Raw genomic sequence first — 57671 nt, forward strand, 5'->3', positions numbered from 1 at the left:
TTTTCTTCAGCAAAATTAATAAATGCTTCTGCCTGTATTAACTTACATTTACGACCACAATTCTGGCGGTTCTTTTGATAAACTGCCTGTCCAGTCTCTGGGAAGTAAGCTTCATATGTTTCCAAGTTGCTTTTTAACTGGAGAGCTGTTCCCCGCTTTATTTCTCTGCTAATAGTGCTTGGCTCTCTACCAAGTTGTCTTGCGATATATCTAATACTTTTCCCCTCATTTAGCAAAGCACATATTATTCCACGTTCATATGAATTTAGATGTTCAAATTTGCGTGTACCTGTGTTACAATTAGAATTAGCCATAGCGAGCACCTCACTGTATTAGTTTTTTTTGGTTAAAAATATTATACATGATTTTCTCGCTATGGTTCTATATTTTTTTGGTGTTGCATTTAATTATACAACGAACCGTTTTTTATGTGGTATAATCTAATTTAGAGGAGGTTAAAAGAAAAATGAATAATATAAATAATATTTCTATAGGCGTTATAGGAGCAGGAAACATGTCAACTGCTATAATAAAAGGTATATTATCTGAAGACTTAATTCCGTCTAAAAACATTTGGGTATATGATATAGATCAATCAAAGTTGGACACAATCGTAGAAAATACATATATACAAGGGGCAAATAACAATAATCAATTAGTCGAAAAAAGTAATATTATAATTCTTGCAGTAAAACCTAATATATATCCTTCTATTTTAGAAGAAATTACCCCTTATTTAACTTCGAGCAAGATATTGATCTCAATAGCAGCAGGTATTAGCATAAAATTTATAAACGATAAAATAAAAAAAAGATGTAAAGTGGTACGCATTATGCCCAATACGCCAGCATTGGTGGGTTATGGAGTAATTGCATTATGTAAAAATCATGAACTAGATGAAAAAGAATTGGAATATGTAATCAGTATATTTAAGTGTCTCGGTAAAATAGAAGAGGTAGATGAAACGCTAATAAATGCAGTAACAGGTGTAAGTGGTAGTGGTCCCGCTTATGTTTATATGTTTATAGAAGCTTTGGCAGACGGGGGCGTTATGATGGGGCTTCCTAGGGATCAAGCTTATAGAATGGCAGCTCAAACAGTATTAGGAGCAGCTAAAATGGTGCTTGATACAAAAGAACATCCTGGAGTTTTAAAAGACGCAGTATGTTCACCTGGAGGAACCACCGTGGAAGCAGTATATACATTAGAACAGTCTGGGTTTAGGGGGATTATTATGGATGCAGTAAAAAAATGTACAGAAAAAGGAGAATTGCTTACCAAATGAAACATGTAGATATATATACAGATGGTGCCTGTAGTGGCAATCCTGGTCCAGGTGGATGGGCAGCAGTTTTAATTTATAATAATATAAAAAAAGAAATATCAGGATATGAAAAAGATACAACTAATAACCGAATGGAACTTTTAGCACCTATAAAGGCATTATCCATATTAAATCAACCGTGTGATGTAAATATATATACTGACAGTGCGTATGTATTTAATGCCTTTGATAAAGCTTGGTTGCAAAAGTGGCAGAAAAATGGCTGGAAAACAAGTTCAAAACAACCTGTACAAAACAAGGAGCTTTGGGAACAACTTATAACCTTTGCAAATATACATAATATAAAATGGATAAAGGTCAAAGGACATAGCGATAACGAAATAAATAATAGATGCGATGAACTAGCAAGAAATGCAATATCTGAAAATAAAAAAGATGGCTAAAAATAAAACCATCTTTTTTATTTTTTAACAATACTCGTTCCATAATTACACTTATGGAACGAATTTTATTGCTTTGTAATATGGATAGTGAGATAATATAAATATTGAAAATACGTGGAAGGGGAGAGGGAAGAAATAAATGAATGAAGAGATCATTAAGGAATACGAGCGATATTTATATTATAAAGGTAAAAGTATAAATACAGTTGATACATATATTAGAAGCATAAAGGGGTTTATGTGTTTTATAGATAAAGATCTTCTATCTGTAAAACAACTAGATATAGACGAGTATAAATCATATTTAAGAAGGAAAAAATGTATTAATGGAGGGAAGCTTTCTCCCAAAACCATAAATATAAAACTTTTAAGTTTATCATCCTTCTACGAATTCGTAGAACAAAAGAAAAAGATTTTTCTTCCTATAAGTATAGAACTTATAAAGATTCAAAAAGTTTATTATTTGGAAACTGCTATTATAAATGTTGAGGATTTTTATAATCTTGTGGATAGTGCACAAAAAAACGAAGATTTAAGGGCTATATCTATATTTTATACGCTATTTTTAACCGGTATGCGAGTATCTGAGATATTACAGCTTACAGTAGATGATATTAACAGAAAAGAAATTAGTATTGTAGGCAAAGGTGGTAAAGTAAGAAATGTATATATGGCTGATGAATTAAGTAAAATACTCACAGAATATGTAGACAAACAAAGAATAAATAAAAGCGACATGCTATTTACTGGAGAACGGGGGCCAATAACAAGGCAGACTGTAAACAGAATAATAAAAAAATATGCTAGAATAGCTGGTGTAGCTTTAGATAAAAGTCATGCACATGCATTTAGGCATTTATATGCAAAAGAAGCTGTAAACAGCGGTAGATATATATCAGATATAGCGGATGAATTGGGACATAGCAGCTTAGATACTACAAGAATCTATACGAGAAAAACAAAAGAAGAAAAATATCGTGAACTCAATAAATACTTAAATTCAAAAGTTAAATAATTATTAAAAACACACAGTTAAAAACAGCTTCAGTATTTGCCCGCTAATGCATTTTCGATAGGGCACTAGACTTCTTATATGGATATTATATAAAAAGCGCTGTACATCTATATATAAGTCTCTAATGAAGTGGAGGTTTTTTATTCTCAGTACTATGCGCAAAATACAAGTTTTACGAATAGTACTGAGAATAAATTTGGCATTTTTTTACTTCCTATTAGCTATAATTTTTATACTCCATATACCAGCTGCTATCATGAAGATAATGCCTGAAACAGCTATCCAAAATATCAGTTTATTCTTCATCTTCTCTCTCCTACTATATATTCTTTAGATAAGAACAATTTTATTCCCAGCTATTGTTTACTTTTATGCATAACTTAGATAAGGCATATAGATTTTCAACAGTTTAAATATGACGAATAAAATATTTAAGATTAATTTTTGTAGTAATGCTAGTTTTTATTTTCTTCTCCGTAGAATATATAAGCATAGCCACAATTGAAACAAATACCATTATAACAACAGTTATAATGCCGAACATGAGCCACCTCTTCCCTTCTTTTATCTGTTTATCGTTTCACATATACTCATGCCCATGTAATGTAAACAAAAACTCCATGAAAATTTATACGGGTATATTATGTAACAGTTACATATAGATTTTATAAAAAAACTGAATAGCCAATCTGCCTCTTGGCAGACTGGCTATTCAGTTTTTAAGAGCATTTTTTAATATTAGCAGCAAAAACTGCCTCCACCACAAAATAGAAAAACTAATATTAAAAAGAAAAACAATAAACTGCTTCCATCGTCACAGAACATATTACCGCAATTACAAAATATTATAACCAGCAATAAGAAGAAAAACAGTATACTATCATCACATGAACAACCCCATTTTCCTGCTAATCCTTCTGCCATGGCTATTCCTCCTTCCATTGATTCTACTTTCAGTATATGCTTTTAGCCACATTTGTGTTATTTATGTTATAATTACAATAGATAAAAATAACTATATTTATTATAAGGAGTAATTTTTATGGCACAGCAAAAAGATTACTATACAGTCCGTTATCAAACCAATATAGAAAAATTGAGAAATGTACTAAATGATCTGCCTCCATTTTGCAGAGAGTTTTTCAGAGGTATTGAAAATAATACATCCATACTCACAAGAGTAAATTATGCTTATGATCTAAGGTTGTTTTTTGAATTTTTAACAAATGAAATGGAAGATTTCTCAGGTTTAAAATCGAATGAACTTACATTAGATCATTTAAACATGGTAGGATCTACTCACATAGAGATGTTTTTGGAATATATTACATTCTATACAAAAACAAATGACGATACTTATAAGGAATATCAAAATAGTGAATGTGGTAAAGCTCGAAAATTATCCGCTATTCGTTCATTATTTTCATATTTCTTTAAAAAAGAAAAGCTTGAGAAAAATATAGCGGAATTAGTTGAAATACCCAAGATATATGAAAAACCCATAATACGTTTAGAAATAGATGAAGTTGCACGGCTCTTAGATCTAGTAGAGTCAGGCGAAGGTTTAACAGATGTACAAAAACGTTATCACCAATATACCCGTACTAGGGATCTTGCAATATTAACCCTATTTTTAGGCACAGGCATAAGAATAAGCGAATGTGTGGGGCTTAATGCGTCTGATATAGATTTTGACGTAAATGGATTTAAAATTACTAGAAAAGGTGGCAATGAAGTTATTCTCTACTTTGGGGATGAAGTCAGAGAGACTCTTTTGGATTATTTAGAAGAACGTAAAAATGTCACTCCTCTGCCAGGACATGAAGATGCCCTTTTCCTATCCCTTCAAAAACGCAGGATCAGTAACAGGGCTGTACAAAATTTGGTTAAAAAATATTCCCAATATATCTCTCCACTAAAAAAAATATCACCCCATAAACTTAGGAGCACCTATGGCACAACCTTATATCGCCAGACGGGAGATATATATCTAGTTGCCGATGTACTAGGACATAAGGATGTAAACACCACTAAAAAGCACTATGCTGCAATAAGCGATGAGCAGCGGCGTAAAGCTGCCCGAATAGTTAAACTAAGAGACGATGAATAAGCTATATTTGAGATCATTTATTCTTCGAACATAGGTTTGTATATGATATAAAAATATGATATAATAAGTAAAACAAAATATGGGGTGTAATTTATGGGAAAAGATACTCTAAGTATAAAGCAAAAAGAAATATTAAAATTTATACAAAATGAATTAATATCTAAGGGTTATCCGCCATCGGTTAGAGAAATATGTGAAGCAGTAGGGCTTAAGTCTACTTCTACTGTTCATGCACATCTTGTTCGACTAGAAAAATTGGGCTATATAAAAAGGGACCCTACAAAACCTAGAGCCATAGAGTTAATAAACCATAATGCCTTTATATCCAACAAGGAACTGGTGAATGTGCCTATAGTAGGTAAAGTTACTGCAGGACAGCCCATATTAGCAATAGAAAATATAGAAGGTACCTTCCCCATATCTGTACAATTTTTAGGTAATCAAGAAGTGTTCATGCTTTCCGTTAAAGGAGATAGTATGATAGAGGCAGGTATACTAGACAATGATTATGTAATTGTCAATCAGCAACCTTATGCAGAAGATGGAGATATTGTAGTAGCGCTTATAGGTGATGAAGCTACTGTAAAAACTTTTTTTAAGAAAAAAGACCATATAGTATTAAGACCACAAAATCCATATATGGATGATATAATTGTAAAAGATGTAAGTATACTTGGTAAAGTCATTGGAGTAATTCGTCTATATTAAATATTAGCAGAGCTAGAATCCACATCAAATTGGATTCCAGCTCTTTATTTTTATATAACTATATAACCTTTTTCGGCTAATCTAGTGATAACAACCATTAATGCTAATTTTACATGAGAATACGTAAGCCCTCCTTGAAGATAGGCAATATAAGGTTCCCTTATCGGCGCATCAGCACTTAATTCTATTGAGGCTCCCTGTACAAACGTACCTGCTGCCATGATTACCTGATGCTCATAGCCTGGCATATCCCAAGGATAGGGTACTACATGACCGTCTACTGGAGATGCCCACTGTATCCCCTGACAAAATTCTATAAGAGCTTTGTCATCGTTAAATTTTATAGATTGTATTATATCAGAACGTTGTTCATCCCATTTAGGTAGTACTTCATACCCCAAATCTTCAAATAGTTTGGCTGTGAGTATAGCTCCTTTTATCGCCTCACCTACTATATGTGGCGCCATAAACAAGCCTTGATAAAATGCTCTATAGCCAGCTGCATATGAACCTACCTCCCGCCCTATACCTGGTGCCGTGAGTCTAAAAGATAATTTTTCTATAGCTTCTTTAGTACCTACTGCATAACATCCAGTAGGTGCCAATCCACCACCTGGATTCTTTATAAGGGAACCTACACAAAGATCTGCACCTATATGACATGGTTCCATATACTCCGTAAATTCCCCATAGCAATTATCAACCATTATATATATATTAGGATTTTGTTTTTTAACAACCTTTATAATTTTCTCTATTTCATCTATTGAAAGTGACTGGCGCCATGAATAGCCTCTAGAACGCTGTATAAGTACCAATTTAATATTTTTATTGTTTTTTATACATTCTAGTATGCCTTGCAAGTTTACACTACCTTCAGATGTAAGTTCTACCTCATTGTACTCAATACCCCATTCTTTTAGAGACTGGATAATATCATTTAGTGTATCATATGGTTGCCCTACTGCCGAAATAAATGCATCCCCAGGCCTTAATAGAGAAAACAAAGCATCACTTATTACATGGGTCCCAGAACCCCATTGGGGTCTTACTAGTGCATCCTCTGCACCAAATATCATAGCATAAAGCTTTTCTAGAGTGTCTCTTCCATCATCTCCATATCCATAGCCAGTAGAGGGATTAAAATGCCTTTCACTTATCTGACATTGCTTCATACACCTTATTATATTCCCTTGATGATATTCTGCTATGTTTTCTACTCTATCAAAAGCTTCTGTTATGAGATTATGAGCATCATTTACATATTTCTGTGCTTTAACTGATATTTGCAAATCTTTTATATATAAATCCTGCAATTCCTTCATATTCACTTTATATATTCTCTCCTTTTGTATGTTATATCATCAAAATAAGGAACCATATGTGGTTCCTTATTTTGAGAAAATTATTCTCTCTCTTGATTAGTATTTGCAAGCAATACAGGACGAGCCGGATTAACAGATGATACGGCATGTTTATATATCATTGTTTGCTTATTCTCGCTTTCGAGAATGATGATAAAATTATCAAATCCCTTTATAGTACCTCTAAATTGAAATCCATTCGTTAAATAAATAGTAACTGGAACTCTATCTTTTCTGATTTGATTCAAAAAAGCATCCTGCAATATTATGTTCCCTTTATTAGCCAATTACATAACCACCCTTCAACAAATATGTTACTAAAAATTCATGTGCCAATTTAATTATATCATAATTATAAGCCAAAGTTGACTTAATTTGAAGATATTTTTTTCTTTATATGTAATATAAGGTAATCTAACAGTTCATCCTTCGACCCAAACTTATCTATATCTACCCAGTGTATCCTTTTATCCCTTCTAAACCATGTAAATTGTCTCTTTGCAAACCGCCTTGTATCACGTTTTATTATATATATTGCATCATTGAGGCTGCATCTACCCTCTAAATATTCGATTATTTCCTTATATCCTAATCCTTGCATGGATATGAGTTCTTTCGTATATCCCATATTAAGAAGATTCTTTACTTCATCTATCAATCCATCTTTTAACATATTATCTACTCTAATATTTATATTATCGTATAGCTTTTGTCTCTCCATATTAAGACCTATCATGCAAAGTTTATAGGGAATAGGTGTTTGGGCTAGATCTTGCTTATACTGACTCATAGGCTTACCAGTAATATGATACACCTCTAATGCCCTTATAACCCTCTTTGTATCATTTGGATGAAGCTTATTTGCAGTAGCAGAATCAATATCCTTTAGCTTTTTATAAAGGGAGATACTCCCGCCTTCTTGTAACTCCATTTGCAGCTTGCTGCGAAATTCTTTGTCCTCCGTTGCATCGGTAAAATCCATTGGATATACTATAGAATTTACATATAGCCCTGACCCACCAACCAATATTGGTATTTTACCCCTTGAATATATTTGAGCTATTTTACAACTAGCTAATTGTTGAAACATGGCTACATTAAACTCCTCATCGGGCATAGCCACATCAATAAGATGATGAGGTATACCTGACATTTCTTCTATAGAAGGTTTAGCCGTACCAATATCCATATATTTATATACCTGCATGGAATCGGCTGAAACTATTTCACCATCAATTTTCTTAGCTATCTTAATAGATATATTGGTCTTACCTACTGCTGTAGGGCCTACTACTACCATCAATGGTATATCTTGCACCCCAAATTCCTCCTATCATTGAATTCTTTTAAACATTTTTTCTAGTTCGTATTGTGTAACTGTTATGGCAATAGGGCGGCCATGGGGGCATGTCATGGGAATATTGCTATTTTTTATTTCTTTAATCAAGTTAGCTATTTCTTCATCAGACAATGAATCATGTGCTTTAACTGCTTTTTTGCATGCTTTTTTAATTATTGCCTCCTGATTTATTAAAAAATCCTGATCTTTAGATAACTCACTATTTTTATCCAAGACCTCATTAAAAAACGCCTGTATATTCATTCCCGCTAAAGGTAGTGGAATACTCCTTATTGCAAAATGACTACCTCCAAAATGCTCTATTTCAAAGCCTAATGATGAAAATAGCTCCATATTATCTTGTAATATAACCATTTCAGCATGGGTCATCTCTAATACAAGTGGAGGCATTAGCTCTTGACTAGCCATTTCCCGATTTAGCGCTTTGGATTTTAGCTGTTCATATATAAGCCTTTCATGGGCGGCATGCTGATCTATTAGGTATATCTTATCGTCACACTCCACTATTACATAAGTAGAAAATATCCTTCCTATTATGTTTGGTATACTATCGGCAAATATATCTATATTATTATCATAATCACTTTTATTAATACCTATCTCAACAGTGTCTTTTTTTTCACCTATGTATATCTGCTTGGGCTTAGAAGCTTTCAGTGGTATCTCACCAGATGCTTTAATTCCTAGATCTTTAGTATCATCTTCTGCAGATAAAGGTCGACTAATTGATGGAAGGCTTTCAGACCTTATATTAACAGAAGGTATATAACGAATTCGTTCCAGTTTATTTTTTATTATATTCAATATTATATCATAGATATATTGCTCCCGCCTAAATTTTATCTCGGTCTTAGATGGATGAACATTTACATCCACATCATTAGCAGGAAGATTTATATGCAAAACGGCCCAAGGAAAATGGTTTATCATTATATAATCCTTGCAGGCTTCCTGTATACATTTAGATAAAAGTCCGCTTTTTATATATCTTCCATTTACAAAAAAGGACTGATGTATCCTGTTGGTACGTGATAATGATGGCTTGCCTATATACCCTTTTATAACCATCTCACCCTCTATTGCTTCTATCCGTATCATATCATCCACAATATCCTTTCCATAGACAGATATTATAGATGATATGATTTTCCCATTCCCCGACGAATGGTATATGGTTTTCCCATTTACTATATATTTTATTGAGATCTCGGGATGGGCTAATATAAGCTTTAATACCAACTCACTTATATTAGCCGTTTCAGCACGAACAGATTTTAAAAACTTAAGGCGTGCAGGCGCATTATAAAATAAATTCCGGGTTATTATAGTAGTACCTTCGGGACAGCCAATCTCCTCTAGCGATATAATACTACCCCCATGATTTATTATTTTGATACCCGATATTTCACTTCTTTGACGTGTGATCATCTCCATTTGAGTAACTGAAGAAATACTGGCCAATGCCTCTCCCCTAAATCCTAATGAAACAATATTTTCCAAATCGTCTGCGGATAAAATCTTACTGGTAGCATGCCGCTCAAAAGCCAGACGGGCATCATCACTATCCATACCAATGCCATTGTCGGTCACTCTAATAAAAGCTATGCCCCCATCTTGTATCTCAATGGTTATAGCTGAACTCTCCGCATCAATAGAATTTTCTACCAATTCTTTTACTATAGATGACGACCTTTCAATTATTTCCCCTGCTGCTATTTGATTTATAGTAAACTCATCCAGTTGATGAATAATAGGCATGATCATTCTCCTTTTAACTACGCTTTTTCCTAACTTTTTGTACTAAGCCATAGAGTATATTCATAGCCTCCATAGGCGTAATATTTACTATATCAACGGCTTTTAGCTCTTCTTCAATTTTATGAGATTGAGAAGCAAAAAACGTTAACTGCTCAGATGATTCATTAATTTTAATATCTTCAGTTATCTCAGTATTACTACCTTTTTCATTTTCAAGCTGTTGCAATATAACTTTGGCTCGGTCAACTACTTCTGCAGGCAGTCCAGCAAGCTTGGCCACCTGTATTCCAAAACTTCTATCTGCACCACCTTGCATAATTTTTCTCAAAAAAATTATATCATCGCCCTTTTCTTTTACTGCAACACGATAGTTCTTTACCCCTGGAAGTTTACCTTCCAACTCTGTAAGCTCATGATAATGTGTTGCAAATAGCGTCTTGGCCCCTAGCTTCTCAGGATCTGCTATATGTTCTACCACAGACCATGCAATGCTTAATCCATCAAATGTACTGGTACCCCGCCCTATCTCATCTAATATAAGCAAGCTATTTGATGTAGCATTATGAAGGATATTGGATACTTCACTCATTTCCACCATAAAAGTACTCTGACCTAAGGATAAATCATCTGAAGCTCCTACTCTAGTAAATATTCTATCTACAATACTGACTTCTGCTTTTTTAGCCGGAACAAAACTACCTATTTGAGCCATTAATACTATAAGTGCTACCTGACGCATATAAGTACTCTTACCTGCCATATTAGGTCCAGTTATTATAACCAAACGTTCATCTGACATGTTTAAATGGGTATCATTAGGAACAAACTGTCCGTTAAGTAATGTTTTTTCCACAACCGGATGTCTACCGTCTAGTATGTTTATACTACCATCTGATATTATAATAGGACGTACATAGTTATTATCAATAGCTGTCTTGGCCAATGCCCACAATGCATCCAATTGCGATATAATTAAAGCAGTATGCTGTATTCTATTTACTTGGGAAGATATGTTCTCTCTTATCTCTGTAAATAATTGATATTCCAGCTTTATACTCTTCTCTTCCGCTCCTAGTATATTGTCCTCTACCTCTTTAAGTTCTGGAATTATAAAACGTTCAGAATTTGCCAAAGTTTGTTTGCGTATATAGTAATCTGGAACTAAATCATAATAGGACTTTGTAACATCTATATAATAACCAAATACCTTGTTAAAACCTACTTTCAATGTTCTTATGCCAGTCTTTTCCCGTTCCTTTTGTTCCAATTTAGCAATCCAGGTTTTACCTTGAGTAAGTGCTTCCCTGTATTTATCTAACTGTGAATTGTATCCGTTTTTTATAATATTTCCTTCTTTTATAGTAACTGGTGGTTCGTCTATTATTGCCTTATTGATAATCTCATATATATCTTCTAAAGTGTCCAAATTACTATGGAATTCTTTAAGTATATCAGATTTTGCATCCGATAACAGTAATTTTATATCAGGTAGTACTTCTATAGACTGCTTTAGTGATATAAAATCTCGAGCATTGGCATTGCCATATGATATTCTGCTCATAAGCCTTTCCAGATCATATATATCTCTTAGTTTTTCTTTTAGACTATCCAATAATATCATATCATGGAACATCTCATCCACGGCATCCAATCGCTTATTTATGCTAGAAGCATCTATAAGTGGTTGTTGAATCCAGTTACGCAACAGTCTTGCGCCCATAGCTGTATTAGTTTTATCCAGAAGCCAAAGCAGCGAACCTTTCTTACTTTTTGACCTTATCGTCTCAGTTAATTCTAAATTTCTGCGCGTAGCACTGTCTAATATCATATAGGATTCCTGATGGTATGACTTTATTTCGTTTATGTGCTGAAGCGAATTTTTTTGGGTCTCGGTTAAATACTCCAAAAGAGCTCCTGCCGCACATATCCCAAGCTCCATATTCTGACATCCATAACCTTCAAGAGAATGTACATTAAAATGTCTAAGGAGCGCCATATAGCTTGTATGCTGATCAAATGCCCAGTCATGATATACTGTTATATATGCGTTAAATCTATGCTTCATAGAATCCACTATGCCTGGAATTGCGGTTAATTCTTCATTTATAATTATCTCTCTAGGTAAAATACGGGATAATTCATCCAATAGCTTATTCCTAGTATTTTCTCCCTTTATTTCGCTGATCACAAATTCCCCTGTAGATACATCTACAAAAGCCACTCCAAATCCAGTTGAAGAATAAAATATGGATAAAAGATAATTATTTGTCTTCTCATCCAGCATAGATGACTCGACCAGGGTCCCCGGTGTTATAATCCGTATTACATCCCGCTCTACTAATCCCTTTGCCTCTGCTGGATCCTCCATTTGCTCGCATATCGCAACTTTGTACCCTTTTTCTATCAACCTTGCTATATAGCTCTCTACAGAATGGTAAGGAACACCACACATAGGTGCCCTTTCCTTTAAACCGCAATCTCTTCCAGTTAAAGCTATTTCTAATTCTCTCGATGCAATTATAGCATCATCAAAAAACATTTCATAAAAATCTCCCAATCGAAAAAATAAAAGAGCATCCTTATGCTGCTCTTTTATCTGCATGTATTGCTGCATCATAGGAGTTAAGGATGCCGACATATTATACTATAACCCCCTCTAAACTAAAACTTTTGGTACGAGTAATTTTTACTCTTACCAATTTCCCAATCATTTCTGTGCCACCTTCAAAATGTACCATTCTATTTGTCCTTGTTCTGCCGGATAGAAATCTATCGTTATTTTTACTTATTCCTTCTACTAAAACCTCTACTATTTTATCTCCGTACTCTTTATTTTTTTGCCTTGTTATCTCATTTTGTAGCTTCATTAATCTAGCTAATCGTTCTTTTTTTACTTCTTGCGGAATCTGATCTTCTTTTTTTGCAGCAGGGGTACCAGTTCTCGGCGAATACATAAATGTAAAGGCAGAATCAAATTGTACCTTTTCTACTATATCCAAAGTATCCAGAAAATCCTGCTCCGTTTCTCCTGGAAATCCTACTATTATATCTGTAGTAAGGGATATATCAGGCACTTTTCTCCTCAGTCGGTCAACTAATGTCAGATAATCTTCCTTAGTATAACGACGATTCATAGAAGAAAGTATATGATCACTACCTGACTGTATAGGAAGATGCAGATGCTCACATACTTTGTCACATTCTCCTATAGCTTCTATAAGATCTAATGACAAATCCTTAGGATGGGATGTCATAAATCGTACCCGCTGTATTCCGTCTATTTTGTCTATATCTCTCAACAAATTGGCAAACATATAATCTATGCCTAAATCCTTGCCATATGAATTAACATTTTGACCCAAAAGGGTTATTTCCTTATATCCATTTGCAGCCAAATCTTTTATTTCATCTATTATGTCTTGTGGCTTACGGCTCTTCTCTCTACCTCTGACATAAGGAACTATACAATAGGTACAAAAATTATTGCAACCATACATTATTGTAACCCACGCGGAAACACTCTTATCCCTAGCTATTGGTATATCTTCAACAATATCTTTACTTTCTGGTAATATCTCTACTATTGTAGCGTTTGCATCCATAGCGTCATATAGAAGCTTAGGAAAATGATGCAAATTATGAGTACCAAAAACAATGTCTACAAAAGGAAATTTTTTAGCCATTGTCTCTGCCATCTCTGGTTGTTGCATCATACATCCACATACACCTATAATCATATTAGGATTTTGCTGTTTAAGGGTTTTAAGTGCCCCCACATTTCCATATACCTTTTGTTCAGCATGTTCCCTAACACAGCATGTATTGTATAATATCATGTCAGCTTCACTTTCACTATTTGCCTCTTCATATCCCATCTTTTTAAGCATGCCTGATAGTTTTTCCGAATCATTGGTATTCATTTGACAACCATAGGTCACTATAAAGTATTTCAAAGCCTTATTAACTACTTTATTTCTTACTAGATCCATATATTTATCCAAAATTACATCAAACTCCCTTTTTATCGCTAAATATACGCTAAGATTATTATATATATTGTCATATAATAACGCAAGTTTTGGATATAATATTATTATATAATTTTTTAGGAGGTTACATATGAAAAGCATTCTTGCTACGTTACCTAGCATATTTACTTCTTTAGCCATTATAATTTCTGTTCTTATTTCCGGGATTATCCTTAAATTCATTATATATCCCAGTATGGATGAAACAAAATTTAGGACAGAAAAAAATATATCCCTTTCTATGGGATGGATATATATAATTTTATCTATTCTGCTTTTTTTTCTGTCTTTTGTGATATAAATAAAGCAGACAATATTTTCATTATATACTGGTCCTAAATATCATTTTATAAGACCAATTCTTCTCACTTTTGCATGTACTTTTATATTCAATTCTATAGAATTACGATATATTTCATCCCAGCGTGGTTTTATTTGATCCCATGCTTCCGGATAGTAATTTGCTACTTTATGATCCAGCTCAAATATATCAGCTTGGTATTTATCATGAATATTATTAAATACCCTCATACATATGTTTTTGACCTCCTTTTCGGTCTGCCTTTCTACTTCATGCATAAATTTTTGATCAAATGATGAAAAATGCACTCCTTCAATGGCAGCTATATCCTCTTCTATGTCTATCGTTATATCAAAATATATTTTATCATCTTTTATAGCAGGTATTGTTTTAGTTTTACTGGACATTATTTGAACAGATACCTGGCCTGCATTTTTATTAAACATAGGTAAATTTAGATTGCCTGAGACTTTTTCATTTCTTAGCATTTTTATAGCTATAATATCCCGTGGTTCCAACCAGCCTATCAAATTTCCCTTTTTAAATATTCCTGCACCTTCTACAGATAATTTTCCATTTGTATTTGCTACCATTGCCATGGCAAAATCAGATGTACGTAGTATATTCTCTTCTAATAAAGCCATATTCAAAAATGAAGTTATGTTTATGCTGTTTTTACTACCATATTTGACGATACTCGCTAAATATTGGGATGTACTTTTTGTAGTCTTAGGCTTAAATTCCATTATTTTTTTGGCAGCACCTTTACTTACTAATAGTTGAGTTAACCTACGGGACTGGGGATTTCTAAAGAAAAAATCAATATGATTTGCTATACCTGCTCTAGATAATTCTTCCCCTAGTATTACTATTTGCATATGTTCGTAGTTTGGCCGCCTATCTATATAGGATATCAGCCTTTGTTCTGCATCTTTTAGATTTTTGGCGTTTATACTAAGATTTATTGTTGATTCTTCTCCATTAGCACCACCGCCACCCTCACTTCCTCCCTGCATAGCATCAGGTAATGCTATCTGATAGGTTACTACTATATTATCAGCATTCTTTGGATCTGCATCCAATGCAATACCCAATATAAATGCATTCTTTTCTATCTCTATATTATCCCAGCATCCTGTTGTTACAAAAATACATATAAAAAAAATAAGCATAAAGATCGTTACTCTTCTAAACATTTTTATCTTTCCTTTTTATGTGTTAATATGGATATTAAAAGTAATAATACTATCGTTATATTAATAGCTATACCGATAAAACCTACATATTTTAAAAATTGCCCTATTTGGTATGCATTCTGGGGTAAAAGTCCTATAAATATGATAATAGGGAATAAGACTATGACAAATGGCTTGTAGTTTATAAGACCCAACCATCGCGTAATTGATAATGTGGCCATATAATAAAAACAAGACAGGGTAATAAAAGAACCTATTATCCAAAACACCATGAAAAATATATCAAACCTTTCAGCAAATGCCCCAGGAAATTCTATGTATTTGGTCATTTCAAGTGTTGGATACATAGATAGTGCATTGGAATCTATCCCAAATACACCTACTGAGACTATTACCAATGCACTAAATAATATTATGGGAATAGTTATGCCATACAGACTATACTTCAATACTTTTTCTTGATCAAACATAAATGGATATATAAATAGGATGATTTCATATCCTAAGAAGGCGGGAGCTATATGTGGAATTGACTGGACTATGGATATAATATCATTATTTATAATACTATGAACCCTCTCTGGTGCAAAATTTTTTATTGACAAAAGAATAACTAGGCTTAATACCAATACTACCAACGGTGAAAATGATTCACATACCTTTGCTAGTGAACTTATACCATTTAACACTAAATACATACTTGTAAGCAACATAGTGATCATTATAAACTCTAAGGGGGTATCCTTTAATAATATCCCTTTCACTGCACTTGCAAAGCTACGTAGTATGGTACCACTTGTAAATAAAAAATAAAATATGAAAACTAAACCTAATATCCTACCTAAAAAATTTCCTGCTATTTTAGACCCATACTCTATTATGGTATCATTTGGGAACCTTTTACCTAAAGCAACCATTACTATAAGAAAAACACAAGCAAGTATCCCTGTTGTTATTGTTGCCAGTATAGGATTTTGAGGGGCAATTTGTGACGCTAATCGTGGTAGATGCAAACCTGTAACTCCCAATATGGCAGATGATATTAAAAACGTTATTTCTATATTGGACAATCTGTCAGGCCTCTGTTGCAAAACTTATACCTCCCTAATGCAAAATCTCATTGATCTTGTCTATCCATGTCTACAGGAAGTAGAGATATGGGACGCCTCTTTTCAGTTTGTATAGGTGGTCTTATTAAAAAGTCCTTCATATCTTCGTATCGTATCGGTGCGCGGGGAGTCATATAATCCATACCAAAACTCTTTAAAGTGACCATGTGAATATTTATTGTTAAAAAAGACAGTATAACACCGTATATTCCCGATATAGCTGCAGCGACCATAACAGGAAATCTCAATAGCCTAAGAGTTATGGATACGCTATAGGTAGGAATAGCAAATGATGCTATTGCTGTTATTGCTACTACTATTACCATTATAGGACTTGTTATGCCTGCCCTAACAGAAGCATCTCCTATAATAATACCCCCTACAATGCCTATAGTGGAACCAATTGGTTTGGGGAGACGTGCTCCCGCCTCCCTCAAAAGCTCAAATGTAATCTCCATAAGTGTTGCCTCTATAAACACCGGAAAAGGTACTGTGGCTCTTGTCGCTGCTATAGATATTGCCAGACTAGTAGGAATAAAACCTGGATGAAACGAGGTAACAGCTATATATATACTAGGAGTAAATATAGTTAAGAAGTATGCCACCCAACGCATTACTCGCATAATGGATGAAAACATCCATTTTTCAAAATAATCATCGGGACTTTGGAGAAATTGATAAAAACTTACCGGTACTATAAGTGCATATGGACTATTATCAACTAATATGGCTATTCGACCCTCAACTATATTTGCAATTGTTTTGTCAGGTCTTTCGGTGACCTGTACCTGAGGAAAAGGTGTTATATAACTATCCTGTATAAGTTGTTCTACTTGACCTGCATCTAAAATAGCATCTATATCTATGGAATTTAATCGTCTCTCTACTTCCTCAACAAGTCCTGGATTAACGATGCCTTTTATATATGCATATGCTACATCTGTTTTACTTCTGCGTCCCAACTGTATAGTTTTTATAGTAAAATTGGGATCTTTACATCGTCTTCTAAGCAATGCAGTATTAAATCTTAAAGTCTCAGAAAAACCTTCATGTGAACCCCTTATAACAGTTTCTGCCTGGGGCTCGCTTATCCCGCGAGTAGGCCAACCCCTAGCGCTTACTATGAGTAATTTAGATGATCCATCTATTATTACTGCCACATCACCTGATAAAACTCCCAGTACGCCTTCATCTAAGCTATCTGCCTCCTTTATATCACCAATAGTAACTGCATATGCCTTTATTTCATCAAATGCATTTTTTATATCTATAGTCCTCTGAGTATTGGTCTCCAATATAGATATTTGATAAGTAAGGGATTTTAATATCTGATTGCTAACAGTTGTTTTATCTATAAGACCATCAATATATACAATAGCACATGGAATCCGATTTATCCCTATATAAAATTCTCTAAATACTGCATCAGTACTATCTTCCAAAAACGCCTTAAACTTCTCAAGATTTTCTTGCATATTTGATGATAATATTATATCGACCTTTTCTTCTGCTTTAAGCTGACTTTTTAAATTATTCTTATCTATAGCTTCAGCATTCTTGGGATTTTTCATATTCGACAAAGCAGCCCTCTCCTTAGAAACTCATAAAATGATCTAACACTGTATATGCTGTACAGAAAAAATGAAGTTTATACATAAACTTCATTTTTTACTAGACGAATATAATTTTAAAATTGAAGATCAATAAATTATCTTTATTTTTTTGAGATGCCATCTTTATCTTTTAAGCCATTCAAATAGCTAATCAAATCTGAAGCTTCTTGTTTTGTTAGCAATCTGCTATCTTTTTTATCATATCTTTTTTGTATTATATCGTGCATTTCCTCATCTGTAAGGCCTAATGAGTTATATATGGCAAACAACGCTTTTTTTTGCGGCTCAGTTATAGAGTTGTCTTCTGCCCTATGCACAATTGGGCTATCGACTATACGCTCCCCTTCATCCAATTCTGGAGCAAACTGAGTACCATATCCCAATGAAGCTAGCGCCCTGCCATATGCTTTTGTATATGCCTTTTCTATATAATCCTTAAAATCTTCCCCCGTCTCCGAACCCACCCCTATTTCCACATTACCTTTACTATCGGTTACCTCCAACTCAAAATAAGCAAACCTATTATTAACATCTATTATCTTATCTTTTACTATAGTTTTTGTTCCTTCACTATTTTGTTCTCTAAACCATACCATCCTCCATTTGACTTCTAAATAATCTGAATAAGTGGTCTCCCAACTACTAGTTTTAGGATTTTTTCTCCTTACCGGCAGCTGAGTTATGTGTTCTTCAATATTAAAATTAGGCATAAAAATCACATCCAATATCTTTTAGTACTTAGTATGTGTAGATTTCATTAAAAATTACTATGTTTATTTTCCCATTCTAGAGCATATATATAAAAAAAGCTATATCATTGAAGATATAACTTTTTCAAACGATTATTTGGCTAGTCTAGTTCTTTGACAAAAGCCTCTATTCTATCCATTCCTTTTATAATGTTATCCATCGATGTTGCATATGACAATCTTACCGCACTATCTATACCAAATGCTATACCGGGCACTACTGCAACATTTTGGGCATCCAACAATAGATTGCTAAATGAAGTTGAGCCTGTTATTGTTTTACCTTTATAGTTTTTGCCTATCAACTGACTAACATCAAGCATTATATAAAAAGCACCCTTTGGCATAACGGTAGAAAGCCCAACTATACTATTAATTCTGTTATATATATATTTCCGCCTTTTATCAAACTCCGAAACAGCTTTTTTTACCGATTCCTTTGGCCCTTTCAATGCAGTGATACTTGCATACTGAGCAATAGAGTTTGGATTCGATGTAGAATGACTTTGTATATTTGACATTACAGATATTATATCTTCCCTTCCTGCTACATAACCAATACGCCACCCTGTCATCGCAAAAGATTTTGAAAGCCCATTGACCACCAATGTTTGATCTTTAATTTGTGAATTCAATGATGCAATACTAATATGCTTTGTTCCATCATATAAAATCTCTTCGTATATCTCATCAGATACTACAAAAAATTTATTTTTAACTGCCAAATCAGCAATCATCTTTAATTCATCAATTTTATACACCGATCCCGTGGGATTATTAGGGCTATTTAGTATCATAGCCTTTGTATGGGATGTAATTACAGATGTTAAATCATCATAATTTACTTTAAACTGATCTTCTTTTTTAGTCTCTACAAATACTGGTATTCCTCCAGCCATCTTTACCATTTCGGGATAGCTAAGCCAATATGGAGAAGGAATAATCACCTCATCTCCTGGATTTAAAATAGCTTGAAATATATTATATAAGGCATGTTTCGCCCCATTGCATACTATTATTTGTTTTGAATTATAATCTAGACTATTATCTTTTTTGAATTTATTGCATATTGCTTCCTTAAGTTCTAGTACTCCTGATGCAGGAGTATATCTAGTTTTACCCTCATCCAAAGCTTTTTTTGCCGCATCTATAATGAAAGAGGGGGTGTCAAAGTCAGGTTCCCCTGCACCAAATCCTACAACATCTATCCCATCAGCTTTCATTTTTTTTGCTTTAGAGTCAATTTCTAAAGTGGCTGAAGCTGTTATCTTCATAGCATTTCGTGATAATTCCATAAAAATTCTGCCTCCCAATTATGAAATTTTTTATTATCGATCCATCATTTTTTATTCATTATATCATAGTTCTTTTATTGAGTCCATGATTGTTTTCAATTATTTGAGGCAGCATTTTTCAACTTTTCCACCACACTATATCCCACTTTTATATCTCCTATAATGGGTTTGCCATCTATCAAATCCCCATGGCAATCGCTCCCGCCCGTGACAATAAGACAATTTTTATCTGCTATAGTCTTTAGATACGCAGACTGTCTCGATGTATGTTTGCTATGGTAGACTTCAATACCTTTTATTCCACAATGGATAATATCCTCTATCAATGATTGATTCTTTATAAGTCCAGGATGAGCTAAAACGGGTACGCCACCAGCTTTTTTTATAATTTCTATACCTTGCTTTGGGTTTATATTTTTTCTCGGCACATATGCAGGACAATCATTTCCTATATATATTTCAAATGCCTGGTTAAGATCTTTTACTATCCCCTTATCTACCAACACTCGACCTATATGAGGTCTTGCTATTGCCTTATTCCCTGACTTTTCCATTACTTCTTCTAGAGAAATAGAAATTTTATAGATTTGTCGAAGCTTGTCTATCATTTTTATTGATCTAGAATACCTATCTTCCTTAAGCTCTTCTATTTCCTCTTGAAATTCGATGGAATGGATATCTATATAATATCCAAGCATATGTATTTCATTATCTCCTATTTGAGTACTCAGCTCAATACCTGGTACTATCTCCACACCAAATCCCCTTCCAGCCTCTATTGCCCCTTGTATACCGTCCGTTGTATCATGGTCAGTTACACCTATGGCTACCAGCCCTTTTTGAGCACCCCATTTTACTAATTGGGCGGGAGTAAGTAAGCCATCTGATGCAGTTGTATGATTATGAAGATCTACATATCTCATTCTATTTTTTGGCTCCTTTATTTTCTGTTACCTGTTTAAAAACTCTTAAAAAATTTCCATTGGCTATCTTATTTACATCTTCTTCTTTATAATTTAACCTCAAAAGCATATTTATCACATTATAAAAATTTTCAGGTCCATTTATTCCATCAGGTAACATTTCTATACCGTCAAAATCAGATCCGAACCCTACATAATCTACCCCTACCAATTGAGCAATATACTCTATATGCCTTATAATATCATCTATTGTAGCATGATTATCATTGCTTAAAAAACGTGGATAAAAGTTTATGCCTATCATTCCAGACTTTTGGGCTATAGCTTTTATCTGTTCATCATCTAAGTTCCTAATGTTATTGCATATATGTTTTGCATTCGAATGGCTGGCTACTATTGGATGATTTGAAAGTTCTATTACATCCCAAAAACCAGTTTCCGATATATGGGAAACATCTATTATCATACCTAATAAATTCATTTGATATATAACCTCTCGTCCAAATTGCGAAAGGCCACTTTTAGAATAACGCTCCATAACTCCATCGGCAATCTCATTTCTATCATTCCATGTAAGTGTGAGCATCCTTACGCCCAGTCTATATAATATTCTAATGTTGGATATTTGTCCTTCTAATATATCTCCACCTTCTACGGCCAAAAAGGTGCCTATTTTTTTATCCTTCCATGCATAAGTTATATCGTCGAATGTGAGTATAGGATATAGTATATCTTTATTGCTATTTAAAATGTTATAATATAAATCTATTATGTTTAAACCTCTTTGCAAAGCCGGACCATGAATCCTTTTAGGCCCTACCCATGCAGCAAAAACTTGCACTCCCACATTGCTATCTATAAGTTTTTTTAGACAAATATGATTAGTGTCATCCTCTATATTTGATTTTTTTTCCAGAATATTTGACAGGGTATCACAATGACAATCAATTATTCTAATATTCCCCATTTTGCAACTCCTTTCTATTTTTTCATATTATCATAAAAAAACCTACCTTTTTAGGTAGGCATTTCTATCTGGGTTCTACTATCAACTTTATAGCTGTTCTCTCCTGCCCATCTATAATTATATCAGTAAAGGCAGGAATACATATCAAATCAATACCACTAGGAGCAACAAACCCCCTTGCAATCGCTACTGCTTTAACCGCTTGATTTAGTGCTCCAGCTCCTATAGCTTGTAACTCTGCGGCACCTCTTTCCCTTAATACTCCTGCTAGGGCACCTGCCACAGAATTTGGATTGGATTTAGCTGATACTTTTAATACTTCCATGTTTGATCCCCCTTATACATAATTAATTCATCTTTAATATATATTCTACATTACTGCTAAAAATCCTCTTTTAATAGAAGATTTTTCTATAATTTATATTATATTTTAAAAAAGGTGTGGTTAACACCACACCTTTATCTTGCATATTCAATAGACCTAGTCTCTCTTATTACATTAATTTTTATTTGTCCTGGATATTCCAGCTCTCTTTCAACTCTTTTCACAATTTCTCTGGCCATTAGGATAGCTTGGTCATCGCTTACTTTTTCTGGTTTAACAATAATTCTAAGTTCACGTCCAGCTTGAATAGCAAAAGATTTCTCAACACCTGCGAAGGAGTTTGCAATTTCTTCTAATTTTTCCAACCTTTTTATATATACTTCTAAAGTTTCTCTTCTAGCCCCAGGCCGTGCAGCAGAAATAGCATCAGCAGCTTGAACCAATATAGCTTCTACAGTATTCGGCTCAATATCACCATGATGAGCCATAATAGCATGGACTATATCTGGGCTTTCTTTATACTTTTTGGCCAGTTCAGCACCTAATTGAGTATGTGGTCCTTCAAATTCGTGATCTACTGCTTTACCTATATCATGAAGAAGACCAGCTCTTTTAGCTATTTTCACGTCTGCTCCTAGCTCAGCTGCCATTATACCGGCTAAATTAGCTACCTCAATGGAATGTTGTAATACATTCTGCCCATAGCTAGTTCTATACTTAAGCCTACCTAATAATTTTATTATTTCAGGATGAACACCATTAATACCTAAATCAAATGTAGCTTCTTCACCAGCTTCACGGATTTGGGTTTCTACCTCTTTCCGGGCTTTTCCTACCATCTCTTCAATTCTTGCAGGATGAATACGCCCATCAACTATCAACTTTTCAAGGGCAATTCTCGCAATTTCACGTCGTATAGGATCAAAACCAGACAATATAACAGCCTCAGGCGTATCATCTATAATCAAATCTATTCCTGTTGCCGTTTCTAAAGCTCTAATATTTCTACCTTCACGACCAATAATTCTTCCCTTCATTTCATCATTAGGCAATGAAACTACCGATACCGTCGTTTCAGCAACATGGTCAGCAGCAGATTTCTGTATTGCCAAGGAAATAATTTCTCTAGCCTTTTTTTCTGCTTCTTCCTTTGTTCGACTTTCCATTTCACGAATCTTTATAGCCAATTCATGGGATACCTCTTTTTCAACATTATCCAGCAGTATATCCTTAGCCTCGTCTTTGGTTAATTCAGAAATACGCTCAAGTTCTTCTAACTGCTGCTTGTACAACCCATTGATTTCATCTTGAAGCTTTTGTACTTCTTTCTGTTTTTTAACTATATTATCTTCCTTTGACTCAAGGGAATCAGACTTTCTGTCTAGATTTTCTTCCTTTTGCTGTAAACGACGCTCTATGCGCTGGATCTCGTTCCTACGTTCACGAATTTCCCTATCTAATTCACTTCGCAGTCTATGAACTTCTTCTTTTGCTTCTAGTAACGTTTCCTTTTTTGTAGCTTCAGCCTGCCTATTAGCTTCCTCAACAATTCTTTTAGCAGCCTCTTCTGCACTACAAATTTTACTCTCAGCAATCCGTTTGCGATAATAATATCCAACTAAAACTCCCCCAATGGCTACTACCAGGACAATTCCCGTTAGTAGTATTGGTTCCACTTAATATCATACACCTCCTTCTTTTACAGCTATACATTCAAAACATAACCCAAGTATGATAACTTGGTTGCAGTGTAAATTGCTAGATTTATAAAACCCTTACACCGTGATTGATCGCCTTTTTTTAATGCAAATACCATACCAGTATTTGCATTAATTTTATCGCGTTTTAGATAATATGTCAAGTTAGTTATTCTGCCGTTTCATCATCACTAGATTCGCGCTTTATATTTCCTAAATCAAATTCTTGTCTTATCTTGTTTTCTAATTCGAGAGCCAATTCTGGATTATCTTTTAAATATTGACGGGCATTTTCACGTCCTTGGCCCAAGCGTATATCACCATAGGAATACCATGCACCACTTTTATTTACTATATCCTTAGATGCAGCTAAATCTAATATACTACCTTCTTTAGATATCCCTTCACCATATAATATATCAAATTCTGCCACTTTAAATGGAGGTGCTACTTTATTTTTTACTACCTTAACTCTGGTTCTACTACCTATCATTTCATTACCTTGTTTTAATGTTTCTATTCTTCTCACATCTAGCCTTACAGATGAATAAAATTTTAATGCTCTCCCGCCTGGTGTAGTTTCAGGATTTCCAAACATTACCCCTACTTTTTCTCTTAATTGATTTATAAATATCGCAACTGCACGAGATTTATTTATTGCTCCTGATAGTTTTCTAAGAGCTTGAGACATAAGCCTTGCTTGCAATCCCACATGGGAATCACCCATTTCTCCCTCTAATTCTGCCCTTGGCACCAACGCTGCAACTGAATCGACTACTATAATATCTATTGCTCCACTACGGACCAAAGCCTCAGTAATTTCTAGAGCCTGCTCGCCTGTGTCCGGTTGTGAAACTAATAGGTTGTCTATATCAATACCTAAATTTTTTGAATATACAGGATCCAAGGCATGTTCTGCATCAACAAAGGCTGCATTTCCCCCTAATTTTTGTGCTTCGGCAATAGCATGTAAGGCTACAGTAGTTTTACCCGATGATTCAGGTCCATATATCTCTACTACTCTGCCCCTTGGAAAGCCACCTACTCCCAATGCAATATCAAGGTCCAATGCACCAGTAGGAATAGTATCTACAGTCATATGGGGTGCTTCTCCCAATTTCATAATAGATCCTTTACCAAACTGCTTTTCTATTTGGTTTAGAGCAATTTCTAACGCCTTTTCCTTTTCCATATATACCTTCCTTTCTCGAACATAAGTTCTATGTATATTATATAAAAAATATGAAATATGGTCAAGTAATAGTTAAGTCTTCCCTTGTAAGCTATTCATGTAGAATTTACATGCTTAATAGTGCCTTCCTAAGAAGATCAATAGCAGTATTGGCAGCTAAATTTCTTATTTTGTTTCTGTGACCACTAAATTTGTATTCATGCACTTCAGTTTTATCATGATCTGATACACCTATATATACCAATCCCACTGGTTTTTCTTTGGAACCTCCTCCGGGACCTGCAATACCTGTTACCGATATACCTACATCAGCATCTGATACCTTTAGAACACCTTCCGCCATCTCTTTCGCCGTTTGTTTGCTTACAGCACCATACTGTTTAAGAGTTGCCCTAGATACCCCTAAGCGCTTGATCTTAGCATCATTAGTATAGGTTATGAAACCTTCCAAAAAATTTTCTGATATTCCAGGCACATCAATAAGCTTACTTCCTATTAGTCCCCCTGTACAAGATTCTGCAATCGCTAACTTTTTTTGTTTCTGCTGTAGTAACCTTGCTACAACAGATTGAAGGGTGTCATCATTTGATCCATATATTGCATCGCCAAGTCTTTCATTTATTTTCCGTTCTACAGGCTCTACAAGTTCTAATGGATTTTGATCTTTTCGGCATCTCACCGTTATTCTTAAAGTTACCTGACCCTGACTAGCAAGTGGTGCAATCGTTGGATTAGTCTGATTTACAAGGATATCTTTTATTCTTTCTTCCACTAATGATTCACCTATACCAAAGATACGTAGCACCTTCGAATATATTTTATATTCACTATCTTTTGAAAGATATGGAATAACATAACTATCAAACATTGGTTGTAGTTCATTTGGTGGACCTGGGAGTACTACAAAGGTCTTCCTCGATTTTTCAATTATTGCTCCTGGTGCAGTACCAAAATGATTAGGTAATATGACAGCACCTTTTGGCATCAAAGCCTGTTTTTTATTATTTTCAGTTAAAGGTCTGTTTAATTTTTTGAAATATTTCTTTATAAAATCCCAACTAGTCTGATCCAATTCTAAATCCAACCCTAGGTAATTAGATAATGTTTCTTTAGTCAAGTCATCCATAGTAGGCCCTAGACCACCTGTAGTAATAATTAAATCTGACCTAGCAGATGCCGTAGCCAATGCATTTAATAATCGTTCTTTATTGTCTCCTATCACCGTCTGGTAGTACATGTTTATACCTAATTCAGCCAATTTTTGTGCAATATATTGTGCATCGGTATTAACTATTTGTCCAAGCAAGAGTTCACTTCCTACAGATATTATTTCTGCATTCATAAAAAAGGCCTCCCATTATCTATTTTGTAATATCAAATGTTTGTTTTTATAAATATAGTCTATCCCTGATATTATCGTCAATACAACAGATACATACAGAGCAATTTTATCGAAAGGTACCCCAATCCATTTAAATGGAACATTATCTAGTAATATCGCTACAATAGCAATTATTTGAGAAACAGTCTTGCTCTTTCCCCACCAACTAGCTGCTATTACCACCCCTTCAGAAGCAGCCAATGTTCGAAAACCAGTTATGATAAACTCGCGGCTCAGTATGATAATTACAGCTAAAGCTGGCACTTTTCCCATTTCACATAAGGCAACTAAGGCTGCTGTAATTAATAATTTATCCGCAAGAGGATCAACAAATTTGCCAAAATTAGTTATTTGGTTCCTGCTCCTTGCAATATAACCATCCAGACCATCACTAGCCGCAGCTAAAATAAATATCACGGCTGCTACAGACTGATGAAAAGGAAAACTACTCCAAAGACATATTAAAAATATTGGAATTAAACATATTCTTATCATTGTTATTTTATTTGCTAAATTCATAAGGCATCACCCAATAAATCATAATCATATGCTTTTGATATCTTAACACTAACAAAATCCCCCCTGCTAAGTTCACGATTGCTCATAACAAATATCTGTCCATCAATTCCCAGTGCTTCACCGTAAGAGCGACCAAAATATACATTTGGTGAGTCAGTACCCTCTATTAAGACATCCACTACTTGACCCACTCTTTTTCTATTTAATTTTTTCGATATTTTTCGCTGTTCCATCATAAGGAGTTTTTGACGATTAACTTTTGTTTCATTGTCAACTTGGTTCTCATATCTAGCCGCTGGTGTACCTTCCTCTTGAGAATAGCAGAATACTCCCATGCGGTTAAAAGGATACTGTTTTATAAACTGCATTAATTCATCAAAGTGTTCATCCGTTTCCCCTGGAAATCCTACTATAATAGATGTTCTAACAATCGCATCGGGAATTTTTTGATGTATTCTATCCAACAATGATTTTATTTTATCCGATGAAACATGCCTATTCATACGTTTTAGGATATCCTGATTTATATGTTGAATAGGGATATCCAAGTATTTGCATATTTTAGGTTGGATAGCTATTGTGTCTAGCAAATCATCGTCAATACGATCTGGGTAGCAATAGAGGAGTCTCAACCATTTAAGGTTAGATATATCACAAAGCCTGTTTAACAATTCTACTAGAGAACCATTTTTCATGTCCGTTCCAAAAGCTGCAACATCCTGAGCAATAAGTATAAGTTCCTGTACGCCATTGTCTACTAGCAATTTAGCCTCATCTACTATGCTGTCTATAGATCTGCTTCTATATTTGCCCCGTAATTTAGGTATAATACAATATGTACAAAAATTACTGCATCCCTCGGCTATTTTCAGATATGCCGTATGGGGAGGTGTCGTAAGTATACGAGGCAAATTTTGTACAATGTTACAGTCAATATTGCTGATATCAACCATTCTTTCTCCAGTAAGGCAATGGGATATCACATTGACAATATCTTGATAATGACCAGTTCCTATAATAGCATCTATCTCAGGTATTTCTTCATATAGTGCCTTTGAATAGCGCTGTGCTAGGCACCCTGTAACTATAAGTGCTTTACAATTACCTATTGTTTTGTATTTTGCCTGTTCTAAAATGGCATCTATAGATTCTTCCTTAGCCGGTCCTATAAATCCACATGTATTTACTATTATTGCATCTGCCTCTTCAGATTTATTAACTATCTGGTAGCCTGCTTTTGATAGCAAGGCTAGCATATTTTCGGCATCTACCTGATTTTTAGGACACCCCAAAGACACCATACCTATATTTCGAATCAATAAAATCCCCTTCCCGTATTTATACCTTATATTTTTCTTCAAATTCTTCTCTAGTTATTAATACATTCCTAGGTTTGCTCCCGTCAAATCCACTAACTATCCCCCTAATTTCCATCTCATCTATTAATCTTGCAGCTCTGGCATAGCCTACTCGTAGTCTACGTTGTAACATAGATATAGATGCCTGTCCTGCATCTATTACCAACTCAATTGCCTGTGGTAAAAGTTCATCACAATCATCATGCAAACTAGAATCATCCTTGTCTACAGCAATCTCTTCAATGATATCTTGATTATATTCTGGGGTTTGATGATGATTTTTTATATAATCTACTATGTTTTCAACTTCTTTTTCTGATATGTATGCACCCTGTACCCTTACGGGTTTATTAATACCAACAGGATAAAAAAGCATATCCCCCTTGCCTAAAAGCTTTTCAGCTCCCGCCATATCCAAAATAGTCCTAGAATCAGTCTGCGAAGACACAGCAAAGGCTATTCTCGATGGAATATTAGCCTTTATAACTCCGGTTATAACATCAACAGATGGTCTTTGTGTAGCAATAACAAGATGAATTCCTGCTGCCCTAGCCATTTGTGCCAATCTACATATGGCATCCTCCACATCATTTGGCGCCACCATCATCAAATCGGCTAACTCGTCTATTATAACTACAATTTGAGGAAGCGTTTCTTCATTTTCCTTCTGTTTTAATTCATTAAATCTATCTATATCTCTTACCCCATTGTCAGCAAACATCTTATACCGTGACACCATCTCCTGCACCGCCCAATTAAGGGCACCTGCCGCCTTTTTAGGGTCTGTTACTACCGGTATCAAAAGATGAGGAATACCATTATAATTATTTAGCTCTACTACCTTAGGATCTATCATTATAAGTCTTACCTGAGCCGGAGTTGATTTATAGATTATACTGTTAATCATTGTATTTATACATACACTTTTACCAGAACCAGTAGCCCCTGCTATAAGTAAATGTGGCATTTTGGCTATATCAGCGATTACAACTTTACCTGCTATATCCTTACCTAATGCAAACGCCAAGTTTGAAGGATGGGATTTAAATTCTTCCGATTCCAGTACTTCTTTCATAAATACCGGAGAAACATGTTTATTCGGAACTTCTACGCCTACCGCTGCCTTCCCAGGTATTGGCGCTTCAATTCTAACACTAGGTGCCGCCAGATTTAATGATATATCATCGGCTAGGTTGACAATTTTACTTACCTTAACTCCCGGTGCCGGTTGAATTTCATAACGAGTTATAACAGGACCTTTGCTCACCTGCAATACCTTAGCCTTAACTCCAAAGCTATTTAGAGTATCTTCCAATGTTTTAGCATTTGCAAGTATTTGCTTATCATTTGACGATTCATTACGCTTACGTCCCGGTGACTTTAACAAAGATAAAGGAGGTGATTTATATTCTATCAGTTCTACTCCCTGGACAGCTTCATCTTTAAGTACTTGATCTCCCTTGTTATCCGTTTTAGATACATGATTATCCGATTTATCAAGATTCTTTGCATCAAAATCTATGATTCTTATCTTTTCTTTGCCAATCGTATTTTTAGTATCCAATAATGATTCCTTATCCTGTTCTATTGATTCTCCTGCATTATGATTATCTAAATTCACATTTTGACCTTGCCAGGGGATATCATTTAACAGAGTAACTTGCTCCAAACTGGGTGAATCTTCTTGGGACTCTATTATTATATTCTCTCCCACAAATGGTCTTTTAAGCTTTTTTTTACTCCTGTCATAGGAGTCTACCTTGTCGCACACATAATTAACAGCTTTTTTAAATGATAAATTGGCCAGTACAATGAGATCTATTATGAATAATACCACAAGAAAGATATAGCTTCCCCATATACCCAACAACTTATATAGGCAATAAACCAAAGGAGATAAGATTAGTCCCGCCCCTTTTCCCTGTTTACCCACATTATAGGATGAAATAACAAATGCACTAAATGTACTGCTATCAAATCTTTTTAAATATATAATATGTATTATACATATTATATATATAAGTGATGAAATGCTGAGCCTAAGCTTTGTTTTGTTCACTTTTTTATAATATGCTACTATAACCAGGGCACCAATTATACAAATACCAAAGGGCATTATATATCCAAGTATACCAAAAAAGCCCATAAGAGCCTTTTTTAAATAACTACCTGCAATACCTGCCGAAGCAGTATACATACTTAAAAAAGCAAAAAACCCCAGTCCCAATAACAAAACACCAACAACTTCATGGTATATACGTCTTTCATTTTTTATTTTTTTATTTCGTGATTTATTTTTCTTTTTAGCCATGCAATTCTACCTCACAAACCATTCCAATAATTATACATTCCCCCTCATAAAAAATATGCTTATACAATTATAACACCTATTGCCTTATCATTCCATATCATTTTAAATGATATATAGTTTCAATAGTATTTCCTGGCTGAAATTTAGGATTTAAGTAATCAAAGGGGTCACTACTTATTATCCTATTTATTATATACTGTCCATTTTCATTACTCTTTATCTCTAATTTTATACCTTCCACTTCTATTATCTCACTAAGACCATCTACCTTCAAGTCATCATTTTTTAAAATAATTTCAAGTGGCATTATAGAATATATCATTTTATTTATCCTCCTTGTTTTCCATTAGATTTTGTAATTTTTTTATCGCCTGATCTATACCACCAACTTCATTTATAAGGCCGCAATCAACTGCTTCTTGTCCTACAAGAACTGTACCAACATCATCTGCCAATTCACCAGTTTTTAGCATAAGAGCATAAAAATCTTCTTTTGTTATACTTGTATGCTTAGTCACAAATGTAACTATACGTTCCTGCATCTTGTTTAGATAATCGTATGTTTGAGGAATGCCTATAACCAAACCACTCATTCGTATTGGATGTACGGTCATACTTGCTGTAGATGCGATAAAAGAATAGTCAGTACACACGGATAGCGGTACACCTATACTATGACCGCCGCCCAATACTAGTGAGACTGTAGGTTTTGACATAGTGCTTATCATCTCAGCAATTGCCAAACCAGCTTCTACATCTCCACCTACTGTATTTAATATTAAAATTAATCCTTCTATATCCTTGCTCTGCTCTATTGCTATTAATTGAGGTATTATATGTTCGTACTTGGTAGTTTTATTTTGCGGTGGCAATACCATATGTCCCTCTATTTGACCAATTATAGTAATACAATGTATATTGTTTTGTTTAAGTACGGGTAAACTTGCGGTTCCCATTTCTTTTATGCTGTTTAATGATGTATTTGCATCTTGATTCATTTGATATCCTCCTCTAGATTTTGCATTAACTTTAGTATTGCCCCAAACAAAAACTTTCATTAAAAGTATAAAAAAGATAAGCCTAAATCGGCTTATCTTTCGCAAAGATTAAATTCCATATGCAATGATGTAACGGCTTTTTCCGTATCTTCCCCCCTGACCAAACATGATATTGTTGTATGGGAATCTGCTGTCTGCAGTACTTTTATATCATATTTGCTAAGGGCACTTATTATCTTAGCCATAACTCCAGGAATACCGCGCATACGATTGCCAACTGCTGATATTTTACTGCAATTTATGATAAAACTATAATTGTAGCTATTTTCATCTAGTATTTTCGTAGCCTTACTAGTATCATTGCCGTCTATTGTAAATATCATCTTGTCAGGAAATATATTTATAAGGTCTATACTTATATCATTTTCAGCTAATAGTGACAAAATTCTATTTTGACTTTCATCATCGACTTTTTCTATTGTCACTTGTGTTCTATTGGTAATATGAGCAATGCTTGTTATTACGCATTCTGGATCATAGGATTCCTCAATAGCATTATTTTTACACCAGGCAGATACAATTGTTCCTGGTTTTTCGTTCATCGTATTTTTTATTGCTATGGGAATATTACTACGCATTGCAATTTCTACAGCACGTGGATGTATAACCTTAGCACCCTGGTCTGCAATCTGAAATACCTCGGAGTAACTTATTTGATTTAATACTACAGCATCTGGCACAATTCTAGGATCAGCAGTCATAATACCATCTACATCCGTATATATTTCTACAAGCTCAGCGGATAATCCTTCGCCTATAACTACTGCAGTTGTATCACTACCCCCTCTACCTAAAGTAGTAATATCTCCATCCTGGGTAATGCCTTGAAATCCTGCTATAACTGGTATATATCCCCTATTTAATATATCGATAATTTTATCTGTTTTTATATGCATAATAGCAGCATTTCCAAAATTGTCATCAGTAACAATGCCCGCCTGCCATCCGGTTAAAGCCATTGCTTGATAACCTTTACTAGTAAGGGTATTAGCCATAATCACTGCTGATATAATTTCACCACATGACATAATTAGGTCAAGCTCTCTAGAAGGTATGGAATAGTTTACGCTATGAGCAAAATCTATTAATGTATCTGTAGAATAAGGATCTCCCTTTCTACCTATGGCAGATACTACTACCACGGGGGCATATCCTTTGCTTTTTGCCTTTATTACTTTCTCTATAGCCTTTAACCTAGTATCCTGCTTGGCCATGGAAGTGCCTCCAAATTTTTGGACAACTATTTTCATCATACAACCTCCGCATCCTCAGTAATTAATCACTTTTATCATTTATAACTATAGGCTGAATCTGTTTTTTTTGTAATGCTAGATCGATTGTTTTGGGCAACTGATCCATATCAGCCAATAGTGAATTACCTTTAAAATCAGGGCCATCCTGATAAAAAGGTACCATAAAAATATTCTTCGTATTTATTATTATACCTAAATTTTTTGCATTGTTACCCAAAGCATCGTTTGTAGATATTGCAATCACTACCGGTTTCTGATTTCTAAGCTGGGCTTTTGTAGCCATAAGCACCGGTGTATCAGTAATTCCATTGGCGAGTTTTGCCAAAGTATTACCGGTGCATGGTGCAATAACTACTATATCCAACAATTTTTTAGGTCCTATAGGTTCTGCATCAACTATTGTATCTATTATATTATTACCAGTTATACACCCTATCTTCTCTCTAAAATCTCTGGCAGTAGTAAATCTGGTATCAGTATTCGATACTGCATATGAAAAAATGGGTATTACCTCTGCCCCGCTTTTTACAAGTCGTTCAATTTGCGGTATTACCTTATCAAAGGTACAAAAAGAGCCAGTTATGCAAAAACCTATCTTAACATTTGATAGTTCCAAAACTACCACCCCACATTATATCACAAAATTTATTATATTTTTAATACTTCTTTTGTTATTTCCCATATTATCCTTGCTGCACTTTTAGGGGCAACAATCCCTGGTAAGCCTAGTTCTAGTTTAGCTTTTATGCCAAGCTCTCTAGCAGCTTCAAAATCTATTCCTCCAGGATATGATGCCAAATCTATTATAACTGTTTGAGTATTTATTTGTTTTAGTCTATTCCTGTCCAATATAAGGAATGGTATAGTATTAAATATAAAATCCTGCTTTGATAGTATATTATTTAAATTAGAGAGATGTATCCCATTATATCCATTTTCAACTACCCAAGCCAGATCTTCGCTTTTTCTGGCTTCAACTGTCACATTGGCACCAATCCCCTTAAGCATTCTGGCCAATGTTTTTCCTAATCTTCCAAACCCTAAAACCAATACATTTGACCCATGTAATGTAATATCAGAATATTCCATTGCCAGTTGTATTGCCCCTTCTGCAGATGGAATGGCATTTAATATGGCAAAGGCTTCATCCTGTAAAAGGTCAAAATATTCAAAGCCATATTTGTCAACATACTTTCGAAATTCATTATCAGCCTTCCCTAGTATAATTTTAATATCTGATTTTAAATATGCTTCAATATCATTTAATGCTAGTGAATGTTTTTCATCCATAATATTTATAAAACCTTTTTTGTTTTTATATGGTATTGGAAGCATCAATACATCGCAGTTAAAAAAAGTCTCATTTAGCTTGTCATATACGGTTATATCTTTGCCTAAAATATTATCAATTCCAAACGTCTTAACTTTATGACCTTCTGATTCTATAATACTTGCACATTCTCTTTGCCTTATATCCCCGCCTAAAAATGAAAATGTAATTTTTTCTTGCATCTCCTGTATCCTCCCCCCCATATTTCTAGTACATATTATGACATTTCCATAGTTATAGTGCAGATTTAATCATCAAAACAAAAAAAGAAGGCCTATGCCTTCTTTTACACAATCTTTTCTATTTCTCTTAAAACCTTATCATCTTTACCCACCATAGCTATTGTAACCTTACTTGACACAAATATATTATCTATTACCTCCAATACATCATCTATAGAGACATTATCGATTTTATGTAAAATTTCCTGTGAAGTTAACACCCTATTTAGCAATAATTCGGAACGTCCAATAGCTGACATATGACTGCTAGTACTTTCCATTCCCAAAATATAATTGCCCTTAAGTTGTTCTTGGCTCATCTTTAATTCTTCGGCAGTTAGACCATTTGCTATAATATCTTCTATTTCATCAAATATGAGCTCGATTACTTTGCTTGTCTGCAACAGATTCATACTTGCACATATCGTAAAAATCCCACCGCATGTATACGCAGCGGGATAAGAATAAATAGAATAAACTAACCCCCTATCTTCACGAATCTTTTGAAATAATCTAGAACTTGTTCCACCGCCTAATATATTATTAAATATCATAAGTGGATACATAATATCGTCGCCTAGAGAAGGTGCCGGATATCCCATACAAAGGTGCATCTGTTCGATACTTTTATACCTGAATGTCACACCATTTTTGTATTGGGGCTTAGACATAGCTATTTTTATATTGCCACTATTTTCCCACCTTCCAAAGTATAAATCTATAAGTTCAAATAATTTTTTCTCATTAAAATTCCCTGCAATTGATACGACCATATTACTTGGTGCATAATATTTATAGAAAAAATCTAAGATCCTCTGACGATCAAAGGATTGTATATTATATTGATTGCCCAACACAGGTTGCCCTAGAGGATGGCTAGAAAAAACCTTTTCAGCAAATAAATCATATACTACATCCTCTGGAGAATCAGCATACATAGAAATTTCTTCGCTTATCACGCCTTTTTCCCTATCAATTTCTGGCTGACTAAAAACAGAATGTAATATCATATCAGATAAAATATTAAAAGCCAAATCAATATGTTCAGATATAACACTGCAATAATAACAGGTGCAATCTTTTCCAGTAAAAGCATTCAATTGTCCACCAACCGCGTCTATCTCTTGAGCAATCATTTTTGCAGTACGGGATGTGGTTCCTTTAAAAAGCATATGTTCTATAAAATGCGACAGTCCATTCTCATTCTTTTCCTCATACATTGATCCTGCTTTAAACCATATACCTACAGATACAGATTTAAAGTAATCTATCTTTTCATATACAACACATATCCCATTGTTTAAATAAACCTTTTCGTACATTAAACCCCACCCTTATTCTAATAGTTCTGATATACAGCATATATCATAACCTTTTTCATTTAGCTTATCAAGCATAACAGGTAATGCTTTTATTGTATCTTCAGTAGGGTGCATGAGTACAAATGCACCATTATGTGGATTTTTTAGTACTCTGTCTAATATATTATTCACTCCATCCCTTCTCCAATCTATAGTATCTATACTCCACATTATGGTTTTATAGCCCAAAGACGTAGCCGCCCTTAATGTGATGTCATCAAACTCACCATAGGGTGGCGCAAACAAGGTAGTCGTAATACCTGTTATCTCCTTTATAATATTTTCCGTATCCTTAATTTCTTTTAGATTTTGTTCCAAGGTTAATTTGCTATGGTGCTTATGGCTATATCCATGATTTCCGATCTCATGACCTTCTGAGACCATCCTTGTTATAAGCTCTGGATTTTCCTTAGCCCATTCTCCGCCGATAAAAAAAGTAATATTTATATCTCTATCTTTGAAAATATCCAGCATTGCAGGTATATATTCTGTTCCCCATACCACATTGCATTCAAATGCAACTTTTGAAATATTTTCATTTCCTTTATAAATAGGATTTTTAAACATATTATTCAATACTACTATTGATTGATTCCATCCTAAAAAAAAGAACAAAACAACAAGCAATACAATAATTATTGTACTAGGTACAGCGTTTTTTTTAAACGGTATATATAATATTTTCATATTTCCTAGCCTCCAAATAAAATATCATTTCATTTAATATCTATTCTGAGAGCTATAAGATATGAATAAAAAAACATAAACTATTAAATAGTTTATGTTTTTTTATTACTCATATTCTTTTTTAATACGCCGTTTATAGGGTTTTTGATGAGGTCGATCACCCATTTTATTGGCATCTTGTTCCTTTTTTTCTGGTGGCGGGAGTGTTGCTTTCCTAGAAAGGTTAATCCTTCCCTGATCATCAATATCTGTTACCTTGACATTAATTTCATCCCCTACGTTAACAACATCTTCTACTTTAGCTACATGTTCATATGCCAATTTTGATATATGAACCAATCCTTCTTTACCAGGTAATATTTCTACAAATGCACCAAAGTTTGTAGTTCTCATTACCTTACCAACATAGGTTTCTCCTACCTCGACGTCTCTAGTAATATCCTCTATCATCTTTAATGCTGCTTCTGCTGCTTTTTCATCGGGAGATGATATAAATACTTTACCATCGTCTTCAATATCAATCTTTGCTCCAGTTTCCGTTATAATCTTTTTGATAACCTTGCCTCCAGCACCTATAACATCTCGTATTTTATCAGGATCTATTGTAGTACGTATTATCTTTGGAGCAAAAGGGGATAGCTCTGCTCTAGGTTTGTCTATAACCTCTAGCATCTTGTTTAATATAAATATTCTACCTTCCTTAGCTTGTGCCAATGCCCGCTCAAGTATATTTCTATCTATGCCTTTTATCTTTATATCCATCTGTATGGCCGTTATACCTTTTTCTGTACCGGCCACTTTAAAGTCCATATCACCAAAAAAGTCTTCAATTCCTTGAATATCTGTTAAAATAGCCACTTTATCAGACCCGGTATCCTTAATAAGTCCCATGGCTACACCAGCTACAGGGGCTTTTATAGGTACACCAGCATCCAATAACGCCAAAGTACTACCACATACACTTGCCTGAGATGTAGAGCCATTTGAGCTCATTACCTCTGAAACCAATCTTATAGTATATGGGAATTCATCCTCATTAGGTATCATGGGCTCTAATGCTCGTTCCGCCAATGCTCCGTGACCTATTTCTCGTCTACCTGGTCCACGCATTGGCCTAGCTTCACCAACACTATAGGGAGGAAAATTATAATGATGTATATACCTCTTAAACTCATCTTCCCATAGTCCATCCAAAACTTGTACGTCTCCTAAAGCACCTAAGGTACAGGTAGTAAGAACTTGTGTAAGTCCCCGTTGAAATAGTCCAGAACCATGAGTTCTAGGTAATAGACTTACTCCACATGTAATAGGTCTAACCTGTGTCATTTGTCTTCCATCAGGTCTTATGCCTTGATCCAATATTTTATACCGTACAATCTCTTTTTCAATCTTTTCTATAATTTCTCCCATGTCAGCTTCTTTTTCTGGAAATTCATCTGCGAAATGATCTACTACATCTTCTTTTAATAACTTTATTTTTGCATCTCGCTCTTGCTTGTCAAATTCCTGTAAAGCTTCCTTAATTCTATCAGTAGCATATTCTCTTACTTGTTTTTCCATATTCTCATCTATTAAATGCAATGGAAAATCAGCCTTTGGTTTGCCTACATCCGATATAATTTGCTCTTCAAATTCTACTAGCTGTTTTATGTGTTCATGGGCATACATAATAGCATCTAACATTTGTTTTTCCGTTACTTCATTGGCCCCAGCTTCTACCATCATAACAGCATCCTTAGTACCAGATACTATTAAATGGAGCTTACTATCTTCCCTTTGATCGCTCTTGGGGTTTATTACAAATTCGTCTCCTATCATACCAACTAGTACTGAACCTGTAGGTCCCATAAAAGGTATATCAGATATACCAAGAGCTATTGATGAGCCTAGCATAGCAAAAACATCCGGCGGATAATCGGGGTCTACAGAAAGTGCTGTTGCTACTATCTGAACATCATTCCGAAAACCTTTAGGGAATAGCGGTCTAATTGGTCTGTCTATCAATCTAGAGGTAAGTATAGCTTTTTCAGTTGGTTTACCTTCCCTTTTTATAAAACCACCTGGTATTCTCCCTACTGCATATAACTTTTCTTCAAAATCAACGCTAAGTGGGAAAAAATCTATACCTTCCCTTGGCTCTTCAGATGCAGTTGCTGATACGAATACTACCGTATCACCACATTGAACAGTACATGCTCCATTAGCCTGTGGTGCTAATTTACCTACTTCTACTTTAATAGTTGCACCGGCTATTTCTGTTGTATAAATTTTATGCTCCACTAAATAACCTCCTTTTATAATTAGCCAAATATGAATTGGAAATAATAGTTTATCCGATTCTATAGATAACTTTATCCTCATTTTTATTATACTACATGTGTTATCTATATAAACTTTCATTTGATATTATCTCCATTAAAATGTACAAATAATCAAACCAAACATTGGCTAAAAGAATGGAGCGGGCTTCCCCGCTCCATTCTTTTATTTTCTTAAATTTAACTTTTCGATAATAGCACGATATCTTTCTATATCGGTTTTCATTAAATAGTTAAGTAAGCCCCTACGTCTACCAACCATCATCAAAAGACCACGTCTAGAATGGTGATCATTTTTATGCGTTTTAAGATGCTCATTCAAATGATTTATCCTATCAGTAAGTAAAGCTATTTGAACCTCAGGAGAACCTGTATCCCCTTCATGTCTTTTGAATTCTTCTATGATTTCTGCTTTTCTTGTCTTATCCATCGTAGTATAGTCACCTCCCTTTAATAATGCAAACCCCATTTTCATAGTATAGCGTCGGAGCTTCGCCAAACCAAGAAAATGGTTCTCACTTAGTTTATTTCACCTTTAGTATTGTAACACATTTGAATAAAGTTGTAAATGCACCTTTTAGCTATTTTTACATCTTTATTGATTTGTGTTTTTAACTCTTCCCTATCGTTAAATTTCCGTTCTTCACGAATTTTATCTATAAAATACAGTCTTATTTTTTTATCGTATAAATCGCCCTCATAATTCATTATATAAGTTTCTATATGAATATTCTTCCCATTAAACGTGGGATTTCGTCCTACATTTGTAACCCCCCACATCATAGATTGTCCAACATCAACCAAAGTAAGATAAACACCAAAGGCCGGTACAACGCGTTTTGAATTAAACTTTAAATTAACAGTTGGAAATCCCAAAGTTCTTCCTCTCTGAAATCCATGGGTTACAAATCCATCTATTGAATAAGGCATACCTAGGAGCTTGGCTGCATAGCCTACCCTACCATCACTTATTAGCTGTCTGATAAAGCTACTGCTCACTACATCACCATTAATCCTAACAGGTGGCACAACTATAAGCTCAAAGCCTTTTTTATTAGACAGCTGCTCAAGAAGATGCACATCCCCAATACCCTTACTTCCAAACTTGAAATTATATCCTACAACTATGTAAGATACATTGTAATTATTAGTCAATATATCTATAAATTTCTCCGGCTCTATTAAAGAAAAATTGAGGTCAAATTCGTTTAAAATAAGCCTATCTATCCCTAATGAGTTAAATATCCTTATTCTTTGCTGCATATCCATTAATATACTTGGAGCATCATTGGGCGCAATGACTTCCATAGGATGCCTTGCAAATGTATATACCATCGTTGAGCACCCTTGCTGCTTTTTTAGTTGCTTTAGAGTATAAATAAGCCTTCTATGACCTAAATGAACACCATCAAAAGTTCCTAATGCAACTGCCGTATTTGCATCATTTGTGTCACTGTTATTCTTATTAAAAATGATTTTCATCTTTCCCTCACAATAATACATTCTTCATCTTTAGGCAATCATCCTTAAAAATCCCTACACCTATAAATTGTCCTTTACAATATACCTTTACATACTCATTATAAACAATGTCCTGCTTATTATCAATAAAATCCACATAAACAGCATTGCCGTTTAGCAGTTTATTATATACTTTCGATGATATATATATACTTTTTAATTTTATAAGCGGAAGATCCATTGGAATCAGAAAAGATTCAATTGCTCCATTTTTGTAATATTTTTCTATCTCATCTAATGTATACGAATGACTAATATCAAAATATCCACTCTGACTACGCATTAAAAAAGACATATATGCACCACAACCTAAGTAATCACCTATATCCCTACATAATGAACGTATATATGTACCTTTTGAACATTCCACTTTAAAGAAAACTTTATCAGGCGGATAATATTTTATTATTTCATTTTTATAAATAGTAATCTCTCTAGGAGGCATGGATACCTCTATGCCTTCTCTAGCGAGCTTATAAAGTTTTTGACCCTTATACTTTATCGCCGAATATACGGGAGGAATCTGCTCTATATCACCGGAAAATACCTTAAATGCCTCTTCTATGTTTTCTATATTACACTTAACAGGCTTAGAAGATATCACCTTACCTTCTACATCCAAAGTATCAGTTTTTACTCCTAGAGTTAGCTCCCCTATATAGGTTTTCCTATCACTCATGAGAAAGTCTGAGAGTTTTGTTGCCTTTCCTATACATATTGGGAGTACTCCAACTGCCTGAGGATCCAATGTACCAGTATGACCTACCTTGGGCACTTTTAATAATTTTCTTAAATAAACAACAACGTTACTTGATGTCATTCCTGGTGGTTTCAAAACATTTATTATTCCATTCATACTCTTATCCTATCATTACTTTATATTATATAAATAAATGACTGGCAGATGCAATCAATAATTCTTTAGATTTTTGTATGTTTTCAGATATAATACAGCCCGCAGCCTTTTTATGCCCACCACCACCAAACTCTTGAGCTAGTTTGTTACAATCTATATAATTTTTAGATCTTAGGCTTACTTTTGTAGTATTGGAATCAGATTCTTTTAATAATATGGCTAGTTCTACCCCAGCTATATCCCTTGCAAAACCAATCATACCTTCAGCTTCTGTTTCCTTTGCACCTGCACGATTTATCATCTCTTGGGTAATAGAAATACAGGTTATCTTACCATCTATATATACCTCTAATGTATTTAGCACATCTGCCAATAATTTTATACGTTCAAAGCTATTGTTTTTATATAAAACAGTAGACATTTTATCTACATCTACTCCAGCATCTATTAATTTGCCTACAACATTATGGGTTTTGGCAGTAGTATTACTAAATGAAAAATTACCTGTATCTGTGGATATACCCATATATATGGCCTCAGCCACGCTTTGAGAAATACCACCTACTAGCTTTTGTATAATATCAAATGTCATTTCACAAGTAGAGCTGGCATTCTCATCTACCAAATTCATATCACAATACTGAGTATTGCTTACATGATGATCTATATTTATGGAAATTTTACATCTATCCAAAAGACAACTGCTATCGCCTAAACGCCCAATATCACTGCAATCTAAAAACATTACTATATCAAAGGTATCAAGAGTATTTGATTCAGGCTTTATAAAAAGGTCAGCATTTTTAACAAAGGCATATTTAGTAGGAATAGAGTCATGACAATACAATTTTATCTCTTTTCCCATATCCAAAAGTGTATTGGCTAGTCCTAAACAACTCCCTGTGGTGTCTCCATCAGGATTTATGTGGGCAACCAATGCTACTTTATTGTATCTTTTTATTGTATCTATGATCTCCTGTATTGCCATTTCACTCATCCCCTTGTTTTAATTCAGCCAGTTTTTTAGCAATATCTATACTATACTCTATAGAATTATCCAGTATAAATTTTAGTTCAGGTGTATACCTTATTTTTAGTATATGCCCCAATTCATTCCTTATATAGCCTTTAGCATTTTCCAGACCTTCAATGGTAGCATTTTTTTCTTCTTCATCACCTAATACACTTACATATATCTTTGCATACCTAATATCCCTTGTGACCTCTACCCTTGTTATGGATAACATTTCTGAGATACGTGGATCTTTTACATCATCATTTATAATTTTGCTAACCTGTTTTTTTATCTCACCAGCTATCCTGTCTGATCTATGATAAGCCATATTAAACACCTACTCTTTTCTTATTTCTTGATTTATAAAAGCTTCGATGATATCTCCCTCTTTTATATCATTGAAGTTTTGGATACCCATCCCGCATTCATAACCTGAAGAAACTTCCTTGGCATCATCTTTAAAGCGTTTCAATGAGGCCAATTCACCTTCATGTATAACTACACCATCTCTTAGGACACGCACTTTACTATTTCTTGTAATCTTTCCATCCCTGACATAACAACCTGCTATAGTACCCACACCAGATACTTTAAACGTTGCCCTAATTTCTGCATGCCCTAATATAACTTCTTTATATTCAGGATCTAATAAACCATTCATAGCCTTTTCAATATCCTGTATTGCATCGTATATAACTCTATACGAACGTACATCCACTTTTTCCTGCTCGGCTAAATCAATAGCAGCATTCGAAGGTCTCACATTAAATCCTATGACGATTGCATTTGATGCTCTAGCAAGCATTACATCAGATTCGGTTACAGCACCTACACCCTGATGAATTGTTTTTATTTTTACCTCATCATTAGATAATCGTTCTAATGCCTGACGCACTGCTTCACAAGAACCTTGAACATCAGCTTTTATAATAATGTTTAATTCTTTAATTTCTCCCTCTTTGATTTGAGTAAAAAGATCATCCAATGATGTTATTGCACTAGATTTTATTTGATCTTCCTTTAATTTTTCCTTCCGTTCATCGGCTACTTGCTTTGCTAACTTTTCGTCCTGGACTGCATATAATATATCTCCCGCCTCTGGCACATCAGATAGTCCCAATACCTCAACAGGCAGAGAAGGACCTGCTTTTTTGACCCTTCTTCCCTTATCATCTATCATAGCTCGTACCCTGCCACTTGCTGTACCTGCTACTATAGAATCTCCTATATTAAGTGTACCATTTTGGACAAGAACCGTAGCAACTGGACCCCTTCCCTTATCTAACTGTGCTTCAATTATAGTCCCTCGTGCTAGAGTTTTGGGGTTAGCTTTTAATTCCTGCATTTCAGCCACCAACAGAACCATTTCTAACAAATTGTCTATACCCTGTTTTTTAAGCGCCGAAACAGGAACTGCGATTACATCGCCTCCCCATTCTTCAACCAATAAACCATGTTCAGATAGCTGCTGTTTTATACGTTCCGGATTAGCATTTGGCGAATCAATCTTATTTATAGCTACGATAATAGGAACATTAGCAGCCTTTGCATGGTTTATTGCCTCTATTGTCTGAGGCATTACACCATCATCAGCAGCTACTACCAATATTGCTATATCCGTTACCTGAGCCCCTCTAGCTCTCATAGATGTAAATGCCGCATGTCCTGGTGTATCCAGGAATGTAATAAATTTATCTTTTATACTGACAGTATATGCACCTATATGTTGTGTAATACCACCTGCTTCTTGTTTAGTAACACTGGTTTTTCTAATCGCATCAAGCAAAGAGGTTTTTCCATGGTCTACATGACCCATTACAGTAACTACAGCTGCCCTTTCTACTAACTGCCCTTTTTCTTCGCTCTCATTTATCTGATCGATTAATTCATCTTCGTGAGTTTTTGTAACTTTCTTTTCCAATGTAATATTAAACTGACTAGCTACTAGAGAAGCCATATCAAAATCTATTTCCTGGTTTATAGTCGCCAAGATACCTAAGTTCATCAACTGCTTTATTATATCTGCTACTGATATACCTGCAGTTTCAGAAAGTTCCTTTACAGTAGTGATTTCTCCTATAGTTATAGCCTTTTTGCGTTCAGGTATTTTTTCTATTTTTTTAGGTTGTTCAGTTCTACTATTCTTCTTTTTTGATTTATTTGTTTTAATCTTATTCAATCCCTGTCCTTCTTCTCTAGCTTCCCAAGCATTAATATTTCTTTTCTTTTTAGTATTATTATTTTTAACAGCCTTTTTTGCAGTAGCTTTGCTACTTAAAGATTCATTCACTTCAATTTTCCCATTGTTTTGTTTTGATGTTTTGTTACTTTTGTTTTCATTGTTAAACCTTTTATCATCCTTTTTACTAATAGTTTTTTCACTTTTCGGTTGCATAGCTTGCTGCTCTAATTCTTTATGAAGATTATTCACAAGAACAACATGATCATTTACTTCTTTTTTTAATCTCTTCATCTTATCCATAAGTTCTTCTGAATTTTTACGTATTTCATTGGCTGTAGAATATACTTTTATTTTAGCCATTCACTACTCACCCCCGTATCTAAAAATTCAATTTCTTTCAATAGCAATCGTATAAAGTTATTATCCATAAGAGATAATATTGTCTGCTCTTCTTTACCGATAGCCCTACCTAATTCTAGCTTATCTCCTATAATAATATAATTTATATTTCTGTTTTTACACATATTACTAAACTTTTTTATAGTATTAGCAGAAGCCTCCTTACTAATTATGACCAAGTTGGCTTTTTGTTTTCGTATACTTCTTTCAACAGCAAAGCTTCCTGTAGTCATTTTACCAGCACCATAACAAATCCCTAGTATATTAAAAAATTTATTTTTTGCCTTCGCCGTTTGCAATTAATACCTCCTCTAAACGCTTGTATACATCATTATCAATCTTATGATCAAGGGCTTTATCAAGCAATTTGTTTTTTATGGCTTTGTGAAGGCATTCAATATCATTACATATATAAGCTCCTCTGCCTGGAGCCTTGCCTTTTAAATCAATATCAATATCACCCTCACGATTTTTTACTATACGTATAAGATCCATTTTAGGTTTCATTTCTCTACATCCAACACACATTCTCAAAGGAACCTTTCTCTTCTTCAAAATATACCCTCCTTAACAAAAAAATTAGAGTTCCTTATTATCAATATAGCTTTCGTATTGGCTTTGACTCTTTATATCAATTTTCCAACCAGTTAGCTTAGCAGCCAATCTAGCATTTTGTCCTTCTTTCCCTATTGCCAATGATAATTGATTATCCGGCACTACAATTCTTGCAGCCTTATCTTCTTCATCTACCACTACATCTAGTACTTTTGCTGGGCTTAAGGAATTTGCGATATACTCCTTAGGATTATCGTTCCATTTTATTATGTCAATTTTTTCTCCATTCAGTTCATCAACTACTTGTTGTACTCTTATTCCCCTTTGACCCACGCATGCACCCACACAATCAATATCTTTATTAGGAGAAAATACTGCAATCTTAGTGCGGGAGCCAGCCTCTCTTGCAATACTCTTAATTATTACCTGTCCATTTACTATTTCAGGTACTTCCATTTCAAATAATCTCTTAACTAAATTGGGATGTGTTCTAGATAAAGTTATTTGAGGCCCTTTTGTAGTTTTCCTTACTTCAGTTATATATACCTTTATGCGATCATTAACATGATATGCTTCATTTGGCATCTGCTCATTAGCAGGTAAGATACCTTCAGTTCTATCTAATCCTATGAATATATTATTCTTTTCTATTCTTTGTACAATACCTGATATTACTTCGTTTTCTTTTTCTAAATATTGCTCATATACTATCATACGTTCTGCTTCTCGTATTCGTTGAACAACTACTTGTTTTGCATTTTGAGCCGCAATTCTACCAAAATTTTTAGGCGTTACTTCTATCTCGACCATGTCATCAAGTGTATAGTTTGGACTAATTTTCATAGCATCTTGAAGCGAAATTTCCATAAATTCGTCATCTACTTCTTCCACTACATTTTTTAATGCAAAAACCTTTATTGCCCCTGTATCTCTGTCCATATTAACCCTAACATTTTGAGCTGTACCAAAATTCTTTTTATAAGCAGAAACTAATGCCGCTTCTATAGCTTCTAAAAGGGTTTCTTTTTCGATGCCTTTTTCTTTGCATATCTGCTCTATCGCCTGCAAAAACTCCCCATTCATTATATAGTCCTCCTTAGATTTCCATTTAAAACTCTATAGCTAAGCGGATAATAGCAACATCTTGTCTATTAAAACTTAAAATATTATTATTATCCTTAATGACAATAATGTTACCTTCTTCTAATCCGACCAGTTCACCAGAATACTTTTTCATCCCATTTATTGGTTTGTAAAGTTTTAGATCTACCTTATATCCCTTATACTGTTCAAAATCCTTGTCACGTTTAAGCGGCCTATCAAGCCCTGGAGATGATACTTCCAAATAGTACTGATTAGGTATGGGATCAACTTCGTCAAACACTTTGCTTATACGCTCACTAAAATTCTGACAGTCATCTATAGTTATGCCACCATTCTTATCTATATAAAATCGTAAAAACCAGCTGCCTCCTTCTTTTTTATACTCTATATCTACCAACTCATATCCTAGTTGATCTAATATAGGTTCAGATAGCTGCTTAGCTAGTTCTTCCGTTTTTGATTTTGCCATATTAGTCCCCTCGCTTTTACTCAGATAGTTCGTCTTTATTGTCTCCAACAAACTTGTTTTTAATAATAGGAAAGAGTGGGGATCCCCACTCTATCAATAAGCAAAGTCTATTAACACCACATAATAGTATATCATCTAGTTTAATCAAATGCAATACTAAATAAAGAAATCTGGCTCGTTTCAGGCAATCCATCTAATGCGCCATGATTTTGCAGAATTTCAACAACACTTTTAGATACCTTTGACCTTTGCCTAAAATCTTCTATTGATATAAAATCTGCCTCATCTCTGGCAGCAACTATGCTTTTGGCTGCATTGATGCCTATGCCTGGCAAAGAATTAAAAGGCGGTCTTATACCTTTATCTGTAATTACAAACTTTACTGCGTCAGAATTATACAAATCTACTGGTAAAAATTCGATCCCCCTACAGTACATCTCTAAAACTATTTCTAGTACTGTTAACAATCCTTTTTCTTTAGTAGAGATCTCATTACCCTTTTGTTCTAGCTCTTTTATAGTTTTTCTTACTTCTTCCTTCCCTTTTAGTACTAATTCTAAATCAAAATCATCTGCTCTAACTGTGAAATAAGTAGCATAAAAGGCTTCTGGGTAATATACTTTAAAATATGCAATTCTGAAGGCCATGATTACATATGCAGCAGCATGTGCCTTAGGAAACATGTATTTTATTTTCTTACATGAATCTATAAACCAGTCGGGCACTTTATTTTTTATCATTTCTTGTTCAAAATCATCGGTTAGACCTCTGCCCTTACGAACACTCTCCATTATTTTAAATGCTTTTGTAGGCTCTACGCCCATTTGAATAAGAGAAAGCATTATATCATCCCTAGTACATATAACCTCCGATAGCTCTGCTACGCCATCCCTTATGAGATCCTGAGCATTATTTAACCATACATCAGTACCATGTGATAATCCGCTTATTCTTATAAGCTCGGCAAATGTTGTTGGGGTAGTATCTACAAGCATTTGACGAACAAATTTCGTCCCAAATTCCGGGATACCTAAAGTCCCAACTGGACAATTAATTTCTTCCGCCGATACCCCTAGCGAATCAGTGCCTGAAAATAATGCCATAGTCTTTTTTTCACCTATAGGGATACTCCGTGCATCTATTCCAGTTAAATCTTCTAGCATTCTAATTACAGTTGGATCATCATGACCCAGTATATCCAATTTTACTAAACGGCTACTTATTGAATGATAATCAAAATGAGTGGTAATAACACCCGAATCTTTTGCATCAGCAGGATATTGTATGGGGGAAAATTGAAATATTTCATTATTCTTCGGGACAACCATGACTCCTCCAGGATGCTGACCTGTAGTTCGTTTTATGCCGGTACATCCATTGACTAAACGCTTAGTTTCTGCATTATTAGCTTTTATTTCTTTTTCATCCAAATATTTTCTAACAAAGCCATAAGCCGTCTTTTCAGCTATAGTACCAATGGTACCTGCCCTAAATACATGACCTACTCCAAAGAGTTCTTCAGTATATTTATGGGCAACTGGTTGATAATCACCTGAAAAGTTTAAGTCTATATCAGGTACTTTGTCGCCCTTAAATCCTAAAAATACTTCGAACGGTATATCAAATCCATTTTTATTATAAGGGGTCCCGCATATAGGACAGTCTTTATCTGGTAAATCTGCACCACAATCATATTTGGAAACATCTATATCAAAATCAGAATGTTTACAGTTTGGACATACATAGTGTGGCGGGAGAGGATTTACCTCCGTTATATCAGTCATTGTAGCAACAAAAGAAGAACCTACAGATCCTCTTGAACCTACCAAATATCCATCACTAAGGGATTTTTTTACTAATTTATGGGCGATTAGATACAAAACTGCAAAACCATTATTTATTATGGAATTTAATTCTTTATCTAAACGCTTTTGTACTATTTCAGGTAATGGATCCCCATATATATCCTTTGCCTTTTGTATAGCTTTTGTAGAAATTTCCTCTTCAGCACCTGGAATCTCTGGCGGATAAAGCTCATCAGGTATTGGTTTTACATTATCTATTTTATCTGCAATAGCTCGTGGATTATAAATAACCACTTCACGGGACTTTTGTTCCCCAAGATAATCAAATTCATTCAACATTTCCTGGGTAGTTTTAAAATATAATGGTGCTTGAAAATCTGCATCGCTAAACCCCTGGCCATGCATTAATATTCTTCTGTAATATTCGTCATAGGGATCTAAAAAATGGACATCTCCCGTAGCTACTACAGGTTTTTCCATCTGCTCTCCTATATGAACAATCTGCCTATTTATATCCTTCAATGCATCTATATTTTCTACCTGCTCTTCCCTCAACAAATATTCATTATTGCCTAGTGGCTGTATCTCTAAATAGTCATAAAAACTAGCAATTTCATATATTACATCTTCTGATTTTCCTCGTAAAATGGACTTATATAATTCACCAGCTTCACAACCTGAACCTATAATAAGTCCCTCCCTATATTGCATAAGCAAACTTTTTGGAATTCTCGGCTTTCTATAAAAATAGTCAAGATGGGATTTTGAAACTAATATATATAGGTTTCTAAGTCCTGTTTGATTCTTTACCAAAATAACCGCATGGTTATTCTCCAATCCATTTAAATTGCTAATCTTATTTATTGTATGATTTATGGCATTAAGATTATTTATTCCTCTTTGCTCCAGCATTCCAAATAATTTTATCAATATATCAGCAGTAGCTTTAGCATCATCTAAAGCTCTATGATGATTTTCTAGCTGAACCCCAAGACGCTTTGCAACTATATCAAGCTTATGTTTTTTTATGTCCTTAAGTAATTCCCTTGACAAGGTTAACGTATCAACAATGGGGTTTTTTATTTCGACATTAATTTTCTTGCATTTTTCTTTTATAAATCCTATATCAAAGCTAGCATTATGGGCTACTAAAGGAGCATCCGAAAAAAATGCTTTAAATTCTGGCATTACCGTATCAATTGTAGGTGCATCTTTGACCATATCATCAGTAATACCTGTTAATTTTGTTATTTTCTCAGGTATTAGCTTTTCTGGATTTACAAAAGTTTTAAAGGTATCAATAACTTTTTTGTTTTTTATCTTTACAGCACCAATTTCTGTTATCTGGTCATTCCTCGGATCAAGGCCTGTAGTTTCTATATCTAGTACTACAAAAGTCTGGTTAAAGTCCTGATTATTACTATTTGTTATAAGGGGCTTGCAGTCATTGATCAAATAGGCTTCCACCCCATAGATAACTTTTATTCCATATTTGCTGGCTGCATCGTAAGCTTCTGGAAAGGCTTGTACTACCCCATGATCTGTAATAGCTATAGCTGGATGACCCCACTTTGCAGCCCGCTCAATTAAAGCCTTTGCAGGGGATATAGCGTCCATTGAACTCATTTGTGTATGAAGATGTAGTTCTACCCTTTTTTCATCTGAAGTATCATATCGTTCCTTTGGAGAAATAGACATGATACTATTCGCCATTATTATCATTTCATGTTGAAATTTATCATATTGATATTTACCATATACCCTTATCCACACATCTTTTTTTAAACCTGCCAATATTCCATCTGATTTATCATTATCACAGAATAACTTTATAGTAATAGAGTTTGTGTAATCAGTAATATCTATAGAGATTAGTTTTTTATTGTTTCTTATATCTCTAACTTCAATATCAAAAATTTTCCCATCTATAGTTATCTTATCATGTTCATCTGACAATTCATTTATATGGATAGGCGGATCCTTTATTAATTTACCAAATATTACCTCACTTTGGGTATTGTCCCCATTATCTCTTTTATTCCCAGATTCTATTGCTTCCTGTTCATATTTAATTTTGCAGGCTATGTTATCAAGTATTTCCTTTGTCTCATGCTCTCGTTCTGCTATATACTGCTGATTATGCTCTTCTATATTACTATCAGTTCGAAGTTTCAGCTTTACGGGGATATGCCATCTAAAAGTCTGATATATACAGTCCCTTATATAATGATCCAGTTCTTTGAATTTAAAAAACTCCATAGCAACCGGATTATCAACCAGTATGTATATTTCATCGTCTTTTATGGAACCATAGCAACTATCAATCCATGGGCCACAGGAGGGAATATGACATTTAATATCTTGTATCAAAATATCCCAATAATCATCAAAAGATTCTTTTAAAATCTCAATTTTATTAGGATAACAAATCTTAATATCCACTTGTCCTATTTCAGGCAATGTTTCTTTTATACTTTCTTGTAATTTGTAAAATTTTGTTTTTTCGATATACTGAGAACTTTTTAGATAAATTTCCCATCGCCTTTCTTTTTTATAGACCACCGTTTTATCCAAAGTAACATATTGGGGCCATTTTTTGCCCTTTTCATAAAATAATTTTGGCAAGTTACTCATTCTTTTAAACCCTCCCCTCATACACAAGATGGCAGACACGTTATCTAGTGATTTCCTTGGCTATTTCCCAATACATTTTAAATCGTGCTGCAAGACCTTTAGATATACCCATTTTTTCTTCCTTCATAGAATGGGTAACACCAAATAATGGAACTTCGATTATCCTAGAACTATTTTGTTTTGCATTTCTGGTTATCACCATTTCTATGCCAAATCCTGTTTCCCAATCCTTTTCGCACAATCCTTCTAAAATATATCGTTTTAGAAGCCTCTGGCCGCTCAAACATGGCGCTAATTTTTGTGCTACATCAGTAGCACCTCGACCTGATTGAAATACACCTACCGTCATATCTGCATATCCTTCATATACTGGTATAATAAGCTGCTTTATATGATAGGTTTGCATGCCAATTAAGTCTGCATCTAAAAATAATACGCCCTGTCCTTTCGCCTTTTCTACGCCCTTTTTCATGGCAAATCCCTTGCCATAATTTTTTTCTAATACTATTGTATCAACCCCAAAGCCCTGTGCTATTTGAACAGTATTATCTGTAGATCCATCACTTACAACTATAATTTCCTGCACTTGCTGTACATCTATAAGAGCTTGTAAAACGCTACTTAGATGTAGTCCTTCATTATATGCCGGTATTACCGCTGATATCTCCATCTTTTATCATCTCCCGGATGTTGGACACTAGGGTATCAACTGCCTTCTCTTGAGGAAATGTCCCTATTATCTGTCCTTTTTTAAATAGAACAACAGTACCCTTACCCCCGGCAATTCCTATATCTGCCTCTTTAGCCTCACCAGGACCATTCACTGCACATCCCATCACAGCTACTTTTATAGATGTTTTTATATCTTTGATATTCTTTTCCACTTGATTAGCTAGATTAATCAAGTCAATATTACATCTACCACATGTAGGACAGGAAATAATCTCTATGCCCTGCTTTTTTAATCCCAATGATTTTAAAATTTCTTTTCCTGTTTCAACTTCTTCTATTGGAGAGGCAGTTAGTGATACTCTTATTGTATCCCCTATTCCATCTAATAATAAACTACCAATGCCAATAGATGACTTTACTATTCCCTGCCTTGGCGTGCCTGCTTCTGTAACACCCAAATGCAATGGATAATTTACCTTCTGACTAATATATCTATATGCCTCTACAGTTTTGTTAACATCTGATGATTTAAGTGAAATAACAGTATTATAATACCCCATTTTTTCTAATATCAATACATGTTCTAGCGCACTTTCAGCTAAAGCTTGAGCTGTATTACCGTATTCGTTTAATATTTCCTTTTTTAACGATCCACTATTTACGCCTATACGTATAGGCACGTTATTTGCTCTAGCAGCGTCAACCACAGTCTTTACTCGTTCCATAGAACCAATATTACCTGGGTTTATACGAATTTTATCTATGCCGTTTTCTATCGAACCTACAGCTAATCTATAGTCAAAATGTATATCTGCAACTAATGGTATATTCGTATATTTTTTTATGACGGAAATCGTGTCTAGACATGCTTCATCATATATTGCTAACCTTACAATATCACACCCACATTTTTCTAGATCTAATACTTGATTTAATGTGGCCTTTATATCTTTTGTATCTGTATTTGTCATAGATTGGATTGAAATAGGAGAAGTTCCTCCTATTTCAATATTACCAACCGATACCTTTAAGGTTTCTCTACGTTTCATTTCAAATCACGCCTTTATCTATCGAGTTATATCCTGAAAAGTAACCAATATCATGAGCAGCATAAGTAAGGCAAAACCAATAAGGTTTATATAACCTTCTTTCTCAGGATTCATCGGCTTGCCACGCACAGCTTCAATTATTATCAAAAGTAAACGCCCACCATCTAATGCAGGGAAAGGTATTAAATTTATAATACCCAAATTTGTACTAATTACAATACCCAGGCCTAAAAGCTGTTCTACTCCTTGCTTGGCTGCCTTACCTATTTCACCTACAATACCTACTGGTCCCATTACTTGATTAAGATTTTCATGTTTAAACAATAAATTTCCCAACATTTGTATCATCATAACTATAATCTTGCCCGTTTGCTTTATAGATAATCCTACAGCGCTAAAAAAATTTAGGCGTTTAGGGATTAATCCAAACTCAATACCTATTAGGTATGCTTTGGCTTTTTCATTATATTGGGGAATAACCTCCATATTCATACTTTCCCCATTTCGCAATATAGTAATGGTTAAAGGCTTAGAATTACTTTTTGATATTATATCACGTACTTTTTCAACTGCCTTCTGATCATCCATATCTTTTATGCTTTGATTATTAACTGCTATGATCCTATCTCCAGACACCATTCCAGCCTGTGCTGCAGCACTATCTTTTACAACCTTCTCTATAGTAGGGGTAGGTATATATATACCAAAAGACATAAACATAATGGAAAATAACAATATGGCCAATACAAAATTCATAAGCGGACCTGCTACTAGAACCATAGCTCGTTTCCAAAGTGAAACATTATTAAATGCCCTAGGCTCATTGCTATCAGCGTCTTCTCCTAGAAATTTAACATACCCTCCTATAGGCAAAGCCCTTAGCGAATATACCGTCTCTTTCCCAGAAAATTTCAGCAATCTTGGCCCCATACCTATGGAAAATTCTTCTGCATATATACCCACTGCTTTTCCTACTAGAAAATGTCCTAATTCATGCACCATGACTATTATACTCAAAAATATCAACGCAATTAAAATCGTTGTCATATTTCGGCACCATCCTCTTATTATCCAATTGACAATCTTGTTTGTTTGTCTATATATATAATATCATCTATTTTAGGATTATTTAAAATTTTATGTTTTCCCATTGCTTTTTCTATTATAACAGGAATCTGATTAAAAGATATTTCCTCCCTTAAAAATTTAGCTACCGCTACCTCATTTGCAGCGTTTAATACAACCGGCATACTCCCGCCCATTGTCAATGCACTATAAGCCAGTTGTAAACAAGGAAAAGTATGAATATCCGGCCTTTCAAAAGTTAGAGAACCTGTTTGAAATAAATCAAGTGGCTCAGTCATAGTTGGAAACCGCCTAGGAAATGTAAAGGCATATAATATAGGTATTCGCATATCTGCCCTTCCCAATTGAGCAATAACGGCTCCATCTATATACTCTACCATAGAATGTATAATACTCTGGGGATGTATTATTACATTTATTTGATCAGGCTCCATATCAAAAAGCCATTTGGCTTCTATTACTTCTAAACCTTTATTCATAAGAGTAGCAGAATCAATAGTAACCTTTTTTCCCATTTTCCAATTGGGATGATTAAGTGCATCTTCTACCGTTACCTTTCCAAGCTTTGCTTTTGTATAGCCTCTAAAAGGTCCTCCAGAAGCAGTTAAGTGAACTTTTTTTATTTCTTCATGATTTTTACATGAATTTATACATTGAAATATAGCCGAATGCTCACTATCTACGGGAATTATACTGCATCCCTTATGCCTTGCTGTCTCCATTACTAGCTGGCCTCCTGCTACAATAGTCTCCTTGTTTGCAAGTGCAATATCTATTCCCTTATTAATAGAAGCCAACGTAACCTTTAGACCTGATATGCCTACCACTGCCACCAGTACCATGTCTATATGCATTTCTTCAATCATATGTACGAGGGACTCTTCCCCATAATATATCTTTATGTCATAGCCATCAAGTCTTGCCTTTAATTCTCTTCCTCTATCACAATCTGTTACCGCTATAGCCGAAGGTTTAAAACAATCTGCCTGTTTTTCAAGTAGATCGATATTTTGACGTGCAGATATTGCTACAATTTCATAATATTCTGGATAATGGGATAAAACATCCAATGCCTGTTTCCCTATAGAACCGGTAGAACCTAATATAGCGATTTTTTTCTTCATAGATACACCTCATAAATTTTTATATAAAAATATATCTTTATTAAGCTAAAAATAATAAAAAATACAAATATATTGCAGGCACCGTAAATAATATACTATCAAACCTATCCATAATACCTCCATGACCAGGCAATATTTTACCATAATCTTTTATATCACAATATCGCTTAAAAACAGATGCAGCAAGATCACCTATTTGTGAAAGCGTACCGCATATTATACCTATAATTATATAATTATATACTGTAAATGTCATGCCTAATTTATAATTACCTATTAATCCTAATACAATACTAGTTAATATGCTACCAAGAAAACCACCAATACTACCTTCTACTGTCTTTTTGGGGCTAATGGATGGAATTAGCTTTGTCTTACCAAATGCTATACCTGAAAAATAGGCAAAAGTATCAGTACCCCATGTGGCAAGAAATGTCAACATTAATATAAAACTGCTACGGTGTAGGCAAAGCTCATTAAACGGTATAAAAAGTAGAAATATCAGTCCTGGATATAAAAAACCAACTATAGTAAAAGCTGAGTCCAAGGGATCATATTTATTAAATTTAAAGATAGGAACAGATAGACATATAATGGTAAATAGCACAATGATAAGTATGAGCTTTATATTCACATTAAATGTAAAACATAGAAATATAACTGCAGCAAAACAATATCCTAGCCATTTTATGGGTTTATACCCTTTGTTTTCAGCTGCAGTATAAATCTCATGCATTCCAATAATAGCAAATAATAACGCCGATAATCTAAAAAACCAACCACCAAAATAAAACATACAAATTAGATATATAACAATAAAAATAGCACTTATTACACGCTTTGACAGCATACACGACCATCCCCTCTGGTATTCATTTAGCTGCAATTCCACCATATCTTCTTTGTCTATCCTGATAATTCAAAATCGCTTTTTTATATAAATCAGGATTAAAGTCAGGCCACATGGTGTTTCTATCACTAATCCATATTTCAGTATATGCTATTTGATACAAAAGAAAATTACTGATCCTACATTCACCACTAGTTCTAATCAATAGATCTGGATCAGGCATATCTGCTGTATATAGATATTTACTAAAAAGCTCCTCGTCTATATCATCAGTAGTTATTTTAGAATTTATTATATCTTGAGAAATGAGTCTTGCTGCCCTAACTATCTCATCACGTCCCCCATAGTTTAAAGCTATATTTAACTGCAATCCGGTATTATCCTTCGTTATATTCATAGATTTATATAACTCCATCTTAGCCTCTTTCGGTAATGCAGAAATATCCCCTAATCCAACAATTTTCACATTATTCTCATTCAGTTCATCCGTCTCACTACGAAGGTATTTTACCAAGAGTTCCATAAGCGCAGCTACTTCCGAGCGGGGTCTTTTCCAGTTTTCCGTGGAGAAGGCAAAAACAGTTAGATATTGGATGCCGATATTGGAACTCGTCTTTACTATCTCTCTTAAGGACTCTACTCCTTCCCTATGACCAGCTACACGCGGAAGACCATAGCGCTTGGCCCATCTACCGTTCCCATCCATTATTATAGCAACGTGGGTAGGTAATGGCCTAGATTTTATCTGTTTAATTAAACTATCATCAGAATTCTTTTTTAACCTTTTTCTAAAAAACAATCTGCCAAATCCCATAACCAATATTTCCTCTTTTCTGTAATAGCAGCCTTAGAATAAACTAAGGCTGCTTTGGCTGTCTTAAAAATCCTGATACAGTAAATTCTAAAGTATTACTCTGAGAATCAAATTTTTGCCTAACTATGCGTTCAATAAGCATACATTCATCCTCATCTTTTTTTGATAAAGGAGAACTGTATTTGGATATTACATAATTGATATTTGGGAAATCCCTCTTAATCCTATATACTGCATAATCTATAGGCCAGCCTAAAAAATCAGGAATAATCATTTAGACTGCCATTATCTCCTTTTCTTT

At 34.4% G+C, this 57671-nt stretch carries 55 protein-coding genes (1 of these 55 running past the window's edge); 6 read left to right on the forward strand and 49 right to left on the reverse strand.

Features of this window, described 5'->3' with window-relative positions; genetic code table 11:
* Nucleotides 1–314, reverse strand: a 314-nt coding sequence (locus EJN67_RS14205) for a helix-turn-helix domain-containing protein (protein WP_243641219.1), incomplete at its 3' end; no start/stop codon positions are given.
* A gap of 152 nt (nt 315–466) precedes the next feature.
* Between EJN67_RS14205 and proC the strand changes: the two genes are divergently transcribed.
* The 3 genes from proC (at nt 467) to EJN67_RS03230 (ending at nt 2743) form a co-directional block, all read left to right on the forward strand.
* Nucleotides 467–1285: a pyrroline-5-carboxylate reductase gene (proC, locus tag EJN67_RS03220; RefSeq protein WP_129722306.1), complete on the forward strand. Its 819-nt coding sequence runs from the start codon at nt 467–469 to the stop codon at nt 1283–1285.
* A complete protein-coding gene (gene rnhA / locus EJN67_RS03225; RefSeq protein WP_129722309.1) occupies nt 1282–1728 on the forward strand; it encodes a ribonuclease HI in 447 nt (148 codons plus the stop codon). The genes proC and rnhA overlap by 4 nt, the downstream gene beginning before the upstream one ends.
* 139 nt (nt 1729–1867) lie before the next feature.
* Nucleotides 1868–2743: a tyrosine-type recombinase/integrase gene (locus EJN67_RS03230; protein WP_129722312.1), complete on the forward strand. Its 876-nt coding sequence runs from the start codon at nt 1868–1870 to the stop codon at nt 2741–2743.
* Nucleotides 2744–3481: 738 nt separating this feature from the next.
* Here the strand turns inward: EJN67_RS03230 and EJN67_RS03235 are convergent.
* The gene (locus EJN67_RS03235; RefSeq protein ID WP_129722315.1) at nt 3482–3667 is read right to left on the reverse strand and encodes a hypothetical protein; all 186 of its coding nucleotides are present in this window, start codon (nt 3665–3667) and stop codon (nt 3482–3484) included.
* 118 nt (nt 3668–3785) lie between these two features.
* On the opposite strand from EJN67_RS03235, the gene EJN67_RS03240 reads away from it, so the two are divergent.
* Together EJN67_RS03240 and lexA are read left to right on the forward strand one after the other, a co-directional pair.
* Nucleotides 3786–4853 carry a tyrosine-type recombinase/integrase gene (locus EJN67_RS03240; protein WP_129722318.1) on the forward strand — a complete coding sequence of 356 codons (1068 nt, stop codon included), beginning with the start codon at nt 3786–3788 and terminating at the stop codon, nt 4851–4853.
* A 93-nt stretch (nt 4854–4946) separates the two neighbouring features.
* Nucleotides 4947–5561, forward strand: coding sequence for a transcriptional repressor LexA (gene lexA, locus EJN67_RS03245; protein ID WP_129722321.1), 615 nt, complete (start codon nt 4947–4949; stop codon nt 5559–5561).
* A 50-nt stretch (nt 5562–5611) separates the two neighbouring features.
* Here lexA and EJN67_RS03250 read toward each other — a convergent pair whose 3' ends face one another.
* The 6 genes from EJN67_RS03250 to miaB all read right to left on the reverse strand — a co-directional run bounded on the left by EJN67_RS03250 (nt 5612) and on the right by miaB (nt 14032).
* Complete coding sequence (locus EJN67_RS03250; RefSeq protein ID WP_129722718.1) at nt 5612–6886, reverse strand: methionine gamma-lyase family protein; 1275 nt, start codon at nt 6884–6886, stop codon at nt 5612–5614.
* A gap of 80 nt (nt 6887–6966) precedes the next feature.
* Nucleotides 6967–7212 carry an RNA chaperone Hfq gene (gene hfq, locus EJN67_RS03255; RefSeq protein ID WP_129722324.1) on the reverse strand — a complete coding sequence of 82 codons (246 nt, stop codon included), beginning with the start codon at nt 7210–7212 and terminating at the stop codon, nt 6967–6969.
* An 83-nt stretch (nt 7213–7295) separates the two neighbouring features.
* Nucleotides 7296–8225, reverse strand: a complete 930-nt coding sequence (miaA, locus tag EJN67_RS03260; protein ID WP_129722721.1) for a tRNA (adenosine(37)-N6)-dimethylallyltransferase MiaA — start codon at nt 8223–8225, stop codon at nt 7296–7298.
* Nucleotides 8226–8258: 33 nt separating this feature from the next.
* A complete protein-coding gene (mutL, locus tag EJN67_RS03265) occupies nt 8259–10043 on the reverse strand; it encodes a DNA mismatch repair endonuclease MutL (RefSeq protein ID WP_165000702.1) in 1785 nt (594 codons plus the stop codon).
* 13 nt (nt 10044–10056) lie between these two features.
* On the reverse strand, nt 10057–12681 hold the full coding sequence (mutS, locus tag EJN67_RS03270; protein ID WP_129722330.1) for a DNA mismatch repair protein MutS: 2625 nt from the start codon (nt 12679–12681) through the stop codon (nt 10057–10059).
* A 1-nt stretch (nt 12682) separates the two neighbouring features.
* The gene (gene miaB / locus EJN67_RS03275) at nt 12683–14032 is read right to left on the reverse strand and encodes a tRNA (N6-isopentenyl adenosine(37)-C2)-methylthiotransferase MiaB (RefSeq protein ID WP_129722724.1); all 1350 of its coding nucleotides are present in this window, start codon (nt 14030–14032) and stop codon (nt 12683–12685) included.
* Between the two features lie 235 nt (nt 14033–14267).
* On the opposite strand from miaB, the gene EJN67_RS14515 reads away from it, so the two are divergent.
* The gene (locus EJN67_RS14515; protein WP_394347506.1) at nt 14268–14372 is read left to right on the forward strand and encodes a hypothetical protein; all 105 of its coding nucleotides are present in this window, start codon (nt 14268–14270) and stop codon (nt 14370–14372) included.
* A gap of 41 nt (nt 14373–14413) precedes the next feature.
* Here the strand turns inward: EJN67_RS14515 and EJN67_RS03280 are convergent, their stop codons facing one another.
* From EJN67_RS03280 to frr, 41 genes are all read right to left on the reverse strand, one after another.
* Nucleotides 14414–15544 (reverse strand): Ger(x)C family spore germination protein, encoded by a 1131-nt coding sequence (locus EJN67_RS03280; protein ID WP_165000703.1) that lies wholly within the window; start codon nt 15542–15544, stop codon nt 14414–14416.
* Between the two features lie 26 nt (nt 15545–15570).
* A complete protein-coding gene (locus EJN67_RS03285; RefSeq protein ID WP_129722336.1) occupies nt 15571–16659 on the reverse strand; it encodes a GerAB/ArcD/ProY family transporter in 1089 nt (362 codons plus the stop codon).
* A 26-nt stretch (nt 16660–16685) separates the two neighbouring features.
* Nucleotides 16686–18248, reverse strand: coding sequence for a spore germination protein (locus EJN67_RS03290; protein ID WP_129722728.1), 1563 nt, complete (start codon nt 18246–18248; stop codon nt 16686–16688).
* Nucleotides 18249–18391: 143 nt separating this feature from the next.
* Nucleotides 18392–19000: a hypothetical protein gene (locus EJN67_RS03295; protein ID WP_129722339.1), complete on the reverse strand. Its 609-nt coding sequence runs from the start codon at nt 18998–19000 to the stop codon at nt 18392–18394.
* Nucleotides 19001–19140: 140 nt separating this feature from the next.
* Nucleotides 19141–20334 (reverse strand): pyridoxal phosphate-dependent aminotransferase, encoded by a 1194-nt coding sequence (locus EJN67_RS03300; protein WP_129722341.1) that lies wholly within the window; start codon nt 20332–20334, stop codon nt 19141–19143.
* Between the two features lie 95 nt (nt 20335–20429).
* Nucleotides 20430–21257, reverse strand: a complete 828-nt coding sequence (locus EJN67_RS03305; RefSeq protein ID WP_129722345.1) for a PHP domain-containing protein — start codon at nt 21255–21257, stop codon at nt 20430–20432.
* Nucleotide 21258: 1 nt separating this feature from the next.
* Nucleotides 21259–22224 carry a dipeptidase gene (locus tag EJN67_RS03310; RefSeq protein ID WP_129722349.1) on the reverse strand — a complete coding sequence of 322 codons (966 nt, stop codon included), beginning with the start codon at nt 22222–22224 and terminating at the stop codon, nt 21259–21261.
* Between the two features lie 64 nt (nt 22225–22288).
* A complete protein-coding gene (locus EJN67_RS03315; RefSeq protein ID WP_129722352.1) occupies nt 22289–22549 on the reverse strand; it encodes a stage V sporulation protein S in 261 nt (86 codons plus the stop codon).
* Between the two features lie 134 nt (nt 22550–22683).
* Nucleotides 22684–24216, reverse strand: a complete 1533-nt coding sequence (gene rny, locus EJN67_RS03320) for a ribonuclease Y (protein ID WP_129722731.1) — start codon at nt 24214–24216, stop codon at nt 22684–22686.
* A 199-nt stretch (nt 24217–24415) separates the two neighbouring features.
* The gene (gene recA / locus EJN67_RS03325) at nt 24416–25438 is read right to left on the reverse strand and encodes a recombinase RecA (protein WP_129722355.1); all 1023 of its coding nucleotides are present in this window, start codon (nt 25436–25438) and stop codon (nt 24416–24418) included.
* A gap of 106 nt (nt 25439–25544) precedes the next feature.
* Nucleotides 25545–26780 (reverse strand): competence/damage-inducible protein A, encoded by a 1236-nt coding sequence (locus tag EJN67_RS03330; protein ID WP_129722358.1) that lies wholly within the window; start codon nt 26778–26780, stop codon nt 25545–25547.
* A gap of 15 nt (nt 26781–26795) precedes the next feature.
* A complete protein-coding gene (gene pgsA / locus EJN67_RS03335; protein WP_129722361.1) occupies nt 26796–27338 on the reverse strand; it encodes a CDP-diacylglycerol--glycerol-3-phosphate 3-phosphatidyltransferase in 543 nt (180 codons plus the stop codon).
* Nucleotides 27335–28657, reverse strand: coding sequence for a 30S ribosomal protein S12 methylthiotransferase RimO (rimO, locus tag EJN67_RS03340; protein ID WP_129722364.1), 1323 nt, complete (start codon nt 28655–28657; stop codon nt 27335–27337). Before rimO ends, pgsA begins: the two co-directional genes overlap by 4 nt.
* A 19-nt stretch (nt 28658–28676) precedes the next feature.
* The gene (locus EJN67_RS03345) at nt 28677–31007 is read right to left on the reverse strand and encodes an FtsK/SpoIIIE family DNA translocase (RefSeq protein ID WP_129722366.1); all 2331 of its coding nucleotides are present in this window, start codon (nt 31005–31007) and stop codon (nt 28677–28679) included.
* A 97-nt stretch (nt 31008–31104) separates the two neighbouring features.
* Nucleotides 31105–31329: a YlzJ-like family protein gene (locus EJN67_RS03350; RefSeq protein WP_129722368.1), complete on the reverse strand. Its 225-nt coding sequence runs from the start codon at nt 31327–31329 to the stop codon at nt 31105–31107.
* 1 nt (nt 31330) lies between these two features.
* Nucleotides 31331–32005 (reverse strand): ClpP family protease, encoded by a 675-nt coding sequence (locus EJN67_RS03355; RefSeq protein WP_207207954.1) that lies wholly within the window; start codon nt 32003–32005, stop codon nt 31331–31333.
* Between the two features lie 92 nt (nt 32006–32097).
* Complete coding sequence (gene dapG / locus EJN67_RS03360) at nt 32098–33315, reverse strand: aspartate kinase (protein WP_129722371.1); 1218 nt, start codon at nt 33313–33315, stop codon at nt 32098–32100.
* Between the two features lie 25 nt (nt 33316–33340).
* Nucleotides 33341–33934, reverse strand: a complete 594-nt coding sequence (locus EJN67_RS03365) for a dipicolinate synthase subunit B (RefSeq protein WP_129722374.1) — start codon at nt 33932–33934, stop codon at nt 33341–33343.
* 32 nt (nt 33935–33966) lie between these two features.
* Entirely contained in the window at nt 33967–34830 is an 864-nt protein-coding gene (dpsA, locus tag EJN67_RS03370; protein WP_165000704.1) for a dipicolinate synthase subunit DpsA, read from the reverse strand.
* Nucleotides 34831–34934: 104 nt separating this feature from the next.
* Complete coding sequence (locus EJN67_RS03375; RefSeq protein ID WP_129722380.1) at nt 34935–36191, reverse strand: M16 family metallopeptidase; 1257 nt, start codon at nt 36189–36191, stop codon at nt 34935–34937.
* A gap of 12 nt (nt 36192–36203) precedes the next feature.
* Nucleotides 36204–36917, reverse strand: a complete 714-nt coding sequence (locus EJN67_RS03380; RefSeq protein WP_129722383.1) for a polysaccharide deacetylase family protein — start codon at nt 36915–36917, stop codon at nt 36204–36206.
* A 105-nt stretch (nt 36918–37022) separates the two neighbouring features.
* Nucleotides 37023–39197, reverse strand: coding sequence for a polyribonucleotide nucleotidyltransferase (locus tag EJN67_RS03385; RefSeq protein WP_129722385.1), 2175 nt, complete (start codon nt 39195–39197; stop codon nt 37023–37025).
* Nucleotides 39198–39401: 204 nt separating this feature from the next.
* Nucleotides 39402–39665, reverse strand: a complete 264-nt coding sequence (rpsO, locus tag EJN67_RS03390) for a 30S ribosomal protein S15 (RefSeq protein WP_129722389.1) — start codon at nt 39663–39665, stop codon at nt 39402–39404.
* 89 nt (nt 39666–39754) lie between these two features.
* Nucleotides 39755–40717, reverse strand: a complete 963-nt coding sequence (locus tag EJN67_RS03395) for a bifunctional riboflavin kinase/FAD synthetase (protein WP_165000705.1) — start codon at nt 40715–40717, stop codon at nt 39755–39757.
* A gap of 7 nt (nt 40718–40724) precedes the next feature.
* A complete protein-coding gene (gene truB / locus EJN67_RS03400; protein WP_129722395.1) occupies nt 40725–41612 on the reverse strand; it encodes a tRNA pseudouridine(55) synthase TruB in 888 nt (295 codons plus the stop codon).
* Between the two features lie 25 nt (nt 41613–41637).
* A complete protein-coding gene (locus EJN67_RS03405; RefSeq protein WP_165000706.1) occupies nt 41638–42600 on the reverse strand; it encodes a DHH family phosphoesterase in 963 nt (320 codons plus the stop codon).
* A gap of 1 nt (nt 42601) precedes the next feature.
* Nucleotides 42602–42955, reverse strand: a complete 354-nt coding sequence (rbfA, locus tag EJN67_RS03410) for a 30S ribosome-binding factor RbfA (RefSeq protein ID WP_129722401.1) — start codon at nt 42953–42955, stop codon at nt 42602–42604.
* A 9-nt stretch (nt 42956–42964) separates the two neighbouring features.
* The gene (gene infB, locus EJN67_RS03415) at nt 42965–45169 is read right to left on the reverse strand and encodes a translation initiation factor IF-2 (protein WP_129722405.1); all 2205 of its coding nucleotides are present in this window, start codon (nt 45167–45169) and stop codon (nt 42965–42967) included.
* A complete protein-coding gene (locus tag EJN67_RS03420; RefSeq protein ID WP_129722408.1) occupies nt 45157–45507 on the reverse strand; it encodes a L7Ae/L30e/S12e/Gadd45 family ribosomal protein in 351 nt (116 codons plus the stop codon). The genes infB and EJN67_RS03420 overlap by 13 nt, the downstream gene beginning before the upstream one ends.
* The gene (gene rnpM / locus EJN67_RS03425; RefSeq protein ID WP_129722411.1) at nt 45482–45763 is read right to left on the reverse strand and encodes an RNase P modulator RnpM; all 282 of its coding nucleotides are present in this window, start codon (nt 45761–45763) and stop codon (nt 45482–45484) included. Before rnpM ends, EJN67_RS03420 begins: the two co-directional genes overlap by 26 nt.
* A 24-nt stretch (nt 45764–45787) precedes the next feature.
* Nucleotides 45788–46846 carry a transcription termination factor NusA gene (gene nusA, locus EJN67_RS03430; RefSeq protein WP_129722414.1) on the reverse strand — a complete coding sequence of 353 codons (1059 nt, stop codon included), beginning with the start codon at nt 46844–46846 and terminating at the stop codon, nt 45788–45790.
* Between the two features lie 25 nt (nt 46847–46871).
* Nucleotides 46872–47336, reverse strand: coding sequence for a ribosome maturation factor RimP (rimP, locus tag EJN67_RS03435; RefSeq protein ID WP_129722417.1), 465 nt, complete (start codon nt 47334–47336; stop codon nt 46872–46874).
* A 140-nt stretch (nt 47337–47476) separates the two neighbouring features.
* Nucleotides 47477–51775 carry a PolC-type DNA polymerase III gene (locus tag EJN67_RS03440; RefSeq protein ID WP_165000707.1) on the reverse strand — a complete coding sequence of 1433 codons (4299 nt, stop codon included), beginning with the start codon at nt 51773–51775 and terminating at the stop codon, nt 47477–47479.
* A gap of 40 nt (nt 51776–51815) precedes the next feature.
* Nucleotides 51816–52445, reverse strand: coding sequence for a glycosyltransferase family 2 protein (locus EJN67_RS03445; protein ID WP_129722424.1), 630 nt, complete (start codon nt 52443–52445; stop codon nt 51816–51818).
* Nucleotides 52414–53496 carry a flavodoxin-dependent (E)-4-hydroxy-3-methylbut-2-enyl-diphosphate synthase gene (ispG, locus tag EJN67_RS03450; protein WP_129722427.1) on the reverse strand — a complete coding sequence of 361 codons (1083 nt, stop codon included), beginning with the start codon at nt 53494–53496 and terminating at the stop codon, nt 52414–52416. Before ispG ends, EJN67_RS03445 begins: the two co-directional genes overlap by 32 nt.
* Before the next feature lie 18 nt (nt 53497–53514).
* Nucleotides 53515–54543 carry an RIP metalloprotease RseP gene (gene rseP, locus EJN67_RS03455; RefSeq protein WP_129722430.1) on the reverse strand — a complete coding sequence of 343 codons (1029 nt, stop codon included), beginning with the start codon at nt 54541–54543 and terminating at the stop codon, nt 53515–53517.
* Between the two features lie 20 nt (nt 54544–54563).
* The gene (locus EJN67_RS03460) at nt 54564–55706 is read right to left on the reverse strand and encodes a 1-deoxy-D-xylulose-5-phosphate reductoisomerase (protein WP_129722432.1); all 1143 of its coding nucleotides are present in this window, start codon (nt 55704–55706) and stop codon (nt 54564–54566) included.
* Between the two features lie 40 nt (nt 55707–55746).
* Entirely contained in the window at nt 55747–56556 is an 810-nt protein-coding gene (locus EJN67_RS03465) for a phosphatidate cytidylyltransferase (protein WP_165000708.1), read from the reverse strand.
* Between the two features lie 22 nt (nt 56557–56578).
* The gene (locus EJN67_RS03470) at nt 56579–57370 is read right to left on the reverse strand and encodes an isoprenyl transferase (RefSeq protein WP_129722437.1); all 792 of its coding nucleotides are present in this window, start codon (nt 57368–57370) and stop codon (nt 56579–56581) included.
* 43 nt (nt 57371–57413) lie between these two features.
* Nucleotides 57414–57644, reverse strand: coding sequence for a hypothetical protein (locus EJN67_RS03475; protein WP_129722440.1), 231 nt, complete (start codon nt 57642–57644; stop codon nt 57414–57416).
* On the reverse strand, nt 57645–57671 hold the 3' end of the coding sequence (gene frr / locus EJN67_RS03480; protein WP_129722443.1) for a ribosome recycling factor. The gene runs 531 nt beyond the window's last position; the window shows 27 of its 558 coding nt (coding positions 532–558); the start codon falls outside the window, past its right edge; its stop codon occupies nt 57645–57647.

It is taken from the genome of Xylanivirga thermophila (assembly GCF_004138105.1).
In the GTDB taxonomy this organism is placed as follows: domain Bacteria; phylum Bacillota; class Clostridia; order Caldicoprobacterales; family Xylanivirgaceae; genus Xylanivirga; species Xylanivirga thermophila.

Coding starts and splice junctions, on each gene's coding strand:
- proC (WP_129722306.1), top strand. CDS start 467: ATGAATAATATAAATAATATTTCTATAGGCGTTATAGGAGCAGGAAAC.
- rnhA (WP_129722309.1), top strand. CDS start 1,282: ATGAAACATGTAGATATATATACAGATGGTGCCTGTAGTGGCAATCCT.
- EJN67_RS03230 (WP_129722312.1), top strand. CDS start 1,868: ATGAATGAAGAGATCATTAAGGAATACGAGCGATATTTATATTATAAA.
- EJN67_RS03235 (WP_129722315.1), bottom strand. CDS start 3,667: ATGGCAGAAGGATTAGCAGGAAAATGGGGTTGTTCATGTGATGATAGT.
- EJN67_RS03240 (WP_129722318.1), top strand. CDS start 3,786: ATGGCACAGCAAAAAGATTACTATACAGTCCGTTATCAAACCAATATA.
- lexA (WP_129722321.1), top strand. CDS start 4,947: ATGGGAAAAGATACTCTAAGTATAAAGCAAAAAGAAATATTAAAATTT.
- EJN67_RS03250 (WP_129722718.1), bottom strand. CDS start 6,886: ATGAAGGAATTGCAGGATTTATATATAAAAGATTTGCAAATATCAGTT.
- miaA (WP_129722721.1), bottom strand. CDS start 8,225: ATGGTAGTAGTAGGCCCTACAGCAGTAGGTAAGACCAATATATCTATT.
- mutL (WP_165000702.1), bottom strand. CDS start 10,043: ATGCCTATTATTCATCAACTGGATGAGTTTACTATAAATCAAATAGCA.
- mutS (WP_129722330.1), bottom strand. CDS start 12,681: ATGTCGGCATCCTTAACTCCTATGATGCAGCAATACATGCAGATAAAA.
- miaB (WP_129722724.1), bottom strand. CDS start 14,032: ATGGATCTAGTAAGAAATAAAGTAGTTAATAAGGCTTTGAAATACTTT.
- EJN67_RS14515 (WP_394347506.1), top strand. CDS start 14,268: ATGGATGAAACAAAATTTAGGACAGAAAAAAATATATCCCTTTCTATG.
- EJN67_RS03280 (WP_165000703.1), bottom strand. CDS start 15,544: ATGCTTATTTTTTTTATATGTATTTTTGTAACAACAGGATGCTGGGAT.
- EJN67_RS03290 (WP_129722728.1), bottom strand. CDS start 18,248: ATGAAAAATCCCAAGAATGCTGAAGCTATAGATAAGAATAATTTAAAA.
- EJN67_RS03295 (WP_129722339.1), bottom strand. CDS start 19,000: ATGCCTAATTTTAATATTGAAGAACACATAACTCAGCTGCCGGTAAGG.
- EJN67_RS03300 (WP_129722341.1), bottom strand. CDS start 20,334: ATGGAATTATCACGAAATGCTATGAAGATAACAGCTTCAGCCACTTTA.
- EJN67_RS03305 (WP_129722345.1), bottom strand. CDS start 21,257: ATGAGATATGTAGATCTTCATAATCATACAACTGCATCAGATGGCTTA.
- EJN67_RS03310 (WP_129722349.1), bottom strand. CDS start 22,224: ATGGGGAATATTAGAATAATTGATTGTCATTGTGATACCCTGTCAAAT.
- EJN67_RS03315 (WP_129722352.1), bottom strand. CDS start 22,549: ATGGAAGTATTAAAAGTATCAGCTAAATCCAATCCAAATTCTGTGGCA.
- recA (WP_129722355.1), bottom strand. CDS start 25,438: ATGGAAAAGGAAAAGGCGTTAGAAATTGCTCTAAACCAAATAGAAAAG.
- EJN67_RS03330 (WP_129722358.1), bottom strand. CDS start 26,780: ATGAATGCAGAAATAATATCTGTAGGAAGTGAACTCTTGCTTGGACAA.
- pgsA (WP_129722361.1), bottom strand. CDS start 27,338: ATGAATTTAGCAAATAAAATAACAATGATAAGAATATGTTTAATTCCA.
- EJN67_RS03345 (WP_129722366.1), bottom strand. CDS start 31,007: ATGGCTAAAAAGAAAAATAAATCACGAAATAAAAAAATAAAAAATGAA.
- EJN67_RS03350 (WP_129722368.1), bottom strand. CDS start 31,329: ATGATATATTCTATAATGCCACTTGAAATTATTTTAAAAAATGATGAC.
- EJN67_RS03355 (WP_207207954.1), bottom strand. CDS start 32,005: ATGAATCAAGATGCAAATACATCATTAAACAGCATAAAAGAAATGGGA.
- dapG (WP_129722371.1), bottom strand. CDS start 33,315: ATGAAAATAGTTGTCCAAAAATTTGGAGGCACTTCCATGGCCAAGCAG.
- dpsA (WP_165000704.1), bottom strand. CDS start 34,830: ATGCAAGAAAAAATTACATTTTCATTTTTAGGCGGGGATATAAGGCAA.
- EJN67_RS03375 (WP_129722380.1), bottom strand. CDS start 36,191: ATGTACGAAAAGGTTTATTTAAACAATGGGATATGTGTTGTATATGAA.
- EJN67_RS03380 (WP_129722383.1), bottom strand. CDS start 36,917: ATGAAAATATTATATATACCGTTTAAAAAAAACGCTGTACCTAGTACA.
- rpsO (WP_129722389.1), bottom strand. CDS start 39,665: ATGGATAAGACAAGAAAAGCAGAAATCATAGAAGAATTCAAAAGACAT.
- EJN67_RS03395 (WP_165000705.1), bottom strand. CDS start 40,717: ATGAAAATCATTTTTAATAAGAATAACAGTGACACAAATGATGCAAAT.
- truB (WP_129722395.1), bottom strand. CDS start 41,612: ATGAATGGAATAATAAATGTTTTGAAACCACCAGGAATGACATCAAGT.
- EJN67_RS03405 (WP_165000706.1), bottom strand. CDS start 42,600: ATGGCAATACAGGAGATCATAGATACAATAAAAAGATACAATAAAGTA.
- rbfA (WP_129722401.1), bottom strand. CDS start 42,955: ATGGCTTATCATAGATCAGACAGGATAGCTGGTGAGATAAAAAAACAG.
- infB (WP_129722405.1), bottom strand. CDS start 45,169: ATGGCTAAAATAAAAGTATATTCTACAGCCAATGAAATACGTAAAAAT.
- nusA (WP_129722414.1), bottom strand. CDS start 46,846: ATGAATGGGGAGTTTTTGCAGGCGATAGAGCAGATATGCAAAGAAAAA.
- rimP (WP_129722417.1), bottom strand. CDS start 47,336: ATGGCAAAATCAAAAACGGAAGAACTAGCTAAGCAGCTATCTGAACCT.
- EJN67_RS03440 (WP_165000707.1), bottom strand. CDS start 51,775: ATGAGTAACTTGCCAAAATTATTTTATGAAAAGGGCAAAAAATGGCCC.
- EJN67_RS03445 (WP_129722424.1), bottom strand. CDS start 52,445: ATGGAGATATCAGCGGTAATACCGGCATATAATGAAGGACTACATCTA.
- ispG (WP_129722427.1), bottom strand. CDS start 53,496: ATGAAACGTAGAGAAACCTTAAAGGTATCGGTTGGTAATATTGAAATA.
- rseP (WP_129722430.1), bottom strand. CDS start 54,543: ATGACAACGATTTTAATTGCGTTGATATTTTTGAGTATAATAGTCATG.
- EJN67_RS03460 (WP_129722432.1), bottom strand. CDS start 55,706: ATGAAGAAAAAAATCGCTATATTAGGTTCTACCGGTTCTATAGGGAAA.
- EJN67_RS03465 (WP_165000708.1), bottom strand. CDS start 56,556: ATGCTGTCAAAGCGTGTAATAAGTGCTATTTTTATTGTTATATATCTA.
- EJN67_RS03470 (WP_129722437.1), bottom strand. CDS start 57,370: ATGGGATTTGGCAGATTGTTTTTTAGAAAAAGGTTAAAAAAGAATTCT.
- EJN67_RS03475 (WP_129722440.1), bottom strand. CDS start 57,644: ATGATTATTCCTGATTTTTTAGGCTGGCCTATAGATTATGCAGTATAT.